The 57671-nt window shown below is 58.0% G+C and carries 50 protein-coding genes, 2 tRNA genes and 2 pseudogenes (1 of these 54 running past the window's edge); 38 read left to right on the forward strand and 16 right to left on the reverse strand.

Translation table 11 applies throughout. From position 1 onward, the window contains the following. Positions 1 to 242, forward strand: a 242-nt coding sequence (locus BPSY_RS11960) for a hypothetical protein (RefSeq protein ID WP_238556824.1), incomplete at its 5' end; no start/stop codon positions are given. Positions 243 to 401: 159 nt separating this feature from the next. Here the strand turns inward: BPSY_RS11960 and BPSY_RS12090 are convergent. Next, entirely contained in the window at positions 402 to 890 is a 489-nt protein-coding gene (locus BPSY_RS12090; RefSeq protein WP_204367933.1) for a DNA cytosine methyltransferase, read from the reverse strand. A 293-nt stretch (positions 891 to 1183) separates the two neighbouring features. On the opposite strand from BPSY_RS12090, the gene BPSY_RS12095 reads away from it, so the two are divergent. Further along, entirely contained in the window at positions 1184 to 1570 is a 387-nt protein-coding gene (locus BPSY_RS12095; protein ID WP_415926603.1) for a relaxase domain-containing protein, read from the forward strand. 10 nt (positions 1571 to 1580) lie between these two features. Here BPSY_RS12095 and BPSY_RS12100 read toward each other — a convergent pair. From BPSY_RS12100 to BPSY_RS07220, 5 genes and pseudogenes are all read right to left on the reverse strand, one after another. Continuing rightward, a pseudogene (locus BPSY_RS12100) lies at positions 1581 to 1955 on the reverse strand (LysR substrate-binding domain-containing protein); the annotation flags it as partial. Between the two features lie 191 nt (positions 1956 to 2146). Next, a complete protein-coding gene (locus BPSY_RS12105) occupies positions 2147 to 2497 on the reverse strand; it encodes a LysR family transcriptional regulator (protein WP_081884334.1) in 351 nt (116 codons plus the stop codon). 1934 nt (positions 2498 to 4431) lie between these two features. Beyond that, positions 4432 to 4632, reverse strand: coding sequence for a hypothetical protein (locus BPSY_RS07210; RefSeq protein ID WP_033497504.1), 201 nt, complete (start codon positions 4630 to 4632; stop codon positions 4432 to 4434). 32 nt (positions 4633 to 4664) lie between these two features. Then, positions 4665 to 4871, reverse strand: coding sequence for a hypothetical protein (locus tag BPSY_RS07215; RefSeq protein WP_033497506.1), 207 nt, complete (start codon positions 4869 to 4871; stop codon positions 4665 to 4667). Between the two features lie 88 nt (positions 4872 to 4959). Continuing rightward, positions 4960 to 5805 carry an HIRAN domain-containing protein gene (locus BPSY_RS07220; RefSeq protein ID WP_033497508.1) on the reverse strand — a complete coding sequence of 282 codons (846 nt, stop codon included), beginning with the start codon at positions 5803 to 5805 and terminating at the stop codon, positions 4960 to 4962. Positions 5806 to 6404: 599 nt separating this feature from the next. Here BPSY_RS07220 and BPSY_RS07225 point away from each other — a divergent pair. Continuing rightward, entirely contained in the window at positions 6405 to 10751 is a 4347-nt protein-coding gene (locus BPSY_RS07225) for an InlB B-repeat-containing protein (protein ID WP_081884335.1), read from the forward strand. 239 nt (positions 10752 to 10990) lie between these two features. Here BPSY_RS07225 and thrC read toward each other — a convergent pair whose 3' ends face one another. Then, entirely contained in the window at positions 10991 to 12484 is a 1494-nt protein-coding gene (thrC, locus tag BPSY_RS07230) for a threonine synthase (RefSeq protein ID WP_033497570.1), read from the reverse strand. A 274-nt stretch (positions 12485 to 12758) separates the two neighbouring features. On the opposite strand from thrC, the gene BPSY_RS07235 reads away from it, so the two are divergent. The 18 genes and pseudogenes from BPSY_RS07235 to BPSY_RS11845 all read left to right on the forward strand — a co-directional run bounded on the left by BPSY_RS07235 (position 12759) and on the right by BPSY_RS11845 (position 28617). Beyond that, positions 12759 to 14081, forward strand: a complete 1323-nt coding sequence (locus BPSY_RS07235; RefSeq protein WP_033497512.1) for a serine hydroxymethyltransferase — start codon at positions 12759 to 12761, stop codon at positions 14079 to 14081. 207 nt (positions 14082 to 14288) lie between these two features. Next, on the forward strand, positions 14289 to 15602 hold the full coding sequence (locus BPSY_RS07240) for a glutamate-5-semialdehyde dehydrogenase (RefSeq protein ID WP_033497513.1): 1314 nt from the start codon (positions 14289 to 14291) through the stop codon (positions 15600 to 15602). Then, a complete protein-coding gene (locus tag BPSY_RS07245) occupies positions 15599 to 16138 on the forward strand; it encodes a hypothetical protein (RefSeq protein ID WP_033497514.1) in 540 nt (179 codons plus the stop codon). The genes BPSY_RS07240 and BPSY_RS07245 overlap by 4 nt, the downstream gene beginning before the upstream one ends. Before the next feature lie 39 nt (positions 16139 to 16177). After that, positions 16178 to 16840 (forward strand): nicotinate-nucleotide adenylyltransferase, encoded by a 663-nt coding sequence (gene nadD / locus BPSY_RS07250; RefSeq protein WP_081884337.1) that lies wholly within the window; start codon positions 16178 to 16180, stop codon positions 16838 to 16840. A 100-nt stretch (positions 16841 to 16940) separates the two neighbouring features. Further along, positions 16941 to 17957 (forward strand): ribose-phosphate diphosphokinase, encoded by a 1017-nt coding sequence (locus BPSY_RS07255; protein ID WP_033497516.1) that lies wholly within the window; start codon positions 16941 to 16943, stop codon positions 17955 to 17957. 102 nt (positions 17958 to 18059) lie between these two features. Beyond that, positions 18060 to 18130 (forward strand) — tRNA-Gln (locus tag BPSY_RS07260). 68 nt (positions 18131 to 18198) lie between these two features. After that, positions 18199 to 18996 (forward strand): HAD-IIA family hydrolase, encoded by a 798-nt coding sequence (locus BPSY_RS07265; protein ID WP_033497518.1) that lies wholly within the window; start codon positions 18199 to 18201, stop codon positions 18994 to 18996. A 6-nt stretch (positions 18997 to 19002) separates the two neighbouring features. After that, positions 19003 to 20385, forward strand: a complete 1383-nt coding sequence (gene glmU / locus BPSY_RS07270) for a bifunctional UDP-N-acetylglucosamine diphosphorylase/glucosamine-1-phosphate N-acetyltransferase GlmU (protein WP_033497572.1) — start codon at positions 19003 to 19005, stop codon at positions 20383 to 20385. A gap of 103 nt (positions 20386 to 20488) precedes the next feature. Continuing rightward, positions 20489 to 20917, forward strand: coding sequence for a ribosome silencing factor (rsfS, locus tag BPSY_RS07275; protein ID WP_033497520.1), 429 nt, complete (start codon positions 20489 to 20491; stop codon positions 20915 to 20917). Positions 20918 to 20919: 2 nt separating this feature from the next. Next, on the forward strand, positions 20920 to 21642 hold the full coding sequence (locus BPSY_RS07280; RefSeq protein WP_033497521.1) for a histidine phosphatase family protein: 723 nt from the start codon (positions 20920 to 20922) through the stop codon (positions 21640 to 21642). A 63-nt stretch (positions 21643 to 21705) separates the two neighbouring features. Then, on the forward strand, positions 21706 to 22851 hold the full coding sequence (locus tag BPSY_RS07285; RefSeq protein WP_033497523.1) for a hypothetical protein: 1146 nt from the start codon (positions 21706 to 21708) through the stop codon (positions 22849 to 22851). A gap of 135 nt (positions 22852 to 22986) precedes the next feature. Further along, positions 22987 to 23059, forward strand: a tRNA-Ala gene (locus BPSY_RS07290). 158 nt (positions 23060 to 23217) lie between these two features. Continuing rightward, positions 23218 to 23676, forward strand: coding sequence for an N-terminal phage integrase SAM-like domain-containing protein (locus BPSY_RS07295; RefSeq protein ID WP_033497525.1), 459 nt, complete (start codon positions 23218 to 23220; stop codon positions 23674 to 23676). Between the two features lie 587 nt (positions 23677 to 24263). After that, positions 24264 to 25157: a hypothetical protein gene (locus BPSY_RS07305; protein WP_033497529.1), complete on the forward strand. Its 894-nt coding sequence runs from the start codon at positions 24264 to 24266 to the stop codon at positions 25155 to 25157. A gap of 408 nt (positions 25158 to 25565) precedes the next feature. Beyond that, positions 25566 to 26114: pseudogene (locus BPSY_RS12140) on the forward strand (relaxase domain-containing protein); the annotation flags it as partial. 382 nt (positions 26115 to 26496) lie between these two features. Next, positions 26497 to 26805 carry an AAA family ATPase gene (locus tag BPSY_RS12145; protein ID WP_476559200.1) on the forward strand — a complete coding sequence of 103 codons (309 nt, stop codon included), beginning with the start codon at positions 26497 to 26499 and terminating at the stop codon, positions 26803 to 26805. 5 nt (positions 26806 to 26810) lie between these two features. Then, positions 26811 to 27293 (forward strand): AAA family ATPase, encoded by a 483-nt coding sequence (locus BPSY_RS12110; protein WP_415926604.1) that lies wholly within the window; start codon positions 26811 to 26813, stop codon positions 27291 to 27293. A 319-nt stretch (positions 27294 to 27612) separates the two neighbouring features. Further along, complete coding sequence (locus BPSY_RS11845) at positions 27613 to 28617, forward strand: C-terminal helicase domain-containing protein (protein WP_202961803.1); 1005 nt, start codon at positions 27613 to 27615, stop codon at positions 28615 to 28617. 37 nt (positions 28618 to 28654) lie between these two features. Here BPSY_RS11845 and BPSY_RS07315 read toward each other — a convergent pair whose 3' ends face one another. The 3 genes from BPSY_RS07315 to BPSY_RS07325 are packed head-to-tail and all read right to left on the reverse strand — an operon-like array spanning position 28655 to position 31633. Beyond that, on the reverse strand, positions 28655 to 30454 hold the full coding sequence (locus BPSY_RS07315) for a DUF2326 domain-containing protein (RefSeq protein WP_033497531.1): 1800 nt from the start codon (positions 30452 to 30454) through the stop codon (positions 28655 to 28657). After that, the gene (locus BPSY_RS12115) at positions 30451 to 30687 is read right to left on the reverse strand and encodes an ABC-three component system middle component 8 (RefSeq protein ID WP_033497533.1); all 237 of its coding nucleotides are present in this window, start codon (positions 30685 to 30687) and stop codon (positions 30451 to 30453) included. The genes BPSY_RS07315 and BPSY_RS12115 overlap by 4 nt, the downstream gene beginning before the upstream one ends. Beyond that, on the reverse strand, positions 30665 to 31633 hold the full coding sequence (locus tag BPSY_RS07325) for an ABC-three component system protein (protein WP_033497535.1): 969 nt from the start codon (positions 31631 to 31633) through the stop codon (positions 30665 to 30667). The genes BPSY_RS12115 and BPSY_RS07325 overlap by 23 nt, the downstream gene beginning before the upstream one ends. 941 nt (positions 31634 to 32574) lie before the next feature. Between BPSY_RS07325 and BPSY_RS07330 the strand changes: the two genes are divergently transcribed. After that, positions 32575 to 32925: a hypothetical protein gene (locus tag BPSY_RS07330; protein WP_033497537.1), complete on the forward strand. Its 351-nt coding sequence runs from the start codon at positions 32575 to 32577 to the stop codon at positions 32923 to 32925. Positions 32926 to 33157: 232 nt separating this feature from the next. On the opposite strand, the gene BPSY_RS07335 is transcribed toward BPSY_RS07330, so the two are convergent. Next, complete coding sequence (locus BPSY_RS07335) at positions 33158 to 33472, reverse strand: hypothetical protein (RefSeq protein WP_033497539.1); 315 nt, start codon at positions 33470 to 33472, stop codon at positions 33158 to 33160. Between the two features lie 628 nt (positions 33473 to 34100). Beyond that, positions 34101 to 34580 (reverse strand): hypothetical protein, encoded by a 480-nt coding sequence (locus BPSY_RS07345; RefSeq protein WP_033497543.1) that lies wholly within the window; start codon positions 34578 to 34580, stop codon positions 34101 to 34103. Positions 34581 to 34747: 167 nt separating this feature from the next. Between BPSY_RS07345 and BPSY_RS07350 the strand changes: the two genes are divergently transcribed. Next, complete coding sequence (locus BPSY_RS07350; protein ID WP_160247985.1) at positions 34748 to 35197, forward strand: GNAT family N-acetyltransferase; 450 nt, start codon at positions 34748 to 34750, stop codon at positions 35195 to 35197. Between the two features lie 158 nt (positions 35198 to 35355). Here BPSY_RS07350 and BPSY_RS07355 read toward each other — a convergent pair whose 3' ends face one another. Then, on the reverse strand, positions 35356 to 36312 hold the full coding sequence (locus BPSY_RS07355; protein WP_033497545.1) for an AEC family transporter: 957 nt from the start codon (positions 36310 to 36312) through the stop codon (positions 35356 to 35358). 7 nt (positions 36313 to 36319) lie between these two features. Next, positions 36320 to 37972 (reverse strand): malolactic enzyme, encoded by a 1653-nt coding sequence (locus BPSY_RS07360; RefSeq protein ID WP_033497576.1) that lies wholly within the window; start codon positions 37970 to 37972, stop codon positions 36320 to 36322. 114 nt (positions 37973 to 38086) lie between these two features. Between BPSY_RS07360 and BPSY_RS07365 the strand changes: the two genes are divergently transcribed. Further along, positions 38087 to 38971 (forward strand): LysR family transcriptional regulator, encoded by an 885-nt coding sequence (locus tag BPSY_RS07365; protein WP_160247986.1) that lies wholly within the window; start codon positions 38087 to 38089, stop codon positions 38969 to 38971. 401 nt (positions 38972 to 39372) lie between these two features. On the opposite strand, the gene BPSY_RS07370 is transcribed toward BPSY_RS07365, so the two are convergent. After that, positions 39373 to 40257, reverse strand: a complete 885-nt coding sequence (locus BPSY_RS07370) for a PhzF family phenazine biosynthesis protein (RefSeq protein ID WP_202961804.1) — start codon at positions 40255 to 40257, stop codon at positions 39373 to 39375. A 54-nt stretch (positions 40258 to 40311) separates the two neighbouring features. Here BPSY_RS07370 and BPSY_RS07375 point away from each other — a divergent pair, with 54 nt between their 5' ends. After that, entirely contained in the window at positions 40312 to 40797 is a 486-nt protein-coding gene (locus BPSY_RS07375) for an Lrp/AsnC family transcriptional regulator (RefSeq protein ID WP_033497549.1), read from the forward strand. 131 nt (positions 40798 to 40928) lie between these two features. On the opposite strand, the gene BPSY_RS07380 is transcribed toward BPSY_RS07375, so the two are convergent. Further along, positions 40929 to 41462: a dihydrofolate reductase family protein gene (locus BPSY_RS07380; RefSeq protein ID WP_033497550.1), complete on the reverse strand. Its 534-nt coding sequence runs from the start codon at positions 41460 to 41462 to the stop codon at positions 40929 to 40931. A 398-nt stretch (positions 41463 to 41860) separates the two neighbouring features. On the opposite strand from BPSY_RS07380, the gene BPSY_RS07385 reads away from it, so the two are divergent. The 13 genes from BPSY_RS07385 to BPSY_RS07445 form a co-directional block, all read left to right on the forward strand. Beyond that, on the forward strand, positions 41861 to 42892 hold the full coding sequence (locus BPSY_RS07385; protein ID WP_033497552.1) for a LacI family DNA-binding transcriptional regulator: 1032 nt from the start codon (positions 41861 to 41863) through the stop codon (positions 42890 to 42892). Between the two features lie 759 nt (positions 42893 to 43651). Beyond that, positions 43652 to 44050, forward strand: coding sequence for a D-ribose pyranase (gene rbsD, locus BPSY_RS07390; RefSeq protein WP_033497553.1), 399 nt, complete (start codon positions 43652 to 43654; stop codon positions 44048 to 44050). Between the two features lie 42 nt (positions 44051 to 44092). Further along, the gene (locus BPSY_RS07395; RefSeq protein WP_033497554.1) at positions 44093 to 45577 is read left to right on the forward strand and encodes a sugar ABC transporter ATP-binding protein; all 1485 of its coding nucleotides are present in this window, start codon (positions 44093 to 44095) and stop codon (positions 45575 to 45577) included. Between the two features lies 1 nt (position 45578). Continuing rightward, positions 45579 to 46538 (forward strand): ABC transporter permease, encoded by a 960-nt coding sequence (locus BPSY_RS07400; RefSeq protein ID WP_033497556.1) that lies wholly within the window; start codon positions 45579 to 45581, stop codon positions 46536 to 46538. Positions 46539 to 46647: 109 nt separating this feature from the next. Further along, positions 46648 to 47625 (forward strand): substrate-binding domain-containing protein, encoded by a 978-nt coding sequence (locus tag BPSY_RS07405; RefSeq protein WP_202961805.1) that lies wholly within the window; start codon positions 46648 to 46650, stop codon positions 47623 to 47625. Positions 47626 to 47761: 136 nt separating this feature from the next. Next, on the forward strand, positions 47762 to 48754 hold the full coding sequence (locus tag BPSY_RS07410) for a ribokinase (protein ID WP_033497560.1): 993 nt from the start codon (positions 47762 to 47764) through the stop codon (positions 48752 to 48754). A 347-nt stretch (positions 48755 to 49101) separates the two neighbouring features. Next, positions 49102 to 51888: a lamin tail domain-containing protein gene (locus BPSY_RS11970; protein ID WP_033497562.1), complete on the forward strand. Its 2787-nt coding sequence runs from the start codon at positions 49102 to 49104 to the stop codon at positions 51886 to 51888. A 207-nt stretch (positions 51889 to 52095) separates the two neighbouring features. After that, positions 52096 to 53061, forward strand: coding sequence for a D-2-hydroxyacid dehydrogenase (locus BPSY_RS07420; RefSeq protein ID WP_238556825.1), 966 nt, complete (start codon positions 52096 to 52098; stop codon positions 53059 to 53061). Beyond that, positions 53061 to 53891, forward strand: a complete 831-nt coding sequence (locus tag BPSY_RS07425; protein WP_051921830.1) for a DUF1287 domain-containing protein — start codon at positions 53061 to 53063, stop codon at positions 53889 to 53891. Before BPSY_RS07420 ends, BPSY_RS07425 begins: the two co-directional genes overlap by 1 nt. A gap of 287 nt (positions 53892 to 54178) precedes the next feature. Continuing rightward, positions 54179 to 55129: a magnesium transporter CorA family protein gene (locus tag BPSY_RS07430; RefSeq protein ID WP_033497583.1), complete on the forward strand. Its 951-nt coding sequence runs from the start codon at positions 54179 to 54181 to the stop codon at positions 55127 to 55129. A 191-nt stretch (positions 55130 to 55320) separates the two neighbouring features. After that, positions 55321 to 56121, forward strand: coding sequence for an amino acid ABC transporter ATP-binding protein (locus BPSY_RS07435; protein WP_033497564.1), 801 nt, complete (start codon positions 55321 to 55323; stop codon positions 56119 to 56121). A 489-nt stretch (positions 56122 to 56610) separates the two neighbouring features. Further along, positions 56611 to 57468, forward strand: coding sequence for a glutamate ABC transporter substrate-binding protein (locus BPSY_RS07440; RefSeq protein ID WP_051921831.1), 858 nt, complete (start codon positions 56611 to 56613; stop codon positions 57466 to 57468). 109 nt (positions 57469 to 57577) lie between these two features. Then, on the forward strand, positions 57578 to 57671 hold the 5' portion of the coding sequence (locus BPSY_RS07445) for an amino acid ABC transporter permease (protein ID WP_033497566.1). The gene runs 584 nt beyond the window's last position; 94 of the gene's 678 nt are visible here — the first part of the coding sequence; the start codon lies at positions 57578 to 57580; its stop codon lies off the right edge, out of view.

Genomic DNA, 57671 nt, shown 5'->3' on the forward strand with positions numbered 1-57671 from the left:
TGGTGCCTACTTGCCTGAATCCTGGAGTCTCAGCACCAGAAGGCAAGTTCGCCATTGCCTACTACTCTGAACTTTCTGTCACAGTGAACTCGACAACAATTCCCTTGGGCACAATTCTCATGCACTGCCCAATTGCAGAGGTTGATCCTGTGTCAGTAAAACAGCATGACGATCATATTGACTGCTCGATTCACCCGGTGGATAGCGCAGTAATCACAGCCCGCCTCACTCGTCCGGAGTAGAAACCAATTGAAGCGAACTGATCGAGAAAAAACCTTTAGCAGGGAAAATCATTGTCAGGAGCTGGGATTTGCCGGCTGTGGGTCAGTTCGCCATGCTCTAGGTCGGTGACCCATCGTCTGTGCGCTCCCATGAACGATTCGATTGTCATGGGTTGCGTCTTAGCTCTTGTGAAGGGCTGTATCTTCAGGGGTTGTGATTGGGAGGAGCGTTGCACATCGAGGTCTCCTTGCGTTGCATGGGGCGGAGAGCAGGCCGCGCACGTTCTCGATGACGACTAACTTGGAATGCAGCGCAGCGATGGCCTGGGCCTTGTGAGACCACGGGTCGGAGCGAGCGCCGGGTTTCGGGACCGTCTTCTTGCCAGCCGTGCTCACGTCCTGGCACGGGAAGCCTCCCATGAGGATGTCCACCGGCTTGACCTGGTTCCAGTCGATGGCTGTGATGTCGCCTAGGTTCGGGGCATCCGGCCAGTGGCGGGCGAAAAGCTCGGCTACTGGCCGGGATGATCTCGGAGAGCCAGACGGTCTGGGGATTGAACGCGTGCAAGACGGCGAGGTCGAGGCCGCCGTATCCGCTGAACAGCGACCCAATCCGAAGCCGGGGCGAGTGCGTAGTGTCGTGCATGAGGGTCCCGGTGAGAGCGACACCGACCGCAGCTATTCTTTGGCTGCTGCCGGTCTAGTCACCTGTCAGGTGCACGCCCGCCCACTGTTGCCAGACCGACGATGAGCGCCTGCTGGACGACCAGCGAAGCTCCGAGATTCACGGCCTTCTCGACTGCTCGTCTAGCCGCCGCCCGCCCCGTCTTTTGAGCTGCTACACGTCTTGCAGAAGAGGTCCGGCCTGAGCTTGACCACCCTGCTCTGACCGGCTGAACCGGGTCGCGCGTCCCACCTGTCCTCCATAAGGGAGGTGGGCGATGACGGTGTCGATGCGTGTGATGAGCGTGGGTGACGGCTACAAGTACTTGCTTAAGTCGGTGGCCGCCGGCGACGGGGATCGGAGCCTCTCAACGCCGTTGACGCGGTATTACGCGGAGGCCGGCAGTCCGCCCGGTTTCTGGCTCGGCTCCGGGATCACCGGCTTCGGTATGGGCAACCTGACGGATCACCTGGCCTCGGTTGTCCCGAACCGGCGGCACATCGGTACGCTGCGAGGTGCCGTAGACGCCGCGCTTCCGCCGTGTCACAAGGGATTTCAGCCTCGGGGCAAGGTTCAAGAAAAGAGTCAAGCAGGACCCCGATTGGGCCAAGTCCAAACTTTCGACCAAATGAACCATCCTTGGTCCGGCCCGAGTATTGGGTTCGCTGCCTGTTGCACCGTTTAGGTCGCTGCCATCATGGCCCTTCCGGGCTTTCATGCTCGTGAGGGAAACTCCAGAGTCTTGGCGAAGTCGTCGCCGAGAACGTCGATGAGAGTGGTGCGTACCGTGTCAATCTCAGGAGACAAAGGGGTTGATCGAGGGTGAGGAGTGTGATTTGTCTGACTGCATTGGGAATGGGTGTGGTCTTGATGCTGGGATCTTGATAGGTCCATAGCGCGAGCTGAGGCAGCAGCGTGACACCGTAGCCGATACCAACGAGTGTTCGGACTGCGACGTAGTTATCGGAAGTGCAGACGACATGAGGCGTGAATCCTGCTCTCTCAGACGTCGCGATGAGGTGGCTGCGGCATCGTTCGCATCCAGCGAGCCATGCCGCGTCAGCAAAGTTGGAGAGATCTCTGGCCGTGAGTGTCGTGTCAGATTTGTACTGACCCGTTAATCATTTGTCACTAGGCCGGACCAAGAAGAGCAGGTCGTTGCCAAGAACTTCGAGAGTGAGTACTGGGCTGGTGGTTTGAACATGGTAGTTGGACGGCAAGGCAAGGTCGACCGTGTTGGCCAGCGGCATGGTTCCTGCTTTCAGCGGTTCTGCCTCATTCGGTTCGGGGATGAACCAGGGAGCGAGAGTTGTGATCGCGGAGGAAAGATTGCCATTCGTACGGTGCCGGATTGGAGCGTAGTCGCGCTGAAGAGCTTGGCCTCGGCGCGTTGGAGCAAGGCGAGGATTTCCTCTGCTCGTTTGGAGAGACGTTGCCTTGTGGCGGTGAGTGCGAGCCCGTGCCCCATACGGCGAAACAGCACGGCTCCGGTCTCCGCCCCATGACTCGCTAGGTGATGGGAGACGGTTGGCTGACTATAGCGAAGTTCGTCAGTGGCGGCAGTCATCGACGAGAGTGTGTGAAGGAGACGAGCACGTGCAGACATCGACATCGATCACAGGTTCACCGTATCAGAAGACAGATACGGTCTATGAATAATCAATATAAACGATTTGGCGTATAGGTTATGACTCTGGTTGACATGAGTGCATGCAGAAGACAGGTACTCAGAATGATCCCCTTGGTACGGCGGATGTTTTCTCTCTTCATTCGATTCCGTGCTTTGTGGGTGTACTCGCGACGAAGAAAGTCATTTATGGTGTGCTCCTGCAGACGTGGGCTTGGTCCTGTCCGGTGCTTGATTCACAAGTAGGTTCGCAGGTCGTTGTCAAGCATGAGAACGTCCAGCCGATCGGAGCATTCAAGGTTACGTGGCGGGCTCGCGCTTATGTCGCCACTTACTAGCGAAGAGAGGGAGCATGACATCGTGGACGGTATCCACAGGAAATCATGCTCATTCCGTCGCATATGCAGCGCCTGCCGCTGGGGCTGCATCTACCATTTGTCATGCCAACGTCTGCACCGTCGAACAAGGTAGCTGCGGTCCAAGCGCTTGGTGCCGCGTGGTCCTTTCCGGCGAAAAAATGCCAGAGGCTGTAGATCGTGCAGTTACACTTGCTCGCGAACAGGCAATGGTGTTCGTCAGTCCTGGGGTGAGCCGGCGATCATTCACAGGCACGGCACAGTCTATTCGGAGTTACTCCTGCAGCACCCCGATATCGAGACATTGTACGTGCCTATCGGGTCTGGCTCGGGTACCATCCTCGTTCAGAACGTGATCTCTCCGGGGGTGCGGATCGTCGGCGTACAGTCCGCGGGTGCCTCCGGCTGCGTACCGACCTTGGCATTCTGGAGCGATCGAGACAGCCGGAATCAACACCTTTGCCTCTGGCCTTTCCACTGGAGAGGGGTTCGAGACCCCCACGGGCCATCCCGCAGGGTGGTCTCAACGATTTTCTACTCTCACGACTTCAACTTAATGAAGCGATGCGCGCACTCGCTTGTCATACTCATATGCTCGTCGAAGGAGTGGGAGCAGCGGGACTCTCTGGGATATTTGCCGATTTTCACACATCCACTGTTGTCGGTTTCGCATGCATTGGTGGGAACGCCGACACAAAGTAAATCCGGGTGCTCATGACAGAAACCACCCCGCTCTCCGCCGAAAATGATGAGAACAAAATTGGCTGGTAACACACCCATAGCAACGCATCGATCTCGCGGTCTATGAACAACAAATGAGTCATTATGGTGGCGGTCAGATTGACGTTCTTGAAACGATCACACACGTGCAGATCGTCACTTACACACCACGACCTCTCGGGATGCTCGGTATCGGGGCAGGCACTCGATACTAGGTGCTCGGCTGCATCTTCGTGCCCAGCTCATCAATGTTACCCTGTCTCTGCGCGGGGTCGATCTGCTGATCGCAAACCTCATTGTCGAATACGTCGGAATCGGCTAATTCGCGGCACTACTGACCTGGAACGGACCAGCATTGGTGTTCTCTCCTGCGTCACGATCAGCTCCGGCACGACTGCCGAATTCGTTACCCCAAGTCCCTATGTACCAGTCTTCGATGCACTCGAGAACGTCGCGAGCGTCATCGACGACTTTTTGCTCGCACGACGATTCCAAGATCTGGGGATGATACAAATCCACCACTCTACGCAAGGCACCCCGGGCGGAAAGACTCTCATCCGACAAGATTTCTCGTTCTCGCGATCCTCCAGACGCGTCAGAAGATGATTCCCGTCGAACGCTGTTTCAACAGGCACAGGGAGTAGTACGGCATCCCGATGCGCTCAGACAAGACCACATGCAACTATCTCGCAGCCATCTGCCGTGCCGCAGCACTCCAACAGTTGTGGGTTTTCTAAATCTGCATTTTCATAATTCATGAGGAAGATGTATGCCAAATGCATAGCCGCTTGCACCGTTGGGATATGCCGATACGAAAAGTCCTCCGAAGCGGGGCCCTGCCGATCACTTGAACAGGTCCCAGAAGCTGAAGCTGGTTTTCCTGTAGACCTTGTTGTATGCGGCCTTGCGCGGGTTCTTGACCCATCCCGCGCCTTTCTTCCCATATCCGGGGATGATGGCCTTCTTCACCTGGCGTTTCCACTTCGATGTGGTGCGCGCCTTCAACGAGCGTTTCAGACTCGGCGTCCGCATACCGAACTTCATAATTACTCGCTTCCTTGAATCAGGGTGATTGACTAGGCGATGATTGTCGATCCGTGGGGAAGTTTGTCGAATGTCTTGCCGCATTTCCTGCATACGAATTGCGTCCTCGTCTTGCCGAGACCGGCTCCGCCTGCTACTGCTCCGAGTGGACCAAGGACCAGTCCGCCCACTATGCCTTTGGTGAGTGAGAGCTTCTTTTTCTGTCCGGCTACGATGACCTCGTTGTGGTTACAGAACATGGTCGACCTTCCAACTGGATGATGCTATCTGAATGATAACGCCGCAAAGATTAGGCGTATTGCCTGTGGTCGAGCAAGAATATGCTCGTCAGTTCCGGGAGGGGAGCATTAACTCAAGTTCGAGTTTTCTCCCACCCTGCTTGATATGCGCGACACAAGCGCAGGGGAGCCTTCTCTTGATGTAAATGAAGTATCTTTCGGATTGCATGGCTGAGATATAGCCGATCAGATTATCGTCAACTCTTGCCCAGATGGTGGGAGCATCTTTGTACTTTCCCTTTGGTATTGTTCCTGTTTCCAACGTTGCCCATACCCATGATTCTTCGCCATACTTAGTGAGAATATCTTGAGCATTTTCCTCGCCGCCCACAGCTATGAGCCAGTCCGCATCGAGAATTTCGACATTTGGATAAGCGTTTTTGGTTGGTGGGATCGATGGATTCGCTTTGAGTACCACCAGGTAGTTTCCGTCGTTTTTCAGGTATATTGCTGCTTTGGCTAGTGCAAACTGTGATCGGGACTCAAGTGGCTGGAGTAGTTGCTGCCATTCGTAGGTGTTTTCTGACGGTATATATCCAACAATGAGGCCATTGATGATTACTACAACCGCGTCACTGTCGTGAGTGTTGTTGGGTTGCCTACGTATTTCGGCATCCAATTCGAGTGTTTGATCCCACTGGCCGACTGGCATAACTTCGCGGAGCCGATCGCCGATGGCTGTGATAATTTCTCTTTGATGGTAATAAGGCCCTGCAACCGTTACCCTACCTGTAGGGAGCAACCTGTAGGGGATTCCCCCGCGCTGGATAATGGCGTTTTGAGCTTCGCGTGCTGGTGAGTGCTTTGCTGTTGCTTTTTGTTGATTGGTCTGCGTCTTTGACAGCGCGAGGCCGACAACAATCAGGACGACAACCACGATAATGACGAATCCCATGCTTTTCCCGTCTTATTCTCTCTTTTGTCAATAGAAGCATAAGTCAGGAAAAAGAATTCAAGTGGCACAGAGCCTACGTAAAGTTTTCCTACGCGATCATGTTGTTTCAATCAATCGAACATATGTTTGAATAGGAGCATAGAGAACGAGTGAAGGTGGAGAGCCGTGTGATGGCTCGATATGACGACAGAGTCTATTCCAAAGTGGCTTAAAGCTTCTCGTGCTGTCGCTCGTGAGATTAAAAAGCCCGGTCTTCTTTGCACGGGACAAATCGAATGTCTGGCAGTATATATCGAATAATTTTGGGCTGTCCCCGCATGGTGCCAGATCGGGCGGGGCTCTGCCGTGTTGGGTAGTGCATAGCCATGCACGGACACGGCGCTCTGTGGGGGGGGATACCACCTGTCTAAAGGAAACGGACTCTCAATATACCCATGTAGCTCAAATTTACTCTTGGTGTGTATAATTACTGCATGTCAAGAGTATGCGCCGCATCTGGTCGTGGCGTTCGAGGAGTTTCGTTCCTCGCGATGGTCTCTGATGACGGCCCTGTGCAAGTCGGGCTGTGATCGGTCCGTCGCGGGGAGGGGGGTGAGTATATGGTGTCACGGTCGGAGAATCGGTCACGTCGGAGGAACCGTCGCTCGCCGCATGCGCGGCATACCCCTCATACCGTCGGTGATGCCCACGGTCACGGCTCTGCGCGCACCTTCGTGCTGCGTACCGCATGGCGGCAGCTGATCGCCGTAGTCGCACTGATGCTGGCCTTATGCGCCGCAGGCTGGGTACTGGCTTCCACACAAGAGCATGCGAAGGCGGCGACGGGTGATTCGGTGACCCTGCAATACGGTCCCGATGGATATTTCAGCACCCTGGTGGAAGGTGCACTGCCAGTGGTGGAGAAGGATGACGAGACGCCGAGTGTGCGTGGAGACGGATGGGCGAATACGCGGCGGATCATGTTCGGCAAACAGGGGAATACCGGTACCTACGGTGGTGCCACGGTGTCCGGCGGGTACAAGACTCTGGCGGTGGGTGCAGTGCCGAGCGAGTCCGGTAGGTCATATAACAATGCTACGGTTCCTACAAATAATTCTTCGGCGTCATCTACGACTTCGGTCGTTTCGAATGAGGCCTTGCTGTGGGCCGATAATGTGGTGACTGCTCGTTTCGCGTTTGATACGAGTAACCCGCATAGGCATTCCTTTGACAGTGCGACGGCTTCCTACAAGTCGAATCTGGCTTTGGTCTCCGATGCGGTGGGTTCATCGAATTATTCCACCTTTGAGCTATCCCTATTGCGTGCTGCGCAAGTTGAGGGTGTGTGCGCGGCTGCTCAATCTGTTGCGTGCATTGCTACTATGGAGCCGGCATCACCTCCATTTGCTCCGTCAAGAAACTCGTACAAAGTGTTCCCATTATCCGTAGGTGACACGAACAAATATCTCAATCACACCTATGGCGGGGGATATAACTCTAATCTTGCCTGTCCATCGACCTCTTGCGCCAATAGTGCTTCGGGTACTTGGTTGCGTTCTCCACGCTGGGATTATCAGTCCTGTGTGTACTCGTCAGCAGGTACTGGCACGGTTGGCTTTGGCGAATCGGACTATTCCACCGTTCACGGGTTGCGGCCTGCTTTTCGTCTGAGTCTGAGTAATCTGCTGCTTTCGGCGCTCAGCAGCGATCAAAGTCAGAATGCGTCGGGTGATTTGCGTCTGACTGTTGTGGACCCTGGTGGTCAGCTCTATACCTGGTCATCGTCGGTTTCCGGTGCCGCAGGTTCACGGGTATTGAATCTCTCGGGTACTTCGAGTCTGGGTGCCGATATGGGGTGGAAGATCGTCGATCCCGATACGGATATGGTGTTGGGTTCGGGGCGGACAAGCGCGGGTGGCAATATGGCCTTGCCTGAGGCATCCATGCCTGACGCTGCCAAGGATTACGACCTGTATGTGTGGGGTCAGCAGGATGGCGATGCCGTTGCCGGGTTGACGAACAGGGCGACGGTGCCGGTGAAGACCACGATCAAGGGTTTCGGATACAGCATTGAATATGAGCTGAATGGTGGCACGAACCACCCCTCGAATCCCCCAAGCTATGACGATGATGATCTGCCGTTGACCTTGTTGCCACCGACGTTTGCGGGCCATGTGTTTGTCGGTTGGTATTCGGATGCGGGGTTCACGACTGCGGTGACCGGGATTCCCACCGGTTCGGTGGGGGCGAAGAAGTTCTATGCACGCTGGTTGCAGGCGCCGAATATTTCGAATGGATCCTTTGAGTACCGGATCAATGTGACGGATCCGGCCGCGAATGTGATCGTGCCCGCAACTGGGCGCAGCACGGTGAGCAACGCCACCTTTGGTGCAGCCTATTCGTGGTTCATCGAGGTCTCCGATGACGACGGGGCGACGTGGACGCAGGTGCAGTGCTCCGCCGTGACGCAGACACCGGGTGGAGGGGGTTGCGGGGCCGGTGCTCTGGCCGATGCCTTCACCGGAACATCCGCGGATGATGCGGCGCGTGGCCCGGTGCTGGGCACCATGACCACGGGGTCTCATTGGGTGAGACTGATTCCTGTGACCGCGACGGAGGGTTGGCTGCGGGCCTTCGCAACCGGGCGTTCGGGAACGGCTGTGCATCAGAGCGCCACGATGATCACCGAAGTGGGCGATATCCCCTTCGCCGGATTGGACGGCACACCCGGCGTGGCCAGCACCACCGGTGATGTGGTGGGGTATCGCATGTTCTACGGGACGACGCATCTGGTGAAGGTGGGCAAGGTGCTCGCCTCGGATGATGCCGCATGGGGCGCGGTGAACACGGTGGGTGCGGACTTCTTCCGCGAGGCCTTCCAAGGCGCCGCGAAGCTGACCGATATCGGTGCCGCATCCTTCAGCATCGACGGCATCACCACTGTGGGCGACTACTTCCTGGCAGCGGTCTTCCGTGGGGCCGCCTCCCTGGAGGACCTGCCGGCGGGATCCTTTGCCCCGTCCTCGGCATTCATCGTGACGACCGCCACCAATTACATGGCCCAGTCCTTCTACGATGCCTCCCTCCTGGCGTCACTGCCGGCGAACTCCTTCGACATGCAGCACGTCACCGGCAATGTGGGGAACGATTTCATGGCGGGCACCTTTGCGGGCGGCAGTGCGGGCACGGCACCGAAACTGCTCAGGGCTGATGTGGCGCGGGTTGCAGCCTCATGGAAGCTGAACCAGACGAATCTGAACAAGAGCAACGTCTTCGCCGACACCTTCCGGAATGTGGAGACGGCACAAGGCAGCCTGGAGGAGTCCGAAGCCGCGCAGATCGCGCTGAACCCGAACTCGGCCAGGAACACCTTCGCGGGCACCCGCCTATGCACCTCATCGGTGAATTTCGTGAACTGGGGTTTCCCGAATGTGTGCTCCTTCACCTCCTTCGATTTCAAGATCGCCGTGAGCGCCCAGGATGAGTCAAGCAACAAACACGTCATCGTGCCCACTGCGAGCGTCTCCATTGGAACTCCGTACAAGTGGCGTATATCCGTGTCTTCGGATGATGGGGCGACATGGAGTGTGCAGGATTGCACCGCGAAAGCCATCGCTTTCGTCGGAGGGACCTGTGACGGCACGGATACCGCCGCATATGCCGGTACGGTCCTGTCGAACAGTGCTGCTCAAGGGCCCGATCTGGGAGTATTCGCCGAGGGGGAGTACTGGATTCGGCTCCAACCCGTGGTGCAGAGCGTCGGATGGTTGCGGGCCTTCGGTCTCAATGCTGCGGCCGGCACCATTCCTATGAGCACCCAGCTCATCGAGGTCGGTGATATCCCCTTCCTCGGATTGAAGGATCCTGCCGCCAGTGGCCCGACTCAAGCAGGCAATGCAGTTGGAACAAGAATGTTCTTATATGCCTCGAATCTGACGAGGACCGGTCGCTTCCTGCATCAGGATGATCCCGCCTGGGCCAGCGTGGCTGATGTAGGGAATGATTTCGTAGATAGCATGTTCGAAGGGACCGCCTTGGTGGATATCGCTGCGGGCTCCTTCCGTCTCGAAAACCTGCATAGGGTGGGCTACTCATTCATGAGCTCGACATTTCGTCAGAGTGCACTGACGGTGCTGCCTGCGGGGTCATTCGATATCAGCGGGATGACGTCTGCGGGTAATGGCTTCATGCTTTATGCGCTTGCGACGGCGAATGGCATGAACGCGTTGCCGGATGGTTCCTTTGATACGTCGAATCTGGTGGCTGTCGGTGAGTCTTTCCTCCATGGAACTTTCCGCAATAGCAATTTCGCGGTGCTGCCTGCGGGTTCATTCGCCTTCGGACCAGGCCTCACATCCGTCCCCTGGCAGTTCCTTTATTTCACTTTCTATGCCTCGAAGTTGGAGAGTCTGCCAGCGGGCTCATTTGATATGAGTGCGATCACCGGTGTGGGCGTCGGATTCTTCATGTCCTGGACTTTTGCGGATCTGCAAGGGCCCGGTCTGCGGTATGACGATATCCTGCGGGTATCTTCCTCCTGGAATCTCTCGCAAGCTGAGTTGGATAAGCAATATGTACTGTGGCATACCTTCCAAGGCAATGGTCGTGATGCGGGCAGATTACTGATGGATACAGTGGGGCAGTTGAGGCTGCAACCCGGCGGTGTGGACACGGAGATGCGGGATACCTTCACGGGCACCCAGTTCTGTAGTGATTCACCGTATTACGCGCAGTACGGCCTGTCGGAGTGTGAGCCGCCCAACGCCCTGCCATACACCGGTTCGTGGGCGGTCTGGTGGTGGGTCCTGACTGCGGCCGCACTGGTGCTGGGTGCGCCCACGCTCTTGGTCCGTGGCCGTATGCTCGGTGCTTTCGCGGTGGGGCACGCTTTGAATGCTTCGCGCGCCACTGGTCGTCACGGACGCCAGAATCCCGACGAGATGCCCGATGCAGGCGAGATGACATAGTGCAGTCGTGATGCCATAGCGCAGAGGTGGGGCCTGAAACAGCAGCCGCCTCACGAAACAGCGCTGCCTCACGAAAACAGCTGAGGGTCTCAACCGACGTATATACCGGTCGGTTGAGACCCTCAGCTGTATTACGTGTGATGTCTGCACTGCGATGACTCGGAAGTGGCGGCCTTGGATACAAAGCACCCACGGCGCCTATCGGGATGCCGTGGGTGCGGGGAATTACTTGTTGGGAACTACTTGTTGAGTTGTTCGGCCACGGACTCCACATACCGGGGCATGCCGTCGATGTCGGTCACGTCATGGAAACGGATCTCGGCGGATTCCAAATCACGCAGGGCCTTGGGTGCCGTGGTTCCGGTGGCCGCCGAAAGCACATCCATGCATGAGAAATCGCTCTCCGGGGTATCCAGGCCGAGGGCTTCGTTCACCACGCGTGGGAACTTGTATGGGCTTGCGGTCGAGAGCAGCACGCGCGGCGTGAGCGGATCGGCCTCCGTATGCGTCATCACGTGGTATCCGCATGCGGTATGTGGGTCGATCACATAGTGATTCGCATCCCAGCATTCACGGATGGCGGTTTTCACCTGATCCTCGTCAGCCCAGCCGCCGTCGAAGATGCCGCCGATCGCGGTTTTGAGCGTCGCGGGAATCTCATACCGTCCTGTGACCGACAGCTCCTTCATCAGCATGGCGATCAGATCGGTGTCTCCTTCGGACAAGTAATACAGCATCCGTTCCAGATTCGAGGAGATCAGGATATCCATGCTGGGGGAGATGGTCGTGAAGAAATCACGGTTGCGGTCGTAGACCCCGGTCGAGAGGAAATCAAACAGCACATTGTTCCGGTCGCTGGCGACGGTCAGTTTGGAAATCGGCAGTCCCATGCGGCGTGCGTAGTAGCCTGCGAGGATATCGCCGAAATTGCCGGTCGGAACGCAGAACTCGACCTCATCGCCCACGTTGATGATCTGCTGGGAGAGGAGTTGGGCGTATGCGACGAAGTAGTAGACGACCTGGGGTACGAGTCTGCCGACGTTGATGGAGTTGGCCGAGGACAGCACCGTGTTGCAATCGGCGGCCAGGCGCTCGGACAGGGCCTCGTCCGCGAAGATGCCTTTGACCGCGCTCTGGGCATCATCGAAGTTGCCCCGCACCGCGCACACCGCCACGTTTCCACCGCTCTGCGTGCTCATCTGCAGCTCCTGGACCTGGCTGACCTGGCCTTCGGGGTAGAACACCGTGATGCCCGTTCCCGGGGCATCCGCGAAGCCCGCAAGTGCGGCCTTGCCGGTATCTCCCGAGGTGGCCGTCAGAATCATCACACGCTCGTCGCCGGTGCTGTTCGCCTCGACGGTTTTGGTCATGAAGCGTGGCAGTATCTGCAAAGCCACGTCCTTGAAGGCGCTGGTGGGACCGTTGAACAATTCGAGCACATAGTCATCGCCGAGTGGCTTCAAGGGCGTGATCGCAGGATCGGCCCACTGGCTTCCGTAGGCTTGGGCAACGCAGTCACGCAGTTCCTCGTCGGAGAAATCCGGCAGGAGCTTGCCCAGCACATCCACCGCGATGTCCTGATAGGACTTGTCCGCAAGATTCCCGAGGTCGACCTGTTGCTCACCAAGTGAATCCGTGACGAAAAGACCGCCGTCGGCAGCGATGCCTTTGCGGATGGCCTGCTTCGCGGTCAGCGAATCTGTGGTGCTGCGTGTGCTATGGAATGTATTCACGGTCAAATCCTCGGCATCCTTAGGGTTCGGAGTCTGATTTCCGGCTACTGGCGCGACTCGCGCCAACAACACACGATTCTATCCGCAGCACTAGGCAAGCACCCTCCTCCGCTCATGGGGCGCGCGCCTGCACAGGAAAGAGCGGAGGAGCATGAACATGCGGCATGCCTGTCCGCGTGGGATGGTCGTACCGGATCAAAGTAGCTTTCAGGCGATACACTGACATCACGTATGCATTCGCATGCGACCAACCGTTTTGAGGGAGACCATAGTAATGACCAACGAGTCCCTTGTGCAGACTGCGGACACCGATAGCGCCGTGAACATCTTCAACGCCCCGATTTCACAGGCCGATCCAGAAATTGCATCGATTCTTGACGCCGAGCTCTCCCGACAGCAGGATGGTTTGGAGATGATCGCTTCCGAGAACTTCGTGCCGAAGGCCGTCTTGCAGGCGCAGGGTTCGGTGTTGACCAACAAATACGCCGAGGGTTATCCCGGTAAGCGTTATTACGGTGGCTGCGAGCAGGTGGACAAGATCGAATCCATCGCACAACAGCGTGCGAAGGATCTCTTCGGGGCGGAATACGCCAACGTGCAACCGCATTCGGGCGCTCAGGCCAATGCGGCCGTCTACCAGGCCCTCGTCAAACCAGGGGATACGATTCTGGGACTCGCCCTCGATCACGGCGGGCATCTCACACACGGTATGAAAATCAACTTCTCGGGCCGTTTCTACCATGCCGAAGCCTACGGCGTGAATCCGGAGACCTTCCGCATCGATCCCGAGATCATCCGCCAGCGCGCCCTGGAAACGCACCCCGCGATGATCATCGGTGGTTGGAGCGCCTACCCGCGCATCGAGGACTTCAAGGCGATGAAGGAGATAGCGGACGAGGTCGGCGCGAAATTCTGGGTCGATATGGCCCACTTCGCGGGACTGGTCGCGGCCGGACTTCACCCCAGCCCGGTGCCGTTCGCCGATGTGGTGTCCTCAACGGCGCACAAGACCCTCGGTGGACCCCGTTCCGGCTTCATCCTCGCGAAAGAGGAGTATGCGAAGAAGCTGAACTCCGCGGTGTTCCCAGGGCAGCAGGGCGGCCCGTTGATGCATGTGATCGCAGGTAAGGCGGTTGCCTTCGGGGTCGCCGGAACGCCGGCCTTCAAGAACCGTATGGAGCGCACCCTTGAGGGTGCGAAAATCATCGCCGACCGTTTGAACGCCCAGGATGTGGCGGACAACGGCATCAGCGTGCTCACCGGAGGCACCGACGTGCATCTGGTGATGGTGGACCTGCGCAACAGCGAGCTCGACGGGCAGCAGGGCGAGGATCTGCTGGCCAGCATCGGCATCACGATCAACCGCAACACCGTGCCCTTCGACCCACGACCGGCTTCGGTTGCCTCGGGACTGCGCATCGGCACCGCCGCTCTGGCCACCAGAGGCTTCGGCAACAAGGAGTTCGAGGAAGTCGCCGATATCATCGGCACGGCTCTGGCCGCGGGCAGGAATGCCGATACCGACACGCTCACCAGCCGCGTTGACAAGCTCGTAGCGGATTTCCCGCTGTATCCTGAACTCAATCAGACCAAATAGTCGGCTGCGGCATACAATCAGAGCAATCACATGCGATGACGCGGAGGCATCCCAAGGTGCCCCGCGTCGTAGCGGCTCCCATCGCCTGTATGTCAGGTGTCGGGAGGGGCTCTGGAGCCGCCGGGCTGCATTGCTGTATTGGTGACTGTGGCGATGAGAAGGAAGGATGTGGCGATGACAAGTACCGCTTCGATCAGTACTGTTCCTATGAACAACGGGGATTCGCTGGATCCTCAGGTCTTCGCGAGCGTATGCGCGATGGCCTCCCTGGCATCCAAGGCGCAGCAGCCGCTTGCCAAGGCAAGCACCGAGGCCAAGAACGAGCTGCTGATCGGCATCGCCGAGTCCTTGGTGGAGCATGCTCAGGAGATAGAGTCCGCCAATGAGCTGGACGTACAGGACGCATTCGCCTCAGGGATGGATGAAGGCCTGATCGATCGCCTTCGTTTCAATATCGAGCGCATAGCATCCACGGCTCAGGGAGTGCGCGATGTCGCCGCACAACCCGATCCGATCGGCGAGGTTGTCAGAGGCAACAAGATGCCCAACGGCATGCGCCTGACGCAGGTCAGGGTTCCGCTCGGTGTTGTGGGCATGATCTACGAGGCACGCCCCAACGTCACGGTGGATGTTGCGTCACTGGCCCTCAAATCCGGGAATGCGGTGCTGCTTCGGGGCGGTCATGCCGCGAAACGCACCAATGCCGCGACCCTGAAGGTCATCGGGGCCGTCATCGCGGAGCATGGTTTCGACCCCGCACTGGTCGCCACCGTCGATGGTTTCGGCCGTCAGGGCGCGACGGCGATGATGCAGGCGCGCGGATACATCGATCTCCTCGTCCCACGCGGGGGAGCCGGCCTCATCAAGGCCGTCGTGCAGCAATCCAAAGTGCCGGTCATCGAAACGGGTTCCGGGAACGTCCATATATATGTTGATGCCTCCGGAAACCTGGACGAGGCCGTACCCATCATCCTCAACGCCAAAACCCAACGCATCAGCGTGTGCAACTCGGCGGAAAAGCTGCTGGTCCACCGTGATGTGGCAGAGCGCTTCCTGCCGGTGATCGCCAAGGCCCTCGCCCTCGCCGACGTGGTGCTGCGCGTGGACGAGAGCACCTACGACATCGTGTCCGGTCTGAACAACGGTTCCGGCGTGGACGGTCTCGACATGCAGCATGCGGTCGAAGAGGATTGGGATACCGAGTATCTGGCGCTCAAGATGGGTGTGAAGGTGGTCGACTCCATGCAGGAGGCCATCGATCACATCAACGCCCATTCGACCGGTCATACCGAGGCGATCATCGCGGAGGATTACTCGGCCATCGAGGAGTTCACCAGCGCCGTGGATTCGGCGGTCATCATGGTCAACGCCTCGACCAGATTCACGGACGGCGGCATGTTCGGTCTCGGCGCCGAGCTCGGCATCTCCACACAGAAGATGCATGCGCGTGGGCCGATGGGCCTGCAGGAGCTCACCACGACGAAATGGATCGCATACGGAACGGGACAGGTGCGTGCATGAACGAGCAGATCGAACAGTTGTTCCGTCATGCCTCGGATCAGCCCACACTGTGGCTGCGCGTGGCTTCGGAGCGCCTGAGTCTGGTGCGGTACATCTTCCTGGTGCAGATCGAGGATGGCATACCCTCGGCCGCGCACCGCGCCTCACTGGAATATGCTGATGCGGTGCTGATCGGTTGGCCTGACGAGGATGCGGAGGAGGTCAGCACGCCCGATGAGGCCGGCCTCAAGCAGGTCTGCGAGCAGATCAAGGCGATGGAAAGCTACATCCCGCGTTTCAGGACCCAGGAGCGGGGGAGCGACATCGACGGTCTTTCGGACACGTTGATCCGCATCACCGAATGCGTGGCCGAGGTGCGCCGCACCTACCAGCCTGATTTCCCCCTGCCGACCTTCGCGGAGATCCGCCGCGTGGTGCAGGAGGAGTGGGATGAGGACATGGACAAGATCGAGCCGATGGATGTCAATCCCACCGCGGAGGATATAGAACGCCTCACCGAGAGTGATGACGGTGGGCAGGAACAGCACGAGGGTTAAGGGACGCATCAGTTGAACGGCAAGAAACCACACCGTCATATGTCCGAGCTTTCCGCGGAGAACATATCGCGGGACAGCAGCAGATTATCGACCAGAGGGAACAGGCATCAGGTCCCCAGGGTCGGCATCATGGGCGGCACATTCGATCCGATACACAACGGCCATTTGGTCGCCGCCTCCGAGGTCGCCTGGGTGTATGACCTTGACGAGGTCATCTTCGTCCCCACCGGACGACCGATCTTCAAAATGGAACGTGCGGTCACCAATGCGGAGGATCGCTACCTGATGACGGTGATCGCCACGGCCTCGAATCCGAAATTCACCGTCTCCCGTGTGGATATCGAGCGCCCGGGGGCCACCTACACCATCGACACGCTGCGCGACATCCATGCGCAACGGCCCGATGCGGAGCTTTTCTTCATCACCGGCGCGGACGCGATCGCCGAGATCATGCGCTGGAAGGACACCGATCACATGTGGGATTTCGCCCACTTCGTGGCAGTCTCCCGGCCAGGGTACTCATCCAGCCTCAAAGGGCTGAATCTGCCGCCCGACACGGTGGACATGCTCGAGATTCCGGCGCTGTCCATTTCATCCACGGATGTCCGTCGCCGATGCACCCTCAGCGAGCCCGTCTGGTACCTGGTTCCCGACGGCGTGGTGCAATACATTGCCAAACACGGTTTGTACGGCGAGTCCTAGGCCGTGCTTGGAACACAGCACCGTGCCTCGCGCTCTGTCAGCGCGACGGGTTAGTATGTGTGATTGTCCGCTGCAAAAAACAACACCCGTGTTTGGAGAAATGGTGAGCACAATCCTCGAGGGAAATCCAGATAAAAACCTCATTTTGGTGACCGGTAGGGCGCATCCAAAACTAGCATCAGATGTGGCAGAGCAACTCGGGATTGAGGTGTTGGAAACCACTGCGTATGACTTCGCCAATGGCGAGATGTACGTCAGATTCACCGAATCAGTTCGCGGTGCCGATGTTTTCGTGCTGCAAACCCACGCCGCTCCCATCAACAAAGCGATTATGGAGCAGCTCATCATGATCGATGCGCTCAAGCGCGCATCGGCACGCTCCATCACCGCGGTCTGCCCGCTTGTCGGCTATTCACGACAGGACAAGAAGCATCGTGGACGTGAGCCCATCTCCTGCCGCTTGATGTTCGACCTGCTCAAAACGGCAGGCGCCGACCGCATCATGTCCGTGGACCTCCACGCAGCGCAGTCGCAGGGCTTCTTCGACGGTCCCGTGGACCATCTGATCGCCATGCCGGTTCTGGTGGATTACGTGCGTGACCGCCTCGACCTGAGCAATATCAGCGTGGTCTCACCTGACGCCGGACGTATCCGCGTCGCCGAGCAGTGGGCCCAGCGTCTCGGAGGCGGCCCACTGGCCTTCATCCACAAGACCCGTGACATCACACGTCCGAACAAGGCCGTGGCCAACCGCGTCGTCGGTGACGTGAAGGGCAAGGATTGCGTGCTGGTCGATGATCTGATCGACACCGGCGGCACCATCGTCGAAGCATGCAAGGTCCTGCGCGAGGCGGGTGCGAAGTCGATAACCGTCGTCGCCACCCACGGCGTGCTTTCCGGCCCTGCCGTCGAGCGTCTGCAGGCCTGCGGCGCCCGCGAGGTCGTGCTGACCGACACGGTTCCGATCCCGGAGGAGAAACGCTGGGACGGGCTGACCGTGCTCTCCATCGCACCGCTGCTGGCAAGCGCCATCAAGGCGGTCTTCGACGACGGTTCAGTCGCCGAACTCTTCGAAACCTACCCTGAACATCACGGACAAGGCTTCCTCTTCGCCTGAGCGTTGTTCGCGTCCGATATGTTGCGTTATGCCATGACACGGTTGGATGTCAACATCCGAAAGTCATGGCATAATGAACTGTTGCGGGACTCGTCCCGCTGATCCCCCATGGTGTAATGGCAGCACAAGGGTCTTTGGAACCCTTTGTCTTGGTTCGAATCCAGGTGGGGGAGCTTGTAGCTCCGGTCCCGGTGACCTCCGGGCATAGCCGGGGGTTGTTGGTGGCAATGAAAGGAGCGGTATGGCAGTCAAGACAATCGAGACCTGGCTCACTGATATGGATGGCGTGCTGGTGCACGAGAACACCGCATTACCGGGTGCATCCGAATTCATCGAAACGTTGAAGGCAAACAATCGTCGATTCCTTGTGCTGACGAACAACCCGATCTACACCCCGCGCGATCTGTCCGCTCGCCTGCGCCGCAGCGGCATCGATGTGCCGGAGGAGAACATCTGGACCTCCGCACTGGCAACGGCCGATTTCGTCTCCCGCACCGTGCCCAACGGCTCCGCATACGTGATCGGCGAGGCCGGGCTCACGACGGCCCTGCACGAGGCCGGATACATCCTCTCGGATTCAAAGCCCGACTACGTGATTCTGGGCGAGACCAGAACCTACTCCTTTGAATCCATCACCACCGCGATCCGTCTGATCCTCGACGGCGCACGGTTCATCTGCACGAACCCGGATCCCACGGGCCCCAGCGAACACGGGGTGCTGCCGGCGGCCGGATCAGTGGCGGCCCTGGTGACGAAAGCCACCGGACATGAACCGTACTTCGTCGGCAAGCCGAATCCGATCATGTTCCGCACGGCGCTGAACCGCGTCGGCGGGCATTCCGAAACCACCGCGATGATCGGTGACCGCATGGAGACCGATGTGGTGGCGGGCGTCGAAGCCGGTCTGAACACCTTCCTCGTGCTTTCGGGCATCACCTCGCGTGACCAGGTGGAGACCTACCCCTTCCGTCCCGACAAGGTGCTTGACGGCATCGGTGATCTGATTGAAGTAGCAAAATCCGCAGAAGTGGAGATCTGATTGATGATGGCAGTGTCCGCAGCAATTATTCTTGCCGCTGGTGAAGGGACGCGCATGCGTTCGAAAACACCGAAGGTCCTGCACCAACTGGCGGGTAAGAGCCTGCTGGAGCGTGTGATGTCCTCGGTTTCGGCGCTTTCGCCCGAGCTTCTCGCCGTCGTCGTGCATTACCAGGCGGAGAGGGTCGCGGCCGCCGTGCATGACGTCGATGCCGATGCCGTGATCGTCAACCAGGACGATGTGCCGGGAACCGGGCGCGCCGTGCAGTGCGCGATGGGTCAGATAGACGCCGACGGCGAACTGACCGGACCCGTGCTGATAGCCGCTTCGGATATGCCCCTGCTGGATGAGGCGACACTGCGTGACCTGCTGGAATTCCATGCCGAAAGCGGCAACGGTGCGACGGTGCTTACCGCGCGCTTGCAGGATCCCACCGGCTACGGCCGCATCATCCGCGATCAGAACGGCGACGTGCTGCGCATCGTCGAGCAGAAGGACGCCAACAGCACCGAGCTCGCCGTCACCGAGGTCAACACTTCGGTCTACGTATTCGAGGCGGAAGTGCTCAACCGCGCGATCAGCGGTCTGGACGACGACAACGCCCAAGGCGAGTTCTACCTCACCGATGCCTTGGAGCAGGCGACCGCCACAGGAGCCGTGGGTGCCTACCAGGCCAAGGACCCGCTGAGCGTTGAAGGCGTCAACGACCGGGTGCAGCTCGCGTCACTCGCCAAGCAGCACAACCGTCGCATCTGCGAGCATTGGATGCGTGAAGGTGTTTCGATCCTCGACCCGGACAGCACCTGGATTGAGGATGACGTGGTGATCGGGACCGACGCGACGATACTTCCAGGATCGTTCCTGCAAGGCCACACCACCATCGGTGAAACCGCGGTCATCGGACCGTACACCACGCTGATCGACGCCACCATCGACGAGGGCGCGGTGATCGAGCGTTCGCGCATACAGGAATCACATGTGGGCGCCAGGGCGAATATCGGACCGTGGACCTATATGAGGCCAGGCAACGAACTCGGCGAGGAGACCAAGGCCGGCGCCTTCGTGGAAATGAAGAAGGCCCACATCGGCAACGGGACCAAGGTTCCCCATCTCAGCTACGTCGGGGATGCCCAGATCGGCGAGCACAGCAATGTGGGAGGCGGCACGATAGTCGCCAACTATGACGGCGTGCACAAGAACCGCACCAGCATAGGCTCGGGCGTGCATGTGGGAGCCGACAACGTCTTCGTGGCACCGGTCGTGGTTGGAGACAACGTGACGACAGGGGCCGGATCAGTCGTGCGCCACGATGTGCCCGATGATGCGATGGTCTTCTCCGAGAACACGCAACATGTGGTCGAAGACTGGAAACCACGCTGGGAACGCTAAGCGCCGAGCACAACAGGCGGCATCCGGATGGCGATGCAGCATAATGAACACTAGAGCATCCCGAACAATCGGGAGCTGACGGTTTTATCTGAAAGGCGGATACGTGCCCGCAGTCCAAGATTCGATTGAATGTGCAAGAATCGCCGCACTCGCGGCGGACAAGATGAAGGCAGAGGACATTCTCGCATTCGACGTGACCGAGCCACTGGCCATCACCGATATTTTCCTCATCGCCACCGGTGCCAACGAACGCCAGGTCCTCGCCATCGCCGAGGAGATCGAGAAGGCCCTGTATCTTGAACGCGAACGCAAGCCGCGCATGCGCGAAGGCCTTGAGGATGCCAAATGGGTGCTGCTCGACTACGGTGATTTCGTGATCCATGTGATGCACAAGGAAGCCCGCGAATACTATGCCCTTGAACGGTTGTGGAGCGACTGCCCTGAAATAGACCTGAAGCTGCCCGAAGCTGGTGAGAGCGAAACCGTATCCGCCGTGGACAGCAACGAGAGCACTGTTGCAGGGGAGCGCTGACGATGACTGTGCAATCCGGCGTGCAGCATGTCCACTCGATAACGATGGTCAGGCACGGGCGCACCTCGTATAACGCGGCAGGTCGCTTGCAGGGCCAGATCGACATCCCCCTGGATGAGGTGGGACGCTGGCAGGTCGAACAGACGGCCGAAGCGCTCAACAAGCTGTACATCGAAAGCAGCCGGCGCCAGCGCAAACAGGTCGTCATAGCATCCGATCTGGGGAGGGCCATGGCAACCGCCCATGCCTTCGCTGATCCGCTGAACATTCCGGTCCATCCCGATGCGCGCGTGCGTGAACGTGCCTTCGGCGACTGGGAGGGTCTGTCTCTTCCGGAAATGAAGGAGCAATGGCCCGAGGATTACAAGCTGTGGCTTGAATTCAAAGGCGGCGAACTCAACCACGGTGCCGAAAGCAAGGAGCATGTGGGCAGGCGCGGGGTGGAGGCGCTGAACGAGTGGTCCACGAAAAGCGGTGGCGACACCGATCTCTTCGTGTTCTCCCACGGGGCGTGGATCTCGCAGACCCTGCAGACCCTGTTGGGCATGAATCGCGTATATGATGACTTCGCCAATCTGATTTCCATGCGCAACGCGCACTGGACACGCCTGATTCCTCTTGACGGAGTCGAGGAATCCCTGCGCTGGCGAATGGTCGGTTATAACCAGGGTCCGGCCGTGGCCCAGACGGAAAAGTGGGAGAATCCGCAAACTTCTAGCAGATAACCCCCGTTCTTTCATGTTGGCTTGCCATACTACGAAGCAGAGCGCAGCGGTAAGGGGTACAGATTGAAGCGTTTTTTCCACGATATTTCATGGGTGCAGATACTGGCGGGCGCCTTGGCGGCAGTCACCGCCTTTCTGCTCTCCTCGCGAATCGGCATCGCGGGCTCGGTCATCGGTGTTGCCGTAGGTTCCATCGTTTCGGCATTCGCATCGCAGTTGTATCAGAATGTGCTGGATGAGTCGAGCAAGAAGCTCCATGACACAGTAGGCAGCTCGGATGACGGCTCGGACGGGGCTGACGGATCCGGTGCCGCTGGCGGCTCTGACGGGAATGGTACTGCCGCCGACGATCAGGAGACACGCACCATCGTCGGCTTGGCGGGCGCCATCAACGCCGCCGAGGCCGATGCCGCGGCCATCGCGGGGGATAAGGCCGGAAGCGCCGCGAAGCCCGATGCGAGCACCATAGAGACCGGTGTGCAGACCGAGCTCGTCAACGGGCTATCCTCATCCCAGAAGCCGAAGGATGTCACCTCGGTGATGGATCCCGCGGTCACCAAGGATGCGAGCACCGATTCGACCTCGATCCTCACCCAAGGGAACGGCGGACAGCCCCTGGCTGCAACACCTTCCGGCAAGGGTGCGGCCAAGGGTACTCAGCCGACCTCTCCGCGCGTGGTCGGCAGCGGCAACGCCGTCCATCCCAAGGTCGGTCAGCATGCGAAACCGCAGCGCCGCAAGGTCAGCCGCAACGTCATCATCGTGTCGATCGTCAGCGCCCTCATCACGGTGGGAATCACCGCAGGCATCATCTATGCGCTGACCGGTGGGCAGGGAACCGACAAGGTGCTCAGGCCGAGCGAAAGCACGAGCACGGTGCAGACCACACCAAGCGACGAATCGACCTCCTCCGGCAGCGGCTCGGGCAACGAAGACGATCAGGACCAGGGCAACGGCACTTCAACACAGAATCCCAGCTCCTCCTCGACTTCGACATCGACCTCGACATCAACGCCGAGTAGCTCATCCAGCAGTTCTTCCAGCAGTTCGGATCCGACCGCCTCGCCATCCACATCGACGGCAACACCGACGCAATCGCCCACCACCACATCTCCATCAAGTTCAAGCACCAGCTCCAGCAGCAACTCGGAGGCGAGCTCCAAAAGCTCATCCACACCCAGTGACGGCAGCAATGTCGCCGCTGAGTGAGCGTGCCGGGCAAGGCTGCGAATGCCGGGGCATCGGCAGGACGAAATGGTGTGCCGCCGCTGACGGCATGCAAACAACACACCGACTTGCGGGGGATTGCCCCTCGGTGTAACCTGTCTAAGGCTTGTTGAGCACGGGGCTATGGCGCAGCTGGTAGCGCATCTCCATGGCATGGAGAGGGTCAGGGGTTCGAATCCCCTTAGCTCCACAGAAATCACAACGACCATCCTGCAAAGGGTGGTCGTTTTCATATGGCAGCGGGCTTCAGGCGGTAATTTGACAGTATGTGTAAAATCTGTTTTTGATGTTTTCCACCCCTTTAATGGGACATCTAATAGGACAACTAATAGGACAGATTGGCACATCATGGGACGCACACGAGCGTTCGGCAGCCTGGTCTACAAGCCGAACAAGCAGACCCCCACGCGCATAGTCGCCAGCTTCAACACCCCGGATTACGCATGGCACGACCATCCGGGCATCTCCGCACGCCAGAGCAGGAGCTTCCCACCCGACGACGCCGACGGCGCGATAGCCTGGCTCAACCGCGAACGCAAACTCATCGAGGCCGGGGTATGGGAACCTCCCGTGGCCGCGGTCCAGAGGGACGTCACCTCCCGCATCACGCTGGGGGAGTATTACGAGGACTGGCTCGCCGAACGGACCTACAAGGGACGGCCGCTCAAGGCCGGCACCCGCTACCATCTGCGCAAGGACATCGAGAACCACATCATCCCCTTCTTCGGCGGCACGCGGCTCATCGACATCACCCAGGCCCGCATAGACCGCTGGCTGGCGCCCTGCCCGCCGAACAGGAAACGATGAAGACGAACTCGTTCAAGGCGCTCAAGGCGATGTTGCTTTCCTCGGTGTCCAGTCCTTTGACATCTGGGGAGAACACCACCAAGTCCGCATCCGTTCAAAATACGCTAATGTTTTCTGACAATCACAGGATCGAACGAGTCATTCTGCTCGCGCCTACCGTGATTCACTGCGGTCAACTGCACCGGAGATGACGATTTTGTCCGTGATACCGTTTCACGCGTTCGATAAACTATTTATACCTCGTGTTTCTGCTGCCTAAGTAAGATGTTTATTCATTTCCTCGTTCAGCTCGTTTCAACACAATCTTGATTAATTATTTGAGTAGACGTCACGGACCGATCAACGCCAATACCTGTCATCTGGTCAAGCGCACCAGCCCGACGGCTGTTTTTATCTCAGCGGAGTGTTCCTTTTCACAGTATTGTTTATGCTATGACGGCCATTGTCTCAATCGGCATAATCAATTCCTCTTTCCTGTCAATAAACCAGATCGTTAATCGAAACCAGCTATATTCTTTTTTTAAGACAGTCCCACGCCTCTTGCAGCTCGAGGGCGATGGTGCGAGGAAAGTAAGAGGGTACTATCTATGACGAGCGTCCAAGAAGAACTGGCTGCTGCACTCCCTGTGCGAGATTTCCTTCTCTATGTCACATCCACGCGAACCATGCTCAAGGTGATCCCAGAATCCGCGTACTTCAGCCTGCACGTTGCTTCGGTTATGCGTTCATCGCCGGTTAATCCTAACGAACGGTTTGAAGAGACTTCTGTCGGGTATATGTCAGAGAGTCTCCAGCGTGAGATCGACAACGAGTTTCCGCTATTATTTGCGAATGCACTTATAGGCCTCTGGGGAGCGCTTGAGGCCTGCATCAATGACCTATGCCTGCTTTGGCTTCAGTGCATGGACCGGCATAGTTTGGGGCAAGCTCTGGCAAGTGCACGGGTGAAGATCGGGGATTATCTAAGACTGGACGACGAAGACCGGTGGCAGTGGCTCTTGGTCCAGCTTCAGCGATCAGATGCGGCATCGCTTCGAAAGGGCATCGGACAATTCGAATCGATGCTCAAGCCGTTGGGGGTTTCGCCTCAGGTTGATTCAGCCGTTCGCACGACTCTTTTCCGGATCAAGACGTTGAGAAATCTCTATGCGCATCGTGCAGGCATTGCTGATGCGAAGTTCCTTCAGGAATGGAAAGGCCATCCCGCTGACGTTGGTCAGCTCGTCGTTCCGACCAAGAATCAGATTGTTGCGGGGTATACCGCAATGGTCATATATGTCGAAAGTGTCCATGACTCCATGCAAGTCAAGATCGGGGGTTCTCCTGCACAGCGTGATTTGCCGCCTTGGATTGAATCCGTCAAAGATCTTGTGTCGATGCTCGAACCAAGTGCGAATGTGCCGGAAGGTGCTCCTTGGTCGTACCACTTCTCGCGGAGCGTGGATGATCCCGAACAAGGTCACAACGACAATCCTTCCTAAATCTTAACTGAGCGATTATCTCCGATAGGATGGCTCCATGCAGTGGCGCTCGTGCCGGATTGGCCTTACTGGCTGGGAGTAAGAGAGGCAGTTGCTCGGCGCTCGCACACGAATGCATGGCTGTGCTTCGTGGAATATGTTGTCCGGTGGCAATGTCGATGCGGGTGATGTCAGCTGAGGACGGTTACAGGTATTTGCTGTGTACCGTGGCTGCGAGCGACGGGGACAGGTCGTTATCGGCGTCGTTGACCCGGTCTTACGCGAAAGCGGGAACTCCACTCGGCCGTTGGATAGGCTTAGGGACCATCGCTCTTGGCGGGGCTTGCGGTGGCGGGTTTTGACTTCATATTCTCAATCCCGGAAGTCTGCTTCCGTGCTCTGGGCTGTGGCTGACGCTGGACGCAGGCGTTGATCGGGGAGGCGCATCATGCGGCGGTTACAGAGGTGGTTGCATTCATAGAACGCGATGCTGCAGCCGCTCGTACGGGTGCAGCCGCGGGCGACGGGGCCGTTGCGCAGGTCGACGTCACTGGGATGATCGCCACCGCGTTCGATCATTTCGATTCGAGGGCGGGTGACCCTCACTTGCGCATGCACGTGGTGATTTCCAACAAAGCGAAAACTACTCTGGACGGGAATGGCGGCCCCTGGGTGACAGGCCGTTGTCTGTTGCGGTGGTGGCTTTGTCGGAGTTTGCATGAGGCGCTGTTCGTCAATCACATGACCCGCATGTTCGGCGTCTCCTGGGATGCCCGGGACCGGGGCCGGTATCGGAATCCCGCTTGGGCGATCCCCGATGTCCCGGAGACGCTGGTTGATGAGTTCTTTACCCGCGCCCACCACATCGACGCCGAGACCGACCGTCTGATTGAGGAATGTGTCGCGGTGCATGGGAGGTGGCTTTCTCCGGTGACGATCATGAAGCTGCGTGCCAAAGCCACTCTGAGCACGCGCCCGACAAGGAAGTCCACTTCCTGGCAGACCTCACCACGGAATGGCGGAGCCGAGCAAGCGGCGTCCTCGGGGAGCGATCCGACGGCGTGGGCGATGAGCGTCACCGACAACCCGACCCCGATGCTTCTGCAAGCTGACGACATCCCGCTGGACGTGATCGGTGAGGTCGGGGAGTCGGTGATGGTGGCTGTGGGGGAGAAGCTGTCGACGTGGCGGCGGTGGAACCTGGCGGCTGAGGATACTCGGCAGACTATGGGCTGGCGATTCGTCACAATCGAAGACAGAGAGGCCATCGTCGGATTGGTCGCCGACGCTGCCGAACAGCGCTCGCTGCGTTTGACTCCGCCGGAGCTGGTATCTTTCCCGGTGGTGTTCCGTCGTGGTGATGAGTCGAGCGTGTTCCGCCCCAAGCACTCAACCGTGTTCTCCAGCCACCAACTCCTCCAGGCCGAGGACCGGCTCCTCACCCGATCCCGCGACCTCGCCGATCCCACGGTGCCAGTGGGTACGGTCGAGGCGGTCAACAGCATGCCGGACGGCGGGGGTCGGATGTTCTGTGAGGACCAAGCGGAAGCCCTCACCCGCATCGCCGTGTCCGGACGGGTGGGATGTTTTGGTGGGGCCGACTGGTGCAGGGAAAACCACGGCGATAAGTGCGTTGCGTCGAGCTTGGGAAGCCGAACAAGGTGAGTGATCGGTGTGGGGTGGGCGCCGTCTGCTGTTGCCGCTCAAGTCATCGCCGATGACTTGGGGATCTCGACGGAGAATACGGCGAAGTGGTGGCGGGCCCACGAAACTATCGGCGCCACCTTCCATGCGGGCCAGCCCGTCATCGTCGATGAGGCGTCTCTGGCGGGCATTTTGTCGTTGGACCGGATCACCGGGCTGGCTGAGAATGCGACCGCAAAGGTCTTGTTGGTAGGGGGATTGCGGCCAGTTTCAGTCCGTCGACGCCGGGGGGAGCTTTCAGCCTCCTCATCCAAGGCCGCGCCGACGGCGCCCCCGAACTGGTGGATGTTCACCGCTTCACCACGAGTGGGAGAAGACCGCGTTCTTAGCGCTGCGCCATGGCCACTCCGATGTGATCGACACGTATCTCAACCACCATCGCATTCATGGTGGTGGGGCGGAGGCAATGGCAGACGCGGCGTAGGAGGGGTGGCGAGCCGATCGCCAGTCTGATTCTGTGTCGGTGCTGATTGCCGAGACCCGAAACAGCGTCACCACGCTGAACGCTCGCGCTCGGGCTGACTTGATTCTTGATGGGACTCTGTGTCCGAGTCATGAAGTCGAATTGAACGATGGGAGCCGGGCTGGGGTGGGGGACACTGTCATCACGCGGCGTTACGATCGGCGCCTGCTAAGCCGGAGCGACTGGGTGGAGAGTGGACAGACCTGGACGATCACTCAGGTCCGTGACGACGGGTCGATCACCGTCCGACCGCCTGGGCCTAGGTTTGGCGGTTCGATCGTTCTGCCTGCCTGGTATGTGGGAGAGCATGTGGATCTCGGCTACGCGGTGACCGCGCATCGGGCTCAGGGCGTGACGGTCGATACCGTGCATGTTCTCGTGGAGCCTGCGACGACGCGGGAGAACTTCTACGTCTCCATGACCCGAGGACGCAACGCCAACCGGGCTTACGTGGTTCTCGACCAGCCGGACGATCATCGCAACCCGAACCCCGGAGACAATCCGGACGCTACTGCACGGTCCGTGCTCTACGGGGTCCTTCAGCATGTGGGCGCGGAGCTCTCGGCACACGAGACCATCGTGGCCGAGCAGGACCGGTGGGGATCGATCGCACAGCTCGCGGCCGAGTACGAAACGATCGCGGCCGCCGCCCAACACGACCGCTGGGCGAGTCTCGTTCGGCATTCCGGGCTCACCGAGGGCCAAGCTGAAGATGTGATTGTCTCCGACGCGTTCGGTGCATTGACTGTGGAGCTGCGTCGAGCCGAGGCCAACAACCATGACGTCGATTCTCTATTACCGAAATTGGTTCGATCGCGAGGCTTGGGCGATGCGCAGGACATCGCCTCCGTCCTTCACCACCGACTCGCGCGAGCTACTGCACGACCTGCTGGTTCTGGACGGACACGTAGACCACCGAAGCTGATCGTCGGGCTCATCCCCGAAGCAGCTGGTCCCATGAGCCAGGACATGCGAGATGCGCTCCATGAACGGCGGGATCTGATCGAAGCCCGCGCCGACGATGTCCTCGACACCGCAATAGACGACGACGCACACTGGGTGAAGACACTCGGCCCTATACCGGAAGGCGTACGATCCGCTGCGGCATGGAGACAACGGGCGCGAGTGATCGCCGCTTATCGAGACCGCTACCAGGTTACCGTAGATGCGGCTCTCGGCACGACGCCAGAATCAGCGACTCAGAAAATTGATCGTGCACGCGTCGAGGTGGTTAAAACTGCTTACGACAGTCTGATGGATCTAGGCATAAACAATCGAATTTGCAAGCAAGCTGTTAATGATCGAACAATGTAGCGTGATGAATCGTTAGGTGGGAGTCCACAGAAAATGATCAGAACGAGTCAATTCTAAAGAGGCGGCCCTCTTTGCCATCATCATGAAGCCTGCGAACTATTTCACTGCTTGATATTGCCTCATCGCTTGAATCTACCGGATCGGGAAGATCAGAATCTAGCGTCGTAATTATCGGCTGAAGCCCGAGCTCAGCATACTCACGAAATACCGAAATGAGTCGTCTCTTTGCTCTAGGCTCCAGGCTTTCAAAAACACCATCATGATATGAGAATCGAGGGAATTTGTCGAATCTGTAAGAACGAAGAACGGCTAGATCAAAAGCAATGCAAAGTAATTTTTTGAAGGTGAACCCTCTGCTAGCGCTTGTCGTAGATCCAGCAGGACTCACAATTTCGGCAGAAAACTCTAGGGCGCCCGTAGGAGACGGATCCACGGAGAGTAGGGCGTGCTCGTCGAGCACATCGTAGATGATTTTATCGAAATACCTCTGAATTTCTGAGTATCTACTACTTGGGTCTTCAGCGCACCGGCGGACGTCCTGTTCTATCGCAGTCTGTAATTGGCTCTCGCGTTCTTGAATCTGCCGTTTCTCTTGTCGGAGTCGGACAACCTCGTTGAGTGCGTCCCTCTGACGTTCCAAGGAAGAAATGCCTGCCCGAAGTTCGACCACTTGGTTCGAAATATCTTTAAACTTTTCCATCGTCGCTGAGTTTCCGAGAAAGCTCAACAAGTCAGCACGTTGTAGTTGAAGATCGGCAAGTTCGGGACCTAATTCGCTGAGTCTGGCCGCAGTATCAGACTTCTCTTTCAAGAGGTATTCTCGTCGTTCTTGAGAAATTGCCCTGTTGAATTGGATAAGCTGCTCAAAATCATGCTTAATTTGGCCGTCAAATGCGATTCCAGCCTCGGCAAACAATTTCTTTGCTTGTTTAGGACTAAACAGTATTGACTCTTCACGTAATGAGTCATCTAGTCGTGCGGCGAGCTGGGAAAGCCTGTAGCTTTCCTCGTTCTTGATCGAAATCTGTTCTTCGACGTGCTCCACAAGCTCTTGGCTAGCTTCGGAATCTGCACGTGTGAAGTCTAGACTATCTAGAGTTGACTGAATTTCCTCCAACTCACGTTTTCGAATACCAATTATTCCTTCGATCTTGGCTGTGTCCGTCTTATCGGTGAGTCCGCTCTCTAACTGATAGATAGATATAGACGCGTCGACTTTGGCTTCTTTGTCCGTTTCCTCATAGAGGCTAATTGTGAGCGAGTCGTCTAGTCCGAGGAGCTTCGCCAAAAATGGTTTCCACTCGCGATGTGGTCCCTTAAACTTTCCAAGGTGAAACACCTCTCCGTAATCGTCTTGCTCTCTGAGGACATATCCGAGTATGTCGCGATAGTCATATGGGGATATGGATGAGAAATCGAAGAGTCCGTCAAGTAGACGTTTGGCTGGAGCCATACCTAGGCCGATATGAGACCATTCGCTTGTGTTGACGTCCTTAGCGTCGGGGACATCGTAATCTGTAACAAGGATGGAGATAGGCTTCGTTGCTTCGACTGAGCGTGCAATGGTTAGATACCTGCCGTCTTCCAGGTTCAATTCAAGAAAGAATGTGAATTCACTGAATAGGTCGCTATGTTTGAAAAGGAAGAACTTTTGACTCTTCCCTTTGAGCAGGCAGAAGTCGACAAGTCTAGCAATGGTGCTTTTGCCGATATTATGTATGGTCTTTCCCTTGTTTTCTGTGCGGCGAATCTCTGCGAGAACAACCGATAGCTGTTCGTTGAATTGCACAGGAAGGAAAAGCTCGGCCTGATTTGAATATAAGCGGGTGAGTTTCATGATTTGGCCCACTCGAAGCAATCGGATTTTGGTAAGTATCTAACGAGTCCGAGAATGTATAGGAGATCTATTGCCGGCGAGAATAAGTATTCAATTTTGTCGGTTTTGCTTTTGCAGTAGCCGAGTAATGCTGAATATTCGACGACTTTATAGCGAGACAAATACTTGATCATTGTAGTTGCGACGGCGATGATTGTTTGGTCGGGATTGTCATGCTTCGACGGGAATAACATCAGACTTTTCCTCCGTTTCGCCAATATCGCAGTTCCAGTACATGTAAAACACAATTGCACGGGTAAGGCGTCTATTTCGACCAAGTAGGCTGTCGCGCTTCGTGAGAAGCTCTACGATCTGAGAAAATACCTTATCGAAGCTGTGACGTTCCTCTTTGTATGCCACTATCTTCAAATCAAAGTCTTCAGCGCAGGAATCGTACATGTCGCGATATTTTGAATTTCCTGGATCGGCTAAGAACTCTTTAATCTGTCGAAGCAAGTGACTGTAGTTCTTCATCAGACGATCAGAGGTTTCTTGGGACATCGAATTGAGATCGTTCTTTTCATTTAGAGAAGTTCGATTTACGGGGTGTGTCTGAATTGAAGGAAGCTTTTCATTTAGACTAATTGATATGGCTTCCACCACTTCTGCCAGTTCTCTGCTTGAAACAATCAGTGGCCCGTCCAGTGGATTTATTCCTGCTAAATCGGCAAGTCGGGGCTCTAGCCGAAATGCTTCATCAAGCGCCTCTATCCCGCATAGTCGAACGCATTCTTCGGGTACTCCTATGCTTGTCGATATTGTTCCGATCAGCTTCTCGTTAGCGTTTGCGGTTAGGTAACGGTTTGAATAGAGAAGATAGTTATCGAGCTTCCCTGCCAGACGAAGTTTTCGAGCCCGCTTGACTTCTATCGAGACTACAGAAGTCTGTGCATCTCCGCCGAAATCTGGGTCGTTAAAGTAACCATACGACATGGTGTGTTTCGCCTGGATAATTGAAATCCCAGTCCAGGGTCGCGCATAGCTAGGGAATCCGTCCGCGATGCCTTCAAAACGTGCGTCTCTGCCACCATCAACACCTAGAGCAAAGCCCTGAACACCTTTGCCAAGCAGCAGCTTGGCTGCCTGGACCACAAGTGCTTCGAACTGCGTCTCTGCAAGATCTTCATACGGATAACCCACAGTTCATGATACCAAGTCTCTGGGACCGTCTTGTTCGCGACGTGTCGTGGAGTTGAGCGCCTTTTCAGCAGCGATTGGAACCATTGGAGCGGGGATGAATTGCTGCTCGATCTTCAGGGCGCAAGCAACCAGAATCTCTAGTGACGTGCTTAAGTCCGTGTGTATGTAGATGGCAGTCGTCGTGGTGAGCAAAGTGCTTCTGAACGCGAAATAGCTGGAGGTGTTGAGGTGGGTTGGACAGGGGCGTCGCAAGGGCTTCTACGAGGACGGGTTTGACCACCGGGTGACACTCGTGTGTTTGAAAGACGAGGGCTTGTGTCGGTGCATGGACACGGCCGGTCGTAGCGCGCGGGCCTGACCGACAACGGGCGCTACTGCGTAGGGCGCGGCGTGTACCTGCCGTCTGATGAGGAACCAGAGCCTGCGGGGGCCACGGATCTGTCTTCTGACGTGTGGTCAAAACCTAGTCCTATTAATGAATTGCTCGAACGTCTTGAGGTTGCGGGAGAGGCCCTCGGTTTGGAGATGCCAGGCGCGGGGAAGAGAAGCCATTATGTCAACGCGGTCCAGTAAGCAGGTTCGTTTCTCAGCTGCTCTGTATCCACGGCAGCGGCTGAGGGTCAGTGGAACCAAGCACGGTTCAATGACGATGAACTCATCGAGGCCGAGGCGCCGTCAGAGCCTGAGTCGTAGATCCTCACGCCTGGAGAGGCTGACGGTCGGACTGAAGTTCGAGCCCTCGCTAAAGACTCCTCCCTTCTCTGTCGATGATGAGACGCGTCCGTGCGCGCTGGTCTTTGTTCAGGGGACCGGTGAGGAGCGTGAGCGGCGCGGATGAGCACTGACGGTGGAGGGGAATCCGAGTTTCCTCATTACGGTCGGCGAAGACTCCTACAGGTGTGTGCTCAGCAAGGAGCGCGTGAAGCAGGACGTCTACACGGATGAAGACGTCGCTGCCCCGTAAATACGAGTGGCAGCGGGTGAGCGCGACCCGTATGGAAGTCTGGTCCGGCCACCTCAAGTTGGAACTGGATCCCGGCTACGGCTCGCGCTCATGGGCTGACAGCAGGCGACGGCCCCTCATCGCGAAGCTTCCCGAGTTCTTCACCACAGTCGAGGAGAAGAACCAAGCCGCCCAGGACAAACGAGAGAAACTGACCGCATACCACGCGCAGCAGATCCAGGAATGGAAGGAAGCTATTCCAAGGGCCGAGAAGCCTATCTACTCAAGCGCAATGCAGAGCGTGCGCGAAAACAGCCTGAGAACTGGCGTAAACGCGGAAGAACTTTGAGCTTACGGCCGAGCCGTCCATCGGCGCGGCGAGGGCCTCGACGATGATCATCGGGAATCTGTGCTCTCGTGGGCGCAGTGGATTACCAGACGCGCGGACCAACTTGACCTACTCGAAGATACGACTGCGCTCGTGCTGAGTGTCCCTGACGACCTTGCGCGAGCGATTTGGATGCTTATTGCCGCATCACTGGACGATCCGACATCCGCCAGAGTCGCCGATGTGGTTACCATCATGATCCGCGTGCCTCATCGATCGGAACGCCGAACTTGAGTTGGATGTCGTCAGCTTGTGCCCTGAGTTTTGCCGCGCGCAAAGCGCAAATCGCATCCGTCACGAGTTTGTCCAAGTACATCACCTCCCGGCGCAGCGCCTTGAGCTCGTCCTGATGGGCAACTGCATCTGCACAGCACCACTGCTGTATCAGATTGCGACACCGACGACCATATGGCGATTCTGCGTCACTTGATGCCACTTCTTCAGGATCAATGAAGAAGCTGCCTTCAGGGAATCGGCTTCCTAACCAGCGGCCGTGAGCCGCTTCCATCTCGACTTTTTGGCTTCTTCTTTCTTTACCTCACGCAGCGTCTCTTCAGTGTGGAGCTCGCATGCTCTGCGGACGATTAGCTCAGTCGTAGCCCCGGGAACGATCCATGAGCCGTCATCTTCAAGCGACTCCAGTGCCTTGCGTGATTGGGTATCGTCGATCTCGAGGTAGGCAAGCAAGTCCACGCGCACGTGCATTCTTGATCAAGGTCGCGCCACTTCGCCGATAGACGGCCTCAGCCAATCGTTCGTCAAGAAGCACGCGGAAGACCTCATCGATCGCGTATTCCTCTGGTTCGTCGTTCAGTCCGGGATGAGTGTCGACGTGCTCCCAACGAGCCTCGCGCGCTTCGAACTCCGCAGCGTCAGCCCACAACACCTTGAGGCGGGAAGATGTAATCCGCTCCTGCCTGCCTTCGAACTTCTCCGCAACGAACCCAACCAGCGTGCGAAGCGGCTTCCGTGTTCCAATCTTGAGAACCTCGACCTCCACCATCGGGTCGACACCGCGCTTCCGGTAGCCCCAATGCTCTCACCGATGTCCATATGCAGCATTCTTCTACCCTGGGCTAAGGGCTGATCATGCATGTCAGGATGCATCGGCCGTCTGTGTGGAAGAATCGTCCAGATCAGCGTTCTTGCCCATGACTATCGCGGGTCTTGAACCCTCCGTCAGGCAAGTGCTTGCGCACTGTATGCGCATCGAAGCCGAGTCGTTCACCGACTCGTTCTAACGACTCGCCTGCTTGGTAGTTTCTGATCATTTCGGCGATGTCGCCGTCGGTGGGGGAGTTGAACCTGAATTGGACTCCGCGTTCGCGAAGGAGCCGTGAGAGTCTTTCTCGGCTGATGCCAAGGTCGGAGGCGAGCGTCCGTAAGGTTGCCCCGGCGCGGTATCGTTTCTCAGTTTCAATTAGGTCGGCCTCGGTGATCCGTTTGACTTGGTGGATGTGCGTCGGCTGCTTTTGCGCAGACCGCACTCGCCTTCGTCTCCGGATTTCCTCCTGCATCTCGATGGCTCGCGTCATCGTGGGGGTAAGTTCGGAGAAAGGTTGACGTACCTCCACAGAAACCAAACGACCATCCTGCAAAGGGTGGTCGTTTTTCATACTCGCTGGGCTTTCTGCGTAGCGTGTGTGGTTGCTGCAGGGGAGTGGGCGGTACTACCATCCCGGCGCGTGTCACGGCACCTGTCACTGTGCCCGGGCTTGTCATGTGCGCGGTGGATGATGATGCCGTCACTCGTGGGAATCCAACTATGGAAATGGGAAATGTGATGGCTGAGGAACTGCGTTTTGTTGAGGTTACTGATGCCGCTGACTCGCACTGGTCGGCGATGCTGCCTGTGCTTGCCCAGCTGCGGGAAGGTTTGAATCGTGAAGGACTCGAATCGGTGCTCACGTCGTCGGTAGGTCAGCCCCCTCGTTTCACCGGAGCATTCATCGACGATGCCTGCGTGTCCGTGGTTGGATGGCGTCTTCTGGCCAATACGCATCTGGGCCTGGTGCTCTACGTCGACGACCTTGTTGTCGACGGCTCACACCGCGGTCAGGGATATGGGCATGCGATGTTGGATGAGATGGCCCGTATCGCCTCAAGCCTGGGCGCGAGGGCGATTGACCTTGATTCCGGGGTGCAGCGGTCGGAGGCTCACCGTTTCTACTTTGCGAACGGGTACTCGATCAGCTCGCACCACTTCCGCCACATGATCACCGAAGGTGTCTGAGATCCCATGCCGCGCTGCCGTTGAGGAGGGTTCCCAACCCGTCACGTCTGCGTGCGAGGTCTGGCAGAATGAACCGGGGCATCCTTCAGTGGAGGGATGCCCCGTATGAGCGCGGCCCCTACAACAGCGTCCCTTGCTGTCGTAGGGGCCGTGATGGTTCACACCAGTTGCATGAGGATGGGGATGACAATCACGAAGAAAATGGTGCTGGATGCCACGATGCCAGTGGCGTACTTTACATCCCCGTGGGCTTGAGCGGCCAGAATGGGCAGGACGGCCAGAGCCGGAGTCGCTGACTGGACGATGAGCGTCTGCCGTAGTAGCGTCGCCATATCGTATCCAAGATATTTGGTCCCTGCATATATCACCGCCACCGCAACCAGCGGCGAGATCACGAAGCGTCCGATCAGAGCCGCGATGGTGTCTTTGTCGAAGGTGATGTTCCTGATGCCGGAATCAAAAAGAATGATCCCGATGTAGATCAGCGAGAGCGGCGTCACGAGGTTTCCCACATAGGTGAGAGTCGCGTTGACGAACTGCGGTATCGGCACGCTGAGCAGGAGGAACACCAAAGCCACGATGAATCCCAGAAGCGGTGGGGGCAGCAGCTTGCTGATGTTGATCTTGTGCCCGGATTTCGATTCCTGTGCCTCCGGATCGTCGTTGGATATCAGGAATACGCCGAAAGCCCACGTGGATACGGTATTGCAGACGTAATACACCAAAAAGTAGGGCAGGGATTTCTCACCGAAGAGGGCGACGTTCAGAGGCAGTCCTATGAAGATGGTGTTCGCATTCACCACGGCGTTCATGAACACGCCTCGTCTGCCCTTGCGTATCTTGAGCAGCTTGACGAGCGCATACGCAATCGCGTATCCAATGACGATCGCAACCGCAGGGAAGATCAAGGCCCCGGAAAGCGAGATCAAACTACTCTTATCCAGGTAATGGAGCACCGAAACGAAGATGGATGCAGGTAGGGCGATCTTGGTGATGACCCCGGCGATATTCCCGCCAAAGTCTTCGGATATCATCTTCCGGCGCTTGAGGAAATATCCCAGTGCGATCAGCAGGATGATGCTGAGGATGCTTTGTATGGATTGCAGGAACACCATGCTCGTCTCACGACCTTAGATCGTCGGTAGGGGTGTGGTCGTAACTCGGGACCCAGGTGCTCCGCTCGACAGCCTTGCTCACATCATCAATGGCTTCGGCATTCAGACCCTGGTCCACGACGCTTTGCGCGACGGACTGCGCTATGCGACGGGAGAATTCGGTGATCCGGGATACAGGCGGCAATACCGCGGCACCCGCTTCGTCGGTTTTGACAATGCCGCTGAGGGCATGGCTGGCGCGGGACAGGATCTCACCGTTGACGCGAGTGGCCTTCGAAGCTATCAGACCGAGGCCGAGACCTGGATACATCAGGGCATTGTTCGCCTGACCGATGTGGTAGCGGACACCGTGGTAGTTGACATCATCCGCAGGTATCCCCGTGCCCACGAGGGCTCTGCCATCGGTCCACTCTATAAGATCCTGGGCTTTGGCTTCCGCCAGTTTCGTGGGGTTGGAAAGCGGGAAGATCACGGGCCGTTCGCAGTGCGCGGCCATATCCTGAACGATCTGTTTGGTGAACGATCCGGGGCATGTCGAAGTGCCGATCATGATTCCTGGATGCACCAAGGAGATCACACCTTGCAGGGCGCTCGTATCGGCATCGTTCGTGCGTTCCGAACTCGGGCGGGCGAAGGCTTTCTGCCCGGGTGTGAGCCCCGGTGTGTCCTCGAAGAGGAGCCCCTGCTTATCGACCATGAAGAAACGCTGCCGTGCTTCCTGCTCGCTGAGCCCCTGACGCATCATCTCGTCCATGAGTTGGTTGGCGATACCCACTCCGGCCGTACCTGCACCGAAGGTAATCACCTTCTGCTCCGTGATGCTTTGCCCGGCGATCTCCATGGCACCCAGAACGCCGGCCAGCACCACGATCCCCGTGCCCTGAACGTCATCGTTGAACGTCGTGATCTTCGGCTGATATATATCCAGCAGATGTTGCGCGTTCTCCCTGCCGAAGTCCTCCCAATGCAGCAGCATCCCCGGGAATTGCAGTTCCGCAGCCTGGACGAAACGATCGACGAAATCGTAGTAGCGCTCGCCTCGAATCCTCTGGTGCCTGTTGCCCTGATACCAGGGGTTGGCGGCCAGCTCCCGGTTGTTGGTGCCTACATCCAGCACGACCGGCAGCACTTGGGATGGATCGATGCCCGCGGCGGCCGTGTACACCATCAACTTGCCTATGACGATGTCCACGCCGTTGACACCCCAGTCTCCGATCCCTAGGATGCCTTCGGAGTCGGTGACGGCCACCAGGCGAATGTCACGTCCGTCCGCGGCATGACGCAATCTGCTCTCGATCGAGTCCGGATCGTCTATGGACAGGAATGCCGCATCCTGTGGGCGCATGAACAGCTCGTGGTAGCGTTCGATCGACTCCGCGACTGTGGGATCGTATACAACCGGCATGAACTCCGTGACATGCCCTGAAAACAGTTTGTAGAACAGGGTTCGATTGGTGTCGAAGATTTGCATGAGGAACAGTCGTCGCTCAAGATTCGACGTTTTTTCGCTGTACTGTTCGTATGCCTGGTCCACCTGCTCATCCAGGGTCTGGACCGCTTCCGGCAGCATGCCCTGCAATCCGAATTCTTCCCTTTCTTCCTTGGAGAACCCGGTTCCTTTGTTGATGAAGGGGTTGTTCAATACTGTGAATCCGCTCATGTTGCTTCCTTCCGTCAATCCAAGAAGAGTGGTCAGCAAGCAATCACATAGCAGATAGTGCATATTTCATAAAAATGGTTTATATGAGCGTTTACACTGTTTCATATGGATCAGATGCCCAATATGAAGGATCTGGAATACTTCTGTGAAATCGCACGCACCTGCAGTCTGACCCAGACCGCTCGTCTTTTCGGCGTATCCCAGCCCACCGTCTCCTACGCGCTCAAACGGTTGGAGGCCGAGGTCGGAAGCCGTTTGGTCACCCGGAACACCTCCCACCACGGCTTGGCGCTCACCCCGAGCGGACTGCTGTTCAACGACCGGGCATCATCCATTCTTGAGCAATACCGCAGAGCCAAACGGGACGTCGAAGTGATGTCCACGCAGAAGATCCGGTTGGGTTTGCCGCCGATTATCGCCTCCGCACTGTTCCCGAAAATCGCCGTCAGCCTTGACCGCAACCAGCTCCTCGACAAGGTGAATCCGGTCGAGGTCGGTTCCCGCCGTCTGACCAAACTCCTGCTTGATGATTCCTTGGATATGGCGCTTCTGGGCACGACGCAGCGCGTCAGACATCCGAAACTTGAAAGCGTGCCGCTCCTGCAATCGCCATTCACCATCGCCATGAGCGTCGATGATGAGCTGGCCGACCAGGAATCAGTCTCCATCGCGCAGATACGGCACAGACGCTTCATCACACTCGATGAGAACTTCATCCATGAAGCCGCTTTCCGCAATATCGCAAGACGCCACGATTTCATCCCGGACGTCATGTTCACGAGCAACAATATCGAACTCATCACCGGCATGCTCAGAGCCGGACTGGGCATCAGCTTCCTCGCCAGAATCGCAATCCAACCCGATATGGGAATCATCACCAAAACGATCAGCGAGGCGAAAACGCCCCAATTCAACATCTCGCTCGTCACACAGCAGCACACGAATATCGCACTGCTTGACGACATCGCCGCAACAATACAACGCAGCGTCCAAGAATAATCGCGTACCCCCAACGGATTTTTACCGCCGCACGGTGCAGTGACATGTCGAGGGTGCATGCCGAATAAGGCATCTCGCATGTCGCATCCCACATCACGAACCACGCGTCACGAACCCGGCATGCTGCGATTCCACCACCGGCAAGCCGAACTGGCCAAGCTCGGCTGATGTCACCACCTTCGTTGCATGCAGGGATGCATCTCAGGGACGGCTACATCGAGATACCTTCAAAGCCCTGCTTGCCAAAATCCGTGAGGCAGTTGGGTATGCACGCATAAGATGCCCGGTGCGATCATTCGTCAATATGCAGCTTCAGGGCTCCGCAGAAAGCACAACGGCCATCCTGCAGCGGGGATGGTCGTTGTTGCGTTCGGCAGACTTCAATCGCGCCGAAGTCAGGTTTAGGCGAGTGCGGTGCCGTTGAATAGGGTGGTTGTGTTGCCGCCGATCCAGATGGTGCCGTTGGTGCCGGGGGTGATGGTGATGCGTCCGGTGCGGCCGAGTGTGGTGCCTTGGGAGATGGTGTAGGGGTGGGTGGTTTCTCCGGTGCGTGCGAGCCATTGGCCCACGGAGGCGTTCATGGATCCGCATACGGGGTCTTCCTTCACGCCGACGCGTGGGGCGAAGGTGCGCATCTCGAAGGCGGCGGGTGAGCCTGGCGGGTAGGCGCCGATGGCGCCGACCATCGCGTCGGGTATGCGTGAGAGGTCGGGGTCGAGGTCGAGGACCTCCTGGGCGGTGGCCAGTCGCAGGACGGCCCAGCCGGGCCCGTTGTCGACCCATTGGTGGGCGCTGACCTGTGAGGGGTCGATGCCGAAGGCGTCCACGATCCGTTCGAGGAACTCGTGTTCGAGTGGGCCGGTGCGGGTGGTGGGCGGCGCGGCGAAGGAGAGGGTGCCGTTGTCGTCGGGCCGGATGGGGATCATCCCGGCCCGGCATTCCTGGATGATGCGTTCGGGGTCGTGGGGTGTGCCGCCGTGTTCGAGCCAGGCGTGGGCGGATCCCAGGGTGGGGTGCCCGGCGAAGGGGAGTTCGCCGCCGGGGGTGAAGATCCGCAGGCGGTAGTCGGCCTCGTTGCTGGTGGGGGGCAGGATGAAGGTGGTCTCCGACAGGTTGGTCCAGCGCGCGATCCGTTGCATGTCCTGCTCGCTCATGCCTTCGGCGTCGACGATGACGGCCAGGGGGTTGCCCCCGTAGGCTTCGGGGGAGAAGACGTCGACCTGGGCGAATGGGCGGGTGCGTGGCATGGGTGCGGCCTTTCTGTGTGTGGTCTCTATGCTGGTCATTGTATAGCCGTTGGCGGGCGTTTTGATTGCCTTTCGTGATGGTAAAATCCGTTTGTGGGCAATGAACATAATGTGGATGGCATAGATCGGGCAATTATCGATGTCCTGGTCCGGGATGCGCGTGTGAGCAATGTGGATCTGGCGGCACGGGTTGGTCTGACGCCGGCCCCGTGCCTGCGCCGGGTCAGGCGGTTGGAGGCCGAGGGTGTGATCACCGGCTACAGGGCCCGCATCGACCCGGTGGCGGCCGGGCGGTCTTTCTGCGTGTACATGCAGGTGGAGATCATCGGCACCAGCCAGCGGATCGTGGAGCAGTTCGAGGCGGCCGTCGCATCCTATGACGAGGTCACCGAGGTCCGGCGCCTGTATGGGCCGGTGGATTATCTGATCCGTGTCGAGGTCGCCGATGGGGGTGCCTACGAGCGTTTCCAGTCCGAGAGGATGTACCCGCTGCCCGCGGTCCGGCGCATCGAGTCGTATCCCACCATGAGACTCATCAAAAGCAGCGCCTACGACGCCGCAACTGCGACCTTCGAATAACGGTTTATTGAGGGCACGCTGCAAGAGGGTGATCGACCTGATTGCCTCTGGGACTTAGGTGGGGTGAGCGGAGTCATGCCTTATGGTATGAGTTCTGTTATGAGTTCGGTCCGTGGGGTGGCTGCCGGTGCCTATGCGCCGAGTTTGCCGAGCACGCGGTAATGCGCGCAGACGAAATCATCGTTTCTGGATGTGTCCAGCAGTTCGAGTTGCAGGTTCCGGGGGAGCAGGGCTTTGCCGCTGCCCAAAGTGACGGGTGCGAGCTGGATCCAGAGTTCATCCAGATGACCCGCATCGGCGAATTGGCCGGCGAGGTCACCGCCTCCCATGACCCAGATATCCTTGCCTTGGGCGGATGCATGAATGTCTGCGAATGACGACCCGACATCGTCGCTGATGAAACGGATGTCGGCTCTTTCGATCCCGGGTAGTTGCCGGTGGGTGAACACCCAGGTGGGCTGTGAGTATTCCCAAGTGTCCTGATGCTTGAGCAGCCATTGGTAGGTTGATCTGCCCATCACGAGTGCGCCGATTCCCGGGATGAATGATTCGTAGGACATCGGCCCTTCCTGATCGAAGTGCTGTGCGAACAGCCATTCAAGGGAATCCTGCGGCGTTGCGATGAAGCCATCAAGGCTTGACGCCGTATAGAAATGTGTCGTCATAGTGACATCCTACGTGGTGCGGCGCTGGCTGTGCGGGACAAGCAAGCGCTGTCAGCGGGCAAGGCACATGCAGACATGGATGTCAGGGGCTTTCGAGAAAATCCTCGATAATGAAGAACTTCGGGAATCGAAGCCGCCCACCTGAGGTCGGCGAGAATCCCACACGGATGCCGCTGGATGGATAGGGATATGAGGAGCCGCCTAGCGTGGCAACCGCCCGGCATGGGAACCGGCTGAAGGATCCATCGCTTGGAGACTTCCGGCCCGGCAAATGGGACATCAGCGCGGCGGTTCCAGACCATGGGTGGGATACCGCTGACGGCGAGGGTGCACGGCTCGCGATACGGTGGTTCCCGCACTGGTAATATCACCGACATGGGCGTCGAAAGGCAGGGCATATGAGCTACGTGACGATTAAAGAGGTGGCTCAGGAGGCGGAGGTCTCGGTGCCCGCCGTCTCACAGGTTCTGAACAACACCGGACGCATATCGGATGCCACACGTCAGCGGGTTCTGGATGCCATAGCGAAACTGAATTACATCCCCAATTCGGCGGCCCGCTCGATGCGATCGAGTCTGACCAAAACCATCGGTCTGCTGGTGCCGGATATCCGCAACTCGTATTTCGCCTCGTTGATTTCGGCGGTCACCGAGGAACTGTCCAAGAACGGCTACGTCTGCCTGATCGGCTCCTCGGGGGAAAGCGTCAAAGGCCAGGACACTTTTCTCAGATCCCTGCTTTCCCAACGGATCGACGGCACGATCATCGTTCCGCAGGGCACGATATCGCCGGGGCTCAAGCGCTTCCTGGAAACCGATCTGCCGGTGGTGTTTCTGGATCGAAGCATCAGCGGCATCGGGCAGGACTCCCATATTCCCCTTATCGATTCCGACCCATTGCCCGGTATCGAGAAGGCGATCCAATCAGCCCGGGCCCTGGGACATAGCAGCATCGGTTTTGTGCACGGTCCTATTGCGGAATCACCGAGCCTCAAGGAACGTCAGGATGTGTTCGCGTCGGTCGCGGCCGAGCTCCTGGGTGATGATGGGGCCGTTATCGCCGAGCCGACCGACGCGCTCAGCGCGATAACCGGTCTGCTTGACCGGGGGGTGCGGACCTTCATCTTCGGGTATTCGCCGGATGCCTTGGTCGCCATCGGCTATTTCCGCGATCATGGTCTGGTCATCGGCAAGGATGTGTCGATGATCAGTTTCGATGACATTCCGCTTTTCGAGCTGGCGACCCCGGCCATCTCCGTGATTTCGCAACAGGTGATCACGATGGGTGTTCGGGGGGCCCGCACTCTCCTGGGGTTGATGCGGGCGAAGAACTCCTCGCATCCCGGTCCCAATCGCGCCGAAAACCTGAGGATTCCGACCGAATTGATTGCGCGTGAGTCGATGGTGGATTTCTCGGCTGATCCCAGATAGCGCGATACGACTGTTTCCGATCCCGGAGGCGTTTGAGTCGTTTGAATTCTCTGAAGCGCCTGAGCTGTTTGAAACGTTTTGCTGTCTGAAGCGCTGGGCTACATGAGCCGTCCGGATTATCCGAGTGGTCTGAAGCAGATGACCTCGTGTTGAGAGGCCCGTGGCGGTTATCACTCTCTGGTCTTCGAACAATCACCTTCATTCCAAGTGCCGCTTCAGTGGAGTAGGCCGTATGTCGGGCAACACGTGCCCCGACCAAGGTTGTGGGCGCGGGGCATATGCCGGTCGATGTGCCTCAATCGGCACTCGGTGAGCGTCACATGTTTGGCAGACCACGTGCTTGACAGACCGCATGCCTGATGGAGCGTATGCCGGACGCCATGTCTCAGATAGCACGTAGCGGGATGCACTTGCGCCGGGCACCGCGCCTGCTGTCCGAGACACAGACCGGGCGGCGAGCCGGCAGCGCACACCCATGCAGTCGCAGAATCCGCGATACGGCATGCAGGCCGCATCCCGCGTGTGCTTGGGACGCGTCCCCGAACATCCCGCCGACAGCCGTGCCCTCCCTGCCGCATTCCCATAGGCACAGGACGTGTCTGGACGGCAACGCTTTTGTTCGCGTCATCCCAGCCGCATTCCCACGGGCGCAGAACGTGTGTCGAATTGACAAACCCGGCCCCGATGCATACGATTAATAGCACATTGATATAACGATATATCAATCTATTTCTGACAATGGTGTTATGGAGTCTTACGATGAAGAAGACAGGAATTCTGAACAGCGATCTTGCAAAAATCGCTGATGATCTCGGTCATACAGATACGGTGTGCATAGGCGATTTGGGTCTGCCCGTTCCCAAGGGAGTGGAGAAGATCGACCTGGCCCTAACCCGCGGCGAACCTGGTTTCCAGCAGGTGCTCGATGTGTACCTGGAGCATGTGGTGGTTGAGAAGGTGTTTCTCGCAGAGGAGATCAAGTCGGAAAACCCCGAACAGCTCAGTGCCATACTCGGCAAACTGCCGCCGACGACGGCAGTCGTGTTCATCACGCATGAAGAGCTCAAAGCGCGTACAGCGCAATGCAAAGCCGTCGTACGAAGTGGTGAGGCGACTGCGTATTCAAACATCATCCTTCAATCGGGTGTGACCATCTAGGGCCTGGCGGCTCACGAGGGCGCATCACAAGAAAGGGCAGCTATGAAAATCGAAATGACGCATATCGCAAAATCATTCGGTTCCAATCAGGTGCTTAAAGATATCAACCTCACCCTGAATTCCGGTGAGGTCCATGCATTGATGGGGGAGAACGGAGCGGGAAAGTCGACGCTGATGAACGTGTTGACCGGCCTGTTCCCGGCCACCGGGGGCCAGATCAGTATTGACGGTGAAACGAAATCCTTCGCGAACCCCAAAGAGGCGGAACTGTTCGGCATCAGTTTCATCCATCAGGAAATGAATTCATGGCCGGATATGACCGTGCTTGAAAACCTCTTCCTCGGCAGGGAGATCAAACGTGCCGGGGGACTGCTCAACAACAAGGAGATGAAGGCCAGGGCCAAGGATGCCTTCAAGCAGCTTGGCGTCAACATCCCCCTGGACACCTTGATCGGCACGCTTTCCGTCGGGCAGCAGCAGATGATCGAAATCGCGAAGAGCTTTCTCGCAAATCTGAAAATCCTCATCATGGACGAACCGACCGCAGCCTTGACCGAACGCGAAACCAATCGACTCTTCGCCGTCATCGAAACACTGAAGGCGAAGGGCGTCGGCATCGTCTACATCTCGCACCGCATGGAGGAGATCTTCAAGGTCTCGCAATTCGTGACGGTGATGCGTGACGGTCAGATCATCGATACCAAGCCGACAGCCGAGACCAACGTCGATGAGTTGGTCCGTAAGATGGTCGGCCGTGAGATAACCGATTACTATCCCCGCAAGGACACCCCGATCGGTGATGTCATATTCAGCGTCTCGCATCTCAACAGCGCGGGAGGGTTGTTCGAGGACATCTCCTTCGAAGTCCGGGCAGGGGAGATCCTCGCATTCTCTGGTCTGATGGGAGCCGGACGCACGGAAGTGATGCGTGCGATTTTCGGCATCGACAAGCTGAAATCAGGCACGGTCACGCTGAACGGGAAGCAGCTCAGGATCCGCAAACCCGTTGACGCCATCAGACACGGCATCGGATTCCTGACCGAAGACCGGAAAACGGAAGGTCTGATCCTGGACTTCTCGATTCGTGAAAACGTCGTCCTCCCGAAGAAGGACAGTTTCGTTCGCCGAGGCCTCTACAACGCCAAAGCCGCGGCCATATTCGTCCGAGACCTGATCAATCGTCTCTCGGTGAAGGCGACCAGTGACGAGCAGCTCGTCTCCGACCTTTCAGGAGGCAACCAGCAGAAGGTCGTTATGGCCAAATGGGTGGGAATCTCGCCCAAAGTGCTGATCCTCGACGAGCCCACACGCGGTGTGGACGTCGGTGCCAAACGAGAGATCTACGAACTGATGAATGAGCTGGCGGGACGTGGCGTGGCCATCGTCATGGTGTCCTCCGACCTTCCTGAGGTCCTCGGCATCAGCGATCGCATCATCGTCATGCACGAAGGAACGATCGCGGGCCAGCTTCCCGGCAAAGGTGCCACGCAAGAACAAGTCATGCAACTCGCAACGTTGGGAGAATAAGATGAAATCACTTGGAAACCTGAGCAAAAGGTTCAGCAGTCTGACCACGCTCGCCGCTCTCGTCATATTGATGGTCATCATCACCTTCATCAATCCGAACTTCTTCACGGCCAACAACCTGCTGAATCTGCTGTTGCAGGTGACGGCGAACGGCTTCATCGCCTTCGGCATGACCTTCGTCATCCTCACCGGCGGCATCGATCTCTCCGTCGGGGCGATACTCGCACTGTCCAGCGCGCTGGCCGCAGGAATGATCGGAGCCGGCATGCCGCTGCCGCTTGCCGTGTTCCTCTGCCTGGTGATCGGTGCCTTCCTCGGTGCGGTCAACGGATTCTTCATCGCCTACGGCAAGATGGCGCCATTCATCGTCACGCTGGCCACGCAGATGGCCTACCGTGGTCTGACGCTCGTATTCACCAACGGCAATCCGCTCACCAATAAGATGGACGGTTTCTTCCTGGCCTTCATCGGTCAGGGATACCTGTTCGGCATACCATTCCCGGTCATCATCATGATCATCGCTTTCGCCCTGCTTTTTGTGCTGCTGCACAAAACATCATTCGGCAAGTCGGTGTACGCCTTGGGTGGCAATGAAAAAGCCGCATACATCGCAGGTGTGCAGTCCAACAGGGTCAAGGTGGCCATCTACACGATCTCCGGCGCGATGTCGGCGCTTTCCGGACTGGTCATCACATCGCGTCTCTCCTCGGCGACCCCTCAGGCCGGCAGCGGCTACGAGATGTTCGCCATCGCCGCCGTGGTCCTTGGCGGAACCAGTCTGATGGGTGGCAAAGGACGTCTGACGGGCACGATGATCGGCGTGCTGATCATCGGTGTGCTCAACAACGGACTCAACATCATCGGGGTATCCGCCTTCTGGCAGCAGGTGGTCGAAGGTGTGGTCATTCTGGTCGCCGTGCTCATCGACGTATTGAGAAACCGCAAATCCCTCCGGATGTGACAGGAAGCACCGCCCAATCAGTCATCACGCAATCAGTCATCACGCAATCAAGCATTACCTATTCGGCGGCACTAAATCAGTGTCGTCAGGAAGAAAGTGGGAAGAAACAATGAAGTCGCTAACCATGAAAACAGGTATCAAAGCAGTCGCCGCCATCGCCTCGGTGGCCTTGTTCGCAGGCCTCAGCGCCTGCGGTCAGACCGGACTCGGCACCGCGGACAACGCCAGCTCCGCGGCGAAGAAATCCCCCAGCGAGCTGAGCATCGGGGTGTCCATATCGACGACGAACAACCCCTATTTCGTCTCAATGGATGAGGCGATTCAGGCCATGGCCAAGAAGAACGGCACCAAGGTGACCGTGGCGGACGCGCAGAACGACGCATCCACACAGCTCAACAATGTGCAGAACTTCGTGAGCCAGAACGTCGATGCGATTCTCGTCAACCCGGTGGACTCCGATTCCATCGTCCCGGCGATCAAATCCGCGAACAATGCGGGGATCCCGGTCATCGCCATGGACCGTGGAGCGAATGGCGGCACGGTGCTCTCGACCGTCGCATCCGACAACGTCGAAGCGGGCAAGATGGCCGCGCAGGCCGTGGCCAAAGCCTTCGGGAACGACGCCAAGGTCCTCGAACTCTCAGGAACCCCCGGCGCATCCTCCACGATCGACCGCGGCAACGGATTCAACAACGAGGCGAAGAAGCTCGGTCTCGACGTCGTATCCAGCCAATCAGCCAACTTCGATAGGACCACGGCCCTGAACACCACGCAGAACATGCTTCAGGCCAATAAGGATGTGAAGGCCATCTTCGCGCAGAATGATGAGATGGCGCTTGGCGCGATGAAAGCCGTGCAGGCATCCGGGCAGGAGATCGGCATCTTCGGCATCGACGGTGAATCCGAAACCCATACCGCCATCAAAAACGGCACGGTGACCGCAACCGTCGCCCAGCAGCCCGCCAAGATCGGACAGATGGCACTGCAGGCGGCATACGACCACTTCAATGGCAAGAAGGTCGAGAAGACCATCAACTCACCGATCTACCTGGTCACGAAGGATAACGCAGACGAATACCAGTGGTAGACGGACTTCGCCCGTCAAAGGCGTGGCCCACGTGCGGCGGGCCGGATTCCAGCACGACACCGTGGAGTCCGGCCCGCCCGCCGTCTGGGGATAGTGTGGTTGCTTGTCGGATGGAAGAAAGGAATGTTGAGCGCATATGAAGACGAATGAAGAGATTCGCTCCGCTTTCGAGCGTGTGGCCAACAGTAGTGAGAGCGTAACCGTCATCGGCTCGATGAACGCCGATTACACTGTGGAGACCGAACGGCTCCCGCTCCCGGGTGAGACGGTGAAGGGAGGTCCGCTTCAGATTCTCGCCGGCGGCAAGTCCGCGAATCAGGCGAGTGCCGCGGCACGGATAGGCACGCGTGTGATCATGCTTGGTGCGGTCGGCGACGACGCCAATGCCGACTTCCTCCTCAACGAGCTGCGCAAAGCCGGTGTGGATGTCTCCGGGGTGGCTCACAAACCGGGGCCGAGCGGAACGACGGTCATCACCGTTGACTCCCATGCCGAGAACGTCATCGTGTATTCGGCAGGCTCGAACGCCAAGGTGGATGCGGATTACGTGACCGCAGCCGCTTCGGATATCACCGCATCCCGGACGCTCGGCCTGTGTCTGGAATCACCGATGCCGGCCGTGGTGCAGGCGGCCACAATCGCCCACCAGGCGGGTGTCACGGTGCTGCTCAACAATTCGCCCTTCCAGAAGGAGCTTCCGCAGGAGCTGGTGGACAATGCGGACATCCTGCTCGTCAACGAGCATGAGATGGCGCAATATCTTGGCATACAGCCTCCTGCGAATGGAGACTGGTCCTCCATCGATTGGCCGGATGTGGCATTGCGAATGCATGCCAGCGGTTTCGACGAGGCTATCGTGACGCTCGGTGCGGAAGGTTCATGCATACTGTCCTACAAGGATGGGCTTGGGGAATTCGTGATGATTCCCTCGGTCACGGTGCGGGCGGTCGACACCACCGGTTGCGGCGATGCCTTCATGGGCGCCATACTCGGCGGCCTGGCAGCCGACCTCAGTCTGTTGGAGTCGGCCAGACTGGCCGCCTACGTCGCCGCATACGCTGCCACCGGTCTCGGTGCGCAGACCTCATACGGCAGCCCGCAGCAGATTCTTGGGCAATTCAGGATGTGAACGATCCCTTATATGCCGCCTTGATATCGCCACCGGCTCGGCTCATCAGCCGGCCAGCCCCATCGGCTGGCCGGCCGAATGCTTGGTGAGCTGGTGAGCTGGTGAGCTGGTGAGCTTGGTCGGCTGGTGAGCTGGTGAGCCGGCATGCCGATGCGCCGGTGACCCGCATAGTTCACCAAGCGTTCATATCGTCTTCCTCATGGATTCTCTCAGGACTTCTAGCCTGTTCATGTTATGCATCGATACCTCCCTGTTCAGCATGCTCCGAACAGCATGCTGAACAGTACCACTGTGATCAGTGCCGGAGCGTGGTCGTGATGCTTACCTGAGCATGAGGGAACTCAAGTATGAATATGAACAACACACACGGGAACAGGGTGGGAGCCCTGCTGCTGGCCACCGTCACGATGATGGCCGGACTCGGGATAGGTGCTGCGGCGGGAATCGGCGTCGGCACCGCGAATGCGGCCTCAACGGTTACGGGGGAAAACGCCAAGGTCGAGATCAACGAGGTCTTCGCGGGCAATACCAAGGCCGCGGGTGATGCCGATGACAAGCGTTGCGATTGGGTGGAGTTGAAGAACACCACCTCAGGCGATGTGGACGTCAAGGGTTGGGGTATATACGACAGCGGCAAAAAAGCGAAGAAGCATTACACGATCGGCACCAGCGCGGTTGTGGTGACCGACACCGTCATCAAGGCCGGTGGGTATCTGGTGGTCTATATCGATCCGGACACCGCCGAACCGGGGCTCGGATCGGATGCCGACAGCGTGTATCTGACCACCAGCAGCGGTGATTTCGTTGACGCCGATGTTGTGGATTCTACGGTCTGGGATGCCAGCACCACGGGTGTCAGTGAGATGAGCGACACCCAATCATGGGTTCGCCAGGCCGACGGCTCCTTCGCACTCTCCGATACGCCGACTCCTGGCGAAGCCAATCCCGGGCAGTCGGACGGTTCGGATTCTGATGATGATGGCACGATTGCGGATAACGATGGGGTTGCGGATTCCACAACAGGCCTCTACCTGAAAAGCATCAACATCGCCACCGACGTGGTGACCATAGCCTCCGGGGCGAGCGGCAACACCGATATCAGCGGCTGGACCATCCGTGACAACAAGGACACGGCCGACCATATCTATACGATCGGGCAGGGCTCCGTCATCGCGGCCGGGGGTGAAGCATCAATCGACCTTTCCGTTCCGGGCATCGGACTCGGCAAGGATGACTCGGTGCGCGTATTCGACGCGAGCGGACGTCAGGTGCTGAAATTCGCATGGACGACGACGAACAGCGGCGCCGTCTTCACGATCAACGATAAGCACAGCGATATGTCTGAGCAGGGCGCCTCCAACACCGAGGAGAGCACGGACAATATCATCAAGGATTCAGCCACGGCCATATTCCTGAAAAGCATCGATGTCGGCAGCGACACCGTGATCCTGGGCTCCAAGGCGAAAACGGACACCAGCCTTGCCGCCTGGACGCTCAGGGATTCGGATGATTCACACATCTACAGCTTCGCGGATGACGCGGTGATCAAAGCCGGTTCGCAGATCAGCACCGGAACGCTGCCATTCGGACTCGGCAAAAGCGACAAGGTCCGTGTGTACAATGCCTCGGGCACGCTCGTGCTCCAATTCTCGTGGAGCGGCGATGACGGCGATGTCGTGTATGTCGCCAACACCGATGCCGACGGGATGGATATCCAGGGTGACGGGGCGGTAACCCCCACGCCGAGTGATAATGCGATGACTGTGAGCAAGTGGGCCGGGCTGTCGATGGTGTCCACGCTCGACCAGGAGAACAGCTTCGGCGCGGTGAGCAGCGACGGTGAACATACCGATGGTAACCTCTCCGGTCTCGTCTACGAGAACGCCAGCAAAACCTTGTGGGGCGCCGATAACGATCTCAACCCGACGCTGGGCATCACCGGTCCGAAGGGCGCGGGATCGATCAACAAGTTCGTCAGCGACGGCAGCGGCCTGAAGCAGGACTCAAGTGACGGTTGGAGTTTCACGCTCGATGGCATCAGCAAGGGCGGCAAGCAGCTGCATTTCAAGGACGGCACGGGCGGCGTCGATGCCGAGGGCATCACACTGATCAACAACTCCTCGGATTCCGGCATATTCATCGGCGCGGAACGCGACAACGAGAACAAGAAGGTGCCCCGCCCATCCATCCTCAAATACGATGCCAAGAGCACCACCACCGACACGAACGGTGATGGGGCGCAGGATATGACCGCATCGCAGGAATGGAATCTCAGCGGTGAACTCGCAACAGCGGGATTGACCTTCGCGGAAGGTGACGACGCGAACCTTGGTGTTGAAGGAGTCGCCTACGTTCCGGATTCATATCTGACGGCGCACGGATTCACCACGCGTGACGGGGGAGTGTATCGCCCCGCCGACTACAAGAACTCCTACGCCGGCCTCTTCCTGGCGGCCATAGAGAAGAACGGGCATATCTACGCATTCGCCCTGGCGGATGACGGCACGGTCACCCTCGTGCAGGACATCTCACTGCCGCAAGCCGCGATCAACGCGGGTTACAGCGGTCCGCGTGATCTGACCTGGGACGGCGAACATCAGCAGCTGCTCGCCCAAGGTGACAATGATTCGGGAAGTGGTGCGATGATCGCCACATACACACTCAGCGGCACCGGTTTCGCGCTCACATCGCTGATGGCGACACCGGCTGAGATCGCCGGTCAGAACACCGAAGGATTCGCCATCACACCCGATGCGCAATGCGCAAGCGTCGCAGGTGGAGCCACCGGGAAACGCTACAAGCCCGTCTATTGGAGTGATGACGGCGTCAGCCAGGGACATTCCCTGCGCACAGGCTATATGCTGTGCGGCGATGGCACCCAGACACAGTCGCAGACCGGGCAGCAGGGTGCCGCGACGGGAAGCACCACGGAGAATGCCGGCACATCCGGCAGTACCACATCCGGCAGCACCGGGAAGGGACTGCTGGCCACAACCGGCAGCGATCTGGCGGAGGCATCCATCCTCGCCGGAGTGCTCGTGGCACTGGCCGTGATGCTGATGGCGCTTCGCGGAGGCATCCGATTGCGCGCATCGAATGATTCGTCCGCGAAGGATTCATCCATCAACAAGTAGCGGATGCACGAGTCATGCATCAACGAGTAAGGCATCAACGAGTCATGCATGGACGATAGTCCTGCACGACTTCGTGTGCCCACAGTGAAGATGGAGGGAAACGCCACGCTCTTTGCCGGCATTCACAGGCTCTCCTTGAAGACGTGCCCATAATGGAAATGAAGATACGCCACTATGACCGCGTCTCAAGGGGATGGAGCAAGAATCGTGACCTGTATCGTAAACTGTCTGCCATTGAACGAAGAGGAACGTCAGCGTTTCATACTCGCCGCAGGGGATGTCCGCCAGGAATTCGTCGTGGACGGCTCCTCACGCGAAGGCATGAACTGGAAGGCGAGCATTCCCGAGAATCTCAGGGAATCCGCAAGCGCCATCATCGGCAACGTTCCTATCGAGCAGATCCGGGACTGCACCTCACTCGAATGGTTGCAGACCTTCAGCGCGGGTGTGGATGCATACCTCAAGGAGGGTGTGCTTGCGCCCGGGGTCAAGGTCAGCAGCGCTTCAGGAGCCTATGGACTGGCGGTTTCCGAGCATCTCTTCGCGATGATGATGGCTCTGATGAAGAATCTGCCATCATATAGGGATCTGCAGAGGGAGCATCAATGGTCGCCGCTGGGGCGGGTGCAATCACCTGATGGAGCCACGGTACTGGTGCTCGGCACCGGGGACATCGGAGCCCACTTCGCGCGTCTGTGCAAGGCCTGTGGCGCCCACACCGTCGGCGTGCGGCGTGATGCCGGGAAACAGGTCGAAGGCATCGACGAGATGCATGCTTTCGAGGAACTCGACACCCTGCTCGGTGCGGCCGATGTGATCGCGCTCGCCTTGCCGTCGACTCCCGAGACCCGTCATATCATCGATGAAAGCCGTCTGCGTCTGATGAAGTCGGATGCGATGGTGATCAATGCGGGAAGGGGCGATGCGATCGACTGCGACGCTTTGGCCGCGGCCCTGCATGAGCAGCGCATCTCCTCCGCTGGTCTTGATGTGACCGATCCGGAACCGCTGCCCGCGGAGCACCCGCTTTGGAATGAATCCCGATGCCTGATCACGCCGCATGTCGCTGGTGGCACGCATCTGAAGCAGACGGCGGATCGCATCATCGACATCGCGCTTGAGAATGTGCGACGATACGTCCGCGGCGAAGACCTCCTCAACAGGATGCGTTGATGATGACTGATCACGGCGAGGACGGGAAAGCCCCTCAGATCGGGGAATGGTTCCAGGAACAGCCGGTGGTGCCGGAGGAGCCGGCACCAGGGCACCACATACTGCGGAAGATCCTCGTGTTCTCCGTCGCCGCGATACTGGGACTCAGCGCTGCCGCATATGCGATGCACAGCCTGAAATCCTCCAAAGTGAATGCCGGGAACAGCACTGCCGAAAACGCGGTGGCGGGCTCCGGCGCCAAATCGCCTCTGCTGACCAGCTCCAGCGATTTCGACAAGGACGGCATCGACGATTACAGCGATATCGTCGCGGGCGCACATGAGCAGGCTCGGGAGAAACCCACCTACGACGATGGCTATTACCAGGGGGGATATCCGCCCGCCGACCGAGGGGCATGCACCGATATGGTGTGGCATGCCTTCGCCAATGCCGGTTACGATCTCAAAGGCATGGTCGACAAGGACATAGCGCAGGATCCGCAGGCTTATGCGTCGGTTGTCAGCACGCCTGATCCCAATATCGACTTCCGCCGGGTGGGTGTGCTCTCCGTGTTCTTCACCCGCTATGGTGACAGCCTGACGACCGATGTCTCGCAACATGACCAGTGGCAGCAGGGCGATCTCGTCGTATTCGACCGCACCTGGCATATCGGCATCGTTTCCGAGAACCGCGACAAGCAGGGGATACCGCTGCTCCTGCACAATATGGGCCAGCAGCACAGGGAGAACGACTATCTGAGTTTCGCCAGCCATCGTCCGATAACCGCCCATCTGCGCTTCGAACCGAGCAAACTTCCGGCATCGCTTCGCCTGGCATGGAAGCAGTCCTGAAGGCCCATCAGTGGGCACGAAGCCCTGTCACAAGGACGGTCGGCGTGTTCGCAGCGCTACGCCATGAATCATCCTGCTGCCGATTCCCGGGATTCAGGCTCTTATGGCCGGTCATCCCTTCACGGAAGGCTCATTGATACCGGGCGAGCACGCCGTCATGTCCAACGGTGGACTATCCTTATTGAGGTTGCGGGGGCCAATTTTTCAACACAGTTACCCCTATCGCGGCCCGTTTTAAGCCAATGCGTTTCGATACGCAGAATCAGCCACGAGGGCAGGTGAGAACGATGATGAGGGTATTCAGCACCATCAATGGACAGATTGAACAAATCGAAAAACCGGAAACCGGCGCATGGTTATGCCTGAGCGAACCTTCAGATGTCGAACTTGCCAATGTCTCGCAGACGACCGGCGTCGATCTCGCCGATCTGCGCGCACCTCTTGATGATGAGGAACGCTCGCGCGTCGATGTCGAGGACGGATACACGATGGTCATCGTCGATATCCCGACCGTCGAACAGCGTGGGGGACGTGACTGGTACGAGACGATCCCGTTGTCGATCATCGTGACCGAAGGCCTGATCATCACGGTGTGCATGCAGGACACCCCTGTGCTGCACCCCTTCATGGAGGGGACGATCAGAGGTTTCAACACCTTCATGAAATCCCGCTTCATCCTTCAGATCCTGTACCGGAACGCGACCACCTACCTGCGCTACCTGCGCATCATCGACCGCGAATCGGATAAGTTGGAACTCAAACTGCGTCATTCGATGCAGAACCGCGAAATCGTGATGCTGCTCGAGCTCAGCAAGACCTTGGTCTATTTCGCTACCAGCTTGAAGTCCAACGAGATCGTGTTGGAGAAACTCACCAGCCTCGACCGCATCCGGCAGTATCCGGATGACGAGGATCTGCTTGGCGACGTGATCACCGAGAACAAGCAGGCCATCGAGATGGCGAACATCTATTCGGGCGTTCTTGCGAACATGACCGATGCCTTCGCATCCATCGTGTCGAACAACGTGAGCAACGTCATGAGGATCTTCACGATCATCTCCATCACCCTTTCCATTCCAACCCTGATCTTCTCGATGTACGGCATGAACTTCCAGAACGGCATGTCGGGGATGCCGCTTACGGACAAGCCGTGGGGCTTCGTCGCGATCATCATCATTTCGATGCTGATCTCCATCCTGGTGACCTGGTTCCTGACCAGATCGAAGCTCTTCAAGTAGCCACCCGCCGGACCGGTGCCACGGGGCTCTGCGACCACCCTCGCGATCCGCATCGGCACAGTCCGCAGAGCACTGGCAAATGAGCCATTCCCTACCCATGTTTACAATGCTGTGTTAGGTTAATGCGAAAGACGGGGAACGATTACATTCCACGTAAGGGGCATTCGTCCAAGAGAAAGGAACACTCAGCTATGACAGAAAGCTCAGTGTCTGCTGCCGTGAAGAGTGGGGATAGCAAGGCTGCGGGGCACGCAGACAATCCTCTTGTGGAGGTAAGCCACGTCGACAAGTACTTCGGCGATTTGCATGTGCTCAAAGACATCAACCTCAAGGTCACCAAAGGCGAGGTTCTCGTCATCATCGGGCCTTCCGGCTCCGGTAAGTCCACCTTGTGCAGAACGATCAACAGGCTTGAGGCGATAGATTCGGGTGTTATTCGCATCGATGGTGAGCCATTGCCGCAGGAGGGCAAGGATCTGACCAGATTGCGCGCCGAGGTCGGCATGGTGTTCCAGTCCTTCAACCTCTTCGCGCACAAGTCGATTCTTGACAATGTGACCCTTGCCCCGCGCAAGGTCCGTCGTATCAGCAAGGACCAGGCCGACAAGGAGGCCATGGAACTGCTCGCCCGTGTGGGTGTGGATTCGCAGGCCAAGAAGTTGCCGGCACAGCTTTCAGGTGGACAGCAGCAGCGCGTCGCCATCGCCCGTTCCCTGGCGATGCATCCCAAGGTGATGCTGTTCGATGAGCCTACAAGCGCACTCGACCCTGAGATGATCAACGAGGTTCTTGACGTCATGGTCGACCTTGCCAAAGAGGGCATGACCATGATCGTGGTGACGCACGAGATGGGCTTCGCCCGTCAGGCCGCGAATCGTGTGGTATTCATGGCCGATGGTGAGATTCTCGAAGAGGGCACTCCAGAAGAGTTCTTCGAGCACACCAAGACGGAACGTGCCAAGGACTTCCTCGGCAAGATTCTGGATCACTAAAAGCAATCAGGCCGCTTCGGGCCGAAGACACGATCCGCCCCCCGAATGAGGCATACGATGCAATCCGGCTGTGGGCGCGCAACAGCGTCCGGGTGCAGACCGGATATCCGTTCCAAGCAACGGAGATTACAATAGATGAATATTTCGGCGTGCTTTCCACTCTGTGGACGTCGAAGGGGGATGGGGCGACCGCCACGCTGGTGACGGCACATCATTGCATATGGCGACACAGAGTGGGCGTTGCACCCTGTGCTCGAGTACTTGCACCACCGATCAGTTCTTTCGCTGCTCATATCAGCCGCGGAAGCTGCGATTTCGGGTATGCGCCGCTGATATAGGACATCAGCGGGTAACAACATCGAGTCATCATTGAGTGCGGGAAAACGTGAAGGGACAAGCATCAATGCGGCGGACAGCAATGAAATGCCCCGTCGAATATGCTCTGTCGGGCGTTTGTCCCGCATTTGGTGGGAAGAGAGAGGAATCACTATGAAATCAGTATTCAAGAAGGCTCTGGCCGCTGCTGTGGCGGTTGCGAGCCTGGCATCACTCGCCTCGTGCGGTGGCTCAGCCGACAGCGCAAGCAGCGCCGATGGTCCGAAGATCAAGATCGGCATCAAATTCGATCAGCCGGGACTCGGCTACAAGCAGGGCAACACCTACACCGGATTCGATGTTGATGTCGCCAAATACGTGGCGAAGAAGCTCGGGTATTCCGAGAACCAGATCGAATGGAAGGAAGCCCCTTCCAAGCAGCGTGAAACCTTGATCCAGAACGGCGATGTCAATATGGTTATCGCCACCTATTCGATTTCCGATGACCGCAAGAAGGTCGTCGATTTCGCAGGGCCGTATTTCGTCGCAGGCCAGGATCTTCTGGTTCGTTCCAACGACACCGCCATCAAGGGACCGGGCTCGCTTGACGGCAAGAAACTCTGTTCCGTCACCGGCTCCACATCCGCTCAGAACATCAAGGACCACTACGCGAGCAAGGTCCAGCTCATGGAGCAAAGCGGCTACGCCGAGTGCGTCACCGCTCTGATCTCCGGCACGGTCGATGCCGTCACCACCGATGACATCATCCTCGCGGGACTCGCCGCGGCCAAGGGCGACGGCCAGCTGAAGGTGGTCGGCAAGCCATTCACCCAGGAACGCTACGGCATCGGTGTCAAGAAGGGCGACACCACGCTGGTGAAGAAGATCAACGCCGCACTCAAGGAGATGGAGGAGGACGGTTCCTGGCAGAAGGCACTCGACAGCGCCACCAAGGGGACCGGCTACAAGGCCAACTCGAAGTACAATCCGCCGACGGCCTTCGACGCCGCCTCCAGCACGCAGGACTTCTGATAGCGATTCGGCACACCGATCGTCGCATCGTCGGGCATGATTCGATGCGACCATCGGTGACCGCGCAGTTTCAGACCGATTTTGAAGATGAACAAAGAAAAGAGGAAACATGTCTGAATTTATGACATTGTTCTCCACCTACGATGTGTTCGGTGCATTCAAAGTGAACATCGAACTCACGTTATGGAGCGCGCTGTTCTCGC

The sequence above is a fragment of the Bifidobacterium psychraerophilum genome (assembly GCF_000741705.1).
Taxonomy (GTDB): domain Bacteria; phylum Actinomycetota; class Actinomycetes; order Actinomycetales; family Bifidobacteriaceae; genus Bombiscardovia; species Bombiscardovia psychraerophila.

Excerpts from the sequence above, each read along its gene's own strand:
- BPSY_RS11970 (WP_033497562.1), top strand. The coding sequence starts at position 49,102 with ATGAATATGAACAACACACACGGGAACAGGGTGGGAGCCCTGCTGCTG.
- BPSY_RS07235 (WP_033497512.1), top strand. The coding sequence starts at position 12,759 with ATGACCAACGAGTCCCTTGTGCAGACTGCGGACACCGATAGCGCCGTG.
- BPSY_RS07255 (WP_033497516.1), top strand. The coding sequence starts at position 16,941 with ATGGTGAGCACAATCCTCGAGGGAAATCCAGATAAAAACCTCATTTTG.
- BPSY_RS07245 (WP_033497514.1), top strand. The coding sequence starts at position 15,599 with ATGAACGAGCAGATCGAACAGTTGTTCCGTCATGCCTCGGATCAGCCC.
- BPSY_RS07295 (WP_033497525.1), top strand. The coding sequence starts at position 23,218 with ATGGGACGCACACGAGCGTTCGGCAGCCTGGTCTACAAGCCGAACAAG.
- BPSY_RS07425 (WP_051921830.1), top strand. The coding sequence starts at position 53,061 with ATGATGACTGATCACGGCGAGGACGGGAAAGCCCCTCAGATCGGGGAA.
- glmU (WP_033497572.1), top strand. The coding sequence starts at position 19,003 with ATGGCAGTGTCCGCAGCAATTATTCTTGCCGCTGGTGAAGGGACGCGC.
- BPSY_RS07370 (WP_202961804.1), bottom strand. The coding sequence starts at position 40,257 with ATGACCAGCATAGAGACCACACACAGAAAGGCCGCACCCATGCCACGC.
- BPSY_RS07400 (WP_033497556.1), top strand. The coding sequence starts at position 45,579 with ATGAAATCACTTGGAAACCTGAGCAAAAGGTTCAGCAGTCTGACCACG.
- BPSY_RS07385 (WP_033497552.1), top strand. The coding sequence starts at position 41,861 with ATGAGCTACGTGACGATTAAAGAGGTGGCTCAGGAGGCGGAGGTCTCG.
- BPSY_RS07220 (WP_033497508.1), bottom strand. The coding sequence starts at position 5,805 with ATGGGATTCGTCATTATCGTGGTTGTCGTCCTGATTGTTGTCGGCCTC.
- BPSY_RS07240 (WP_033497513.1), top strand. The coding sequence starts at position 14,289 with ATGAACAACGGGGATTCGCTGGATCCTCAGGTCTTCGCGAGCGTATGC.
- BPSY_RS07410 (WP_033497560.1), top strand. The coding sequence starts at position 47,762 with ATGAAGACGAATGAAGAGATTCGCTCCGCTTTCGAGCGTGTGGCCAAC.
- BPSY_RS07280 (WP_033497521.1), top strand. The coding sequence starts at position 20,920 with ATGACTGTGCAATCCGGCGTGCAGCATGTCCACTCGATAACGATGGTC.
- BPSY_RS07315 (WP_033497531.1), bottom strand. The coding sequence starts at position 30,454 with ATGAAACTCACCCGCTTATATTCAAATCAGGCCGAGCTTTTCCTTCCT.
- BPSY_RS07395 (WP_033497554.1), top strand. The coding sequence starts at position 44,093 with ATGAAAATCGAAATGACGCATATCGCAAAATCATTCGGTTCCAATCAG.
- BPSY_RS07210 (WP_033497504.1), bottom strand. The coding sequence starts at position 4,632 with ATGAAGTTCGGTATGCGGACGCCGAGTCTGAAACGCTCGTTGAAGGCG.
- BPSY_RS07305 (WP_033497529.1), top strand. The coding sequence starts at position 24,264 with ATGACGAGCGTCCAAGAAGAACTGGCTGCTGCACTCCCTGTGCGAGAT.
- BPSY_RS07335 (WP_033497539.1), bottom strand. The coding sequence starts at position 33,472 with ATGGAAGCGGCTCACGGCCGCTGGTTAGGAAGCCGATTCCCTGAAGGC.
- BPSY_RS07440 (WP_051921831.1), top strand. The coding sequence starts at position 56,611 with ATGAAATCAGTATTCAAGAAGGCTCTGGCCGCTGCTGTGGCGGTTGCG.
- BPSY_RS07215 (WP_033497506.1), bottom strand. The coding sequence starts at position 4,871 with ATGTTCTGTAACCACAACGAGGTCATCGTAGCCGGACAGAAAAAGAAG.
- rbsD (WP_033497553.1), top strand. The coding sequence starts at position 43,652 with ATGAAGAAGACAGGAATTCTGAACAGCGATCTTGCAAAAATCGCTGAT.
- BPSY_RS12095 (WP_415926603.1), top strand. The coding sequence starts at position 1,184 with ATGAGCGTGGGTGACGGCTACAAGTACTTGCTTAAGTCGGTGGCCGCC.
- BPSY_RS07435 (WP_033497564.1), top strand. The coding sequence starts at position 55,321 with ATGACAGAAAGCTCAGTGTCTGCTGCCGTGAAGAGTGGGGATAGCAAG.
- BPSY_RS07365 (WP_160247986.1), top strand. The coding sequence starts at position 38,087 with ATGCCCAATATGAAGGATCTGGAATACTTCTGTGAAATCGCACGCACC.
- BPSY_RS07330 (WP_033497537.1), top strand. The coding sequence starts at position 32,575 with ATGAAGACGTCGCTGCCCCGTAAATACGAGTGGCAGCGGGTGAGCGCG.
- BPSY_RS07430 (WP_033497583.1), top strand. The coding sequence starts at position 54,179 with ATGATGAGGGTATTCAGCACCATCAATGGACAGATTGAACAAATCGAA.
- BPSY_RS12105 (WP_081884334.1), bottom strand. The coding sequence starts at position 2,497 with ATGTCGATGTCTGCACGTGCTCGTCTCCTTCACACACTCTCGTCGATG.
- BPSY_RS07225 (WP_081884335.1), top strand. The coding sequence starts at position 6,405 with ATGGTGTCACGGTCGGAGAATCGGTCACGTCGGAGGAACCGTCGCTCG.
- BPSY_RS07360 (WP_033497576.1), bottom strand. The coding sequence starts at position 37,972 with ATGAGCGGATTCACAGTATTGAACAACCCCTTCATCAACAAAGGAACC.
- BPSY_RS07380 (WP_033497550.1), bottom strand. The coding sequence starts at position 41,462 with ATGACGACACATTTCTATACGGCGTCAAGCCTTGATGGCTTCATCGCA.
- BPSY_RS07355 (WP_033497545.1), bottom strand. The coding sequence starts at position 36,312 with ATGGTGTTCCTGCAATCCATACAAAGCATCCTCAGCATCATCCTGCTG.
- BPSY_RS12115 (WP_033497533.1), bottom strand. The coding sequence starts at position 30,687 with ATGTTATTCCCGTCGAAGCATGACAATCCCGACCAAACAATCATCGCC.
- BPSY_RS07345 (WP_033497543.1), bottom strand. The coding sequence starts at position 34,580 with ATGAAAAACGACCACCCTTTGCAGGATGGTCGTTTGGTTTCTGTGGAG.
- BPSY_RS07265 (WP_033497518.1), top strand. The coding sequence starts at position 18,199 with ATGGCAGTCAAGACAATCGAGACCTGGCTCACTGATATGGATGGCGTG.
- BPSY_RS12145 (WP_476559200.1), top strand. The coding sequence starts at position 26,497 with ATGAGTCGAGCGTGTTCCGCCCCAAGCACTCAACCGTGTTCTCCAGCC.
- BPSY_RS07350 (WP_160247985.1), top strand. The coding sequence starts at position 34,748 with ATGGCTGAGGAACTGCGTTTTGTTGAGGTTACTGATGCCGCTGACTCG.
- BPSY_RS07405 (WP_202961805.1), top strand. The coding sequence starts at position 46,648 with ATGAAGTCGCTAACCATGAAAACAGGTATCAAAGCAGTCGCCGCCATC.
- nadD (WP_081884337.1), top strand. The coding sequence starts at position 16,178 with ATGTCCGAGCTTTCCGCGGAGAACATATCGCGGGACAGCAGCAGATTA.